Source organism: Bacillus sp. MUM 116, assembly GCF_001866655.1.
In the GTDB taxonomy this organism is placed as follows: Bacteria; Bacillota; Bacilli; order Bacillales; family Cytobacillaceae; genus Neobacillus.
On record NZ_MLYR01000087.1, the window covers coordinates 1 to 57,671 of the forward strand.

Annotated in this window: 62 protein-coding genes and 1 pseudogene (1 of these 63 running past the window's edge); 20 read left to right on the forward strand and 43 right to left on the reverse strand. The window is 40.0% G+C overall.

The annotated features are described in order from the left end of the window. From BIV60_RS20375 to BIV60_RS20415, 9 genes are all read right to left on the reverse strand, one after another. Positions 1 to 473 (reverse strand): glycosyltransferase family protein (locus BIV60_RS20375; protein ID WP_141770507.1); only part of this gene is annotated, 473 nt, incomplete at its 3' end. Positions 474 to 547: 74 nt separating this feature from the next. Then, the gene (locus BIV60_RS20380; protein WP_071357553.1) at positions 548 to 1,582 is read right to left on the reverse strand and encodes a glycosyltransferase; all 1,035 of its coding nucleotides are present in this window, start codon (positions 1,580 to 1,582) and stop codon (positions 548 to 550) included. Positions 1,583 to 1,649: 67 nt separating this feature from the next. Then, on the reverse strand, positions 1,650 to 2,468 hold the full coding sequence (locus BIV60_RS20385) for a DUF4422 domain-containing protein (RefSeq protein ID WP_071357554.1): 819 nt from the start codon (positions 2,466 to 2,468) through the stop codon (positions 1,650 to 1,652). Then, complete coding sequence (gene glf / locus BIV60_RS20390) at positions 2,461 to 3,567, reverse strand: UDP-galactopyranose mutase (protein ID WP_071357555.1); 1,107 nt, start codon at positions 3,565 to 3,567, stop codon at positions 2,461 to 2,463. The genes BIV60_RS20385 and glf overlap by 8 nt, the downstream gene beginning before the upstream one ends. Positions 3,568 to 3,708: 141 nt before the next feature. Beyond that, on the reverse strand, positions 3,709 to 4,395 hold the full coding sequence (locus BIV60_RS20395) for a sugar transferase (RefSeq protein WP_071357556.1): 687 nt from the start codon (positions 4,393 to 4,395) through the stop codon (positions 3,709 to 3,711). Positions 4,396 to 4,406: 11 nt separating this feature from the next. After that, positions 4,407 to 5,300 (reverse strand): UTP--glucose-1-phosphate uridylyltransferase GalU, encoded by an 894-nt coding sequence (galU, locus tag BIV60_RS20400; protein WP_071357557.1) that lies wholly within the window; start codon positions 5,298 to 5,300, stop codon positions 4,407 to 4,409. Between the two features lie 321 nt (positions 5,301 to 5,621). Further along, complete coding sequence (locus BIV60_RS20405; RefSeq protein ID WP_071357558.1) at positions 5,622 to 6,383, reverse strand: tyrosine-protein phosphatase; 762 nt, start codon at positions 6,381 to 6,383, stop codon at positions 5,622 to 5,624. Between the two features lie 27 nt (positions 6,384 to 6,410). Next, complete coding sequence (locus tag BIV60_RS20410; protein ID WP_071357559.1) at positions 6,411 to 7,109, reverse strand: CpsD/CapB family tyrosine-protein kinase; 699 nt, start codon at positions 7,107 to 7,109, stop codon at positions 6,411 to 6,413. Continuing rightward, positions 7,099 to 7,848 (reverse strand): YveK family protein, encoded by a 750-nt coding sequence (locus BIV60_RS20415; RefSeq protein WP_071357560.1) that lies wholly within the window; start codon positions 7,846 to 7,848, stop codon positions 7,099 to 7,101. Before BIV60_RS20415 ends, BIV60_RS20410 begins: the two co-directional genes overlap by 11 nt. Before the next feature lie 212 nt (positions 7,849 to 8,060). On the opposite strand from BIV60_RS20415, the gene BIV60_RS20420 reads away from it, so the two are divergent. From BIV60_RS20420 to BIV60_RS28685, 3 genes are all read left to right on the forward strand, one after another. Next, positions 8,061 to 8,471, forward strand: coding sequence for a hypothetical protein (locus BIV60_RS20420; RefSeq protein WP_071357561.1), 411 nt, complete (start codon positions 8,061 to 8,063; stop codon positions 8,469 to 8,471). Then, complete coding sequence (locus BIV60_RS20425) at positions 8,471 to 8,809, forward strand: SGNH/GDSL hydrolase family protein (RefSeq protein WP_071357562.1); 339 nt, start codon at positions 8,471 to 8,473, stop codon at positions 8,807 to 8,809. Before BIV60_RS20420 ends, BIV60_RS20425 begins: the two co-directional genes overlap by 1 nt. A 466-nt stretch (positions 8,810 to 9,275) precedes the next feature. Then, positions 9,276 to 9,452, forward strand: a complete 177-nt coding sequence (locus BIV60_RS28685; RefSeq protein ID WP_083402363.1) for an aspartyl-phosphate phosphatase Spo0E family protein — start codon at positions 9,276 to 9,278, stop codon at positions 9,450 to 9,452. Positions 9,453 to 9,501: 49 nt separating this feature from the next. Here BIV60_RS28685 and BIV60_RS29820 read toward each other — a convergent pair whose 3' ends face one another. Next, the gene (locus BIV60_RS29820; RefSeq protein ID WP_177177354.1) at positions 9,502 to 9,660 is read right to left on the reverse strand and encodes a YwzD family small protein; all 159 of its coding nucleotides are present in this window, start codon (positions 9,658 to 9,660) and stop codon (positions 9,502 to 9,504) included. Positions 9,661 to 9,961: 301 nt separating this feature from the next. Between BIV60_RS29820 and BIV60_RS20435 the strand changes: the two genes are divergently transcribed. Next, on the forward strand, positions 9,962 to 11,437 hold the full coding sequence (locus BIV60_RS20435; RefSeq protein WP_071357564.1) for a peptidoglycan endopeptidase: 1,476 nt from the start codon (positions 9,962 to 9,964) through the stop codon (positions 11,435 to 11,437). Positions 11,438 to 11,925: 488 nt separating this feature from the next. After that, complete coding sequence (locus BIV60_RS20440; protein ID WP_256218480.1) at positions 11,926 to 12,381, forward strand: DUF2306 domain-containing protein; 456 nt, start codon at positions 11,926 to 11,928, stop codon at positions 12,379 to 12,381. A 699-nt stretch (positions 12,382 to 13,080) separates the two neighbouring features. Here BIV60_RS20440 and BIV60_RS20445 read toward each other — a convergent pair. Beyond that, positions 13,081 to 14,310 carry an ATP-binding protein gene (locus BIV60_RS20445; RefSeq protein ID WP_071357566.1) on the reverse strand — a complete coding sequence of 410 codons (1,230 nt, stop codon included), beginning with the start codon at positions 14,308 to 14,310 and terminating at the stop codon, positions 13,081 to 13,083. Positions 14,311 to 14,478: 168 nt separating this feature from the next. On the opposite strand from BIV60_RS20445, the gene BIV60_RS20450 reads away from it, so the two are divergent. Further along, the gene (locus BIV60_RS20450) at positions 14,479 to 15,027 is read left to right on the forward strand and encodes a flavodoxin family protein (protein ID WP_071357567.1); all 549 of its coding nucleotides are present in this window, start codon (positions 14,479 to 14,481) and stop codon (positions 15,025 to 15,027) included. A 179-nt stretch (positions 15,028 to 15,206) separates the two neighbouring features. On the opposite strand, the gene BIV60_RS20455 is transcribed toward BIV60_RS20450, so the two are convergent. The 9 genes and pseudogenes from BIV60_RS20455 to BIV60_RS20495 all read right to left on the reverse strand — a co-directional run. Beyond that, on the reverse strand, positions 15,207 to 15,695 hold the full coding sequence (locus BIV60_RS20455; protein ID WP_071357568.1) for a DinB family protein: 489 nt from the start codon (positions 15,693 to 15,695) through the stop codon (positions 15,207 to 15,209). A gap of 140 nt (positions 15,696 to 15,835) precedes the next feature. Further along, complete coding sequence (locus tag BIV60_RS20460; RefSeq protein ID WP_071357569.1) at positions 15,836 to 16,642, reverse strand: MerR family transcriptional regulator; 807 nt, start codon at positions 16,640 to 16,642, stop codon at positions 15,836 to 15,838. 163 nt (positions 16,643 to 16,805) lie between these two features. Further along, positions 16,806 to 17,624 carry a sugar nucleotide-binding protein gene (locus BIV60_RS20465; RefSeq protein WP_071357570.1) on the reverse strand — a complete coding sequence of 273 codons (819 nt, stop codon included), beginning with the start codon at positions 17,622 to 17,624 and terminating at the stop codon, positions 16,806 to 16,808. Between the two features lie 183 nt (positions 17,625 to 17,807). Further along, positions 17,808 to 18,356, reverse strand: coding sequence for a DUF3231 family protein (locus BIV60_RS20470; protein WP_071357571.1), 549 nt, complete (start codon positions 18,354 to 18,356; stop codon positions 17,808 to 17,810). Between the two features lie 5 nt (positions 18,357 to 18,361). Continuing rightward, positions 18,362 to 18,919, reverse strand: a complete 558-nt coding sequence (locus BIV60_RS20475; RefSeq protein ID WP_071357572.1) for a DUF3231 family protein — start codon at positions 18,917 to 18,919, stop codon at positions 18,362 to 18,364. 72 nt (positions 18,920 to 18,991) lie between these two features. Beyond that, positions 18,992 to 19,330, reverse strand: coding sequence for a MurR/RpiR family transcriptional regulator (locus BIV60_RS20480; RefSeq protein ID WP_071357573.1), 339 nt, complete (start codon positions 19,328 to 19,330; stop codon positions 18,992 to 18,994). A gap of 186 nt (positions 19,331 to 19,516) precedes the next feature. Then, complete coding sequence (locus tag BIV60_RS20485) at positions 19,517 to 20,047, reverse strand: YceI family protein (RefSeq protein WP_071357574.1); 531 nt, start codon at positions 20,045 to 20,047, stop codon at positions 19,517 to 19,519. Positions 20,048 to 20,428: 381 nt separating this feature from the next. Continuing rightward, on the reverse strand, positions 20,429 to 21,268 hold the full coding sequence (gene dat / locus BIV60_RS20490; RefSeq protein ID WP_071357575.1) for a D-amino-acid transaminase: 840 nt from the start codon (positions 21,266 to 21,268) through the stop codon (positions 20,429 to 20,431). Positions 21,269 to 22,378: 1,110 nt separating this feature from the next. Next, a pseudogene (locus BIV60_RS20495) lies at positions 22,379 to 22,801 on the reverse strand (glycine betaine ABC transporter substrate-binding protein); the annotation flags it as partial. A 263-nt stretch (positions 22,802 to 23,064) separates the two neighbouring features. On the opposite strand from BIV60_RS20495, the gene BIV60_RS20500 reads away from it, so the two are divergent. Beyond that, entirely contained in the window at positions 23,065 to 23,598 is a 534-nt protein-coding gene (locus BIV60_RS20500; RefSeq protein ID WP_071357576.1) for an SH3 domain-containing protein, read from the forward strand. Between the two features lie 122 nt (positions 23,599 to 23,720). On the opposite strand, the gene BIV60_RS20505 is transcribed toward BIV60_RS20500, so the two are convergent. Further along, positions 23,721 to 24,614, reverse strand: coding sequence for an SH3 domain-containing protein (locus BIV60_RS20505; RefSeq protein ID WP_071357577.1), 894 nt, complete (start codon positions 24,612 to 24,614; stop codon positions 23,721 to 23,723). Between the two features lie 123 nt (positions 24,615 to 24,737). On the opposite strand from BIV60_RS20505, the gene BIV60_RS29825 reads away from it, so the two are divergent. From BIV60_RS29825 to BIV60_RS20510, 3 genes are all read left to right on the forward strand, one after another. Then, entirely contained in the window at positions 24,738 to 24,878 is a 141-nt protein-coding gene (locus tag BIV60_RS29825) for a hypothetical protein (protein WP_177177355.1), read from the forward strand. 77 nt (positions 24,879 to 24,955) lie between these two features. After that, complete coding sequence (locus BIV60_RS29830; RefSeq protein ID WP_177177356.1) at positions 24,956 to 25,123, forward strand: hypothetical protein; 168 nt, start codon at positions 24,956 to 24,958, stop codon at positions 25,121 to 25,123. A 41-nt stretch (positions 25,124 to 25,164) separates the two neighbouring features. Further along, positions 25,165 to 26,457: a helix-turn-helix domain-containing protein gene (locus BIV60_RS20510; RefSeq protein ID WP_071357578.1), complete on the forward strand. Its 1,293-nt coding sequence runs from the start codon at positions 25,165 to 25,167 to the stop codon at positions 26,455 to 26,457. A gap of 89 nt (positions 26,458 to 26,546) precedes the next feature. Here BIV60_RS20510 and BIV60_RS20515 read toward each other — a convergent pair whose 3' ends face one another. Then, positions 26,547 to 27,284, reverse strand: a complete 738-nt coding sequence (locus BIV60_RS20515; RefSeq protein ID WP_071357579.1) for an IclR family transcriptional regulator — start codon at positions 27,282 to 27,284, stop codon at positions 26,547 to 26,549. 300 nt (positions 27,285 to 27,584) lie between these two features. Between BIV60_RS20515 and BIV60_RS20520 the strand changes: the two genes are divergently transcribed. The 3 genes from BIV60_RS20520 to BIV60_RS20530 all read left to right on the forward strand — a co-directional run bounded on the left by BIV60_RS20520 (position 27,585) and on the right by BIV60_RS20530 (position 31,604). Next, complete coding sequence (locus BIV60_RS20520; protein ID WP_071357580.1) at positions 27,585 to 28,994, forward strand: amino acid permease; 1,410 nt, start codon at positions 27,585 to 27,587, stop codon at positions 28,992 to 28,994. 23 nt (positions 28,995 to 29,017) lie between these two features. After that, positions 29,018 to 30,691: a M20/M25/M40 family metallo-hydrolase gene (locus BIV60_RS20525; protein ID WP_071357581.1), complete on the forward strand. Its 1,674-nt coding sequence runs from the start codon at positions 29,018 to 29,020 to the stop codon at positions 30,689 to 30,691. Between the two features lie 466 nt (positions 30,692 to 31,157). After that, positions 31,158 to 31,604 (forward strand): hypothetical protein, encoded by a 447-nt coding sequence (locus BIV60_RS20530; RefSeq protein WP_177177357.1) that lies wholly within the window; start codon positions 31,158 to 31,160, stop codon positions 31,602 to 31,604. A 263-nt stretch (positions 31,605 to 31,867) separates the two neighbouring features. On the opposite strand, the gene BIV60_RS20535 is transcribed toward BIV60_RS20530, so the two are convergent. Beyond that, complete coding sequence (locus BIV60_RS20535; RefSeq protein WP_071357583.1) at positions 31,868 to 32,065, reverse strand: hypothetical protein; 198 nt, start codon at positions 32,063 to 32,065, stop codon at positions 31,868 to 31,870. A 421-nt stretch (positions 32,066 to 32,486) separates the two neighbouring features. On the opposite strand from BIV60_RS20535, the gene BIV60_RS29835 reads away from it, so the two are divergent. After that, a complete protein-coding gene (locus BIV60_RS29835) occupies positions 32,487 to 32,645 on the forward strand; it encodes a hypothetical protein (protein ID WP_177177358.1) in 159 nt (52 codons plus the stop codon). 272 nt (positions 32,646 to 32,917) lie between these two features. Here the strand turns inward: BIV60_RS29835 and BIV60_RS28690 are convergent, their stop codons facing one another. The 6 genes from BIV60_RS28690 to BIV60_RS20560 all read right to left on the reverse strand — a co-directional run bounded on the left by BIV60_RS28690 (position 32,918) and on the right by BIV60_RS20560 (position 37,320). Beyond that, positions 32,918 to 33,085 carry a spore germination protein gene (locus tag BIV60_RS28690; RefSeq protein ID WP_177177359.1) on the reverse strand — a complete coding sequence of 56 codons (168 nt, stop codon included), beginning with the start codon at positions 33,083 to 33,085 and terminating at the stop codon, positions 32,918 to 32,920. Between the two features lie 237 nt (positions 33,086 to 33,322). Then, complete coding sequence (locus BIV60_RS20540; RefSeq protein WP_071357584.1) at positions 33,323 to 33,547, reverse strand: spore germination protein; 225 nt, start codon at positions 33,545 to 33,547, stop codon at positions 33,323 to 33,325. Positions 33,548 to 33,634: 87 nt separating this feature from the next. Further along, complete coding sequence (locus tag BIV60_RS20545; RefSeq protein WP_071357585.1) at positions 33,635 to 33,859, reverse strand: spore germination protein; 225 nt, start codon at positions 33,857 to 33,859, stop codon at positions 33,635 to 33,637. A 177-nt stretch (positions 33,860 to 34,036) separates the two neighbouring features. Continuing rightward, complete coding sequence (locus tag BIV60_RS20550; protein WP_071357586.1) at positions 34,037 to 35,443, reverse strand: M20 family metallopeptidase; 1,407 nt, start codon at positions 35,441 to 35,443, stop codon at positions 34,037 to 34,039. A gap of 12 nt (positions 35,444 to 35,455) precedes the next feature. Next, positions 35,456 to 36,670 (reverse strand): MFS transporter, encoded by a 1,215-nt coding sequence (locus BIV60_RS20555; RefSeq protein WP_071357587.1) that lies wholly within the window; start codon positions 36,668 to 36,670, stop codon positions 35,456 to 35,458. Between the two features lie 293 nt (positions 36,671 to 36,963). Next, positions 36,964 to 37,320: a DUF4181 domain-containing protein gene (locus BIV60_RS20560; RefSeq protein WP_177177360.1), complete on the reverse strand. Its 357-nt coding sequence runs from the start codon at positions 37,318 to 37,320 to the stop codon at positions 36,964 to 36,966. A 115-nt stretch (positions 37,321 to 37,435) separates the two neighbouring features. Here BIV60_RS20560 and BIV60_RS20565 point away from each other — a divergent pair, with 115 nt between their 5' ends. After that, complete coding sequence (locus BIV60_RS20565) at positions 37,436 to 39,055, forward strand: SWIM zinc finger family protein (RefSeq protein WP_071357588.1); 1,620 nt, start codon at positions 37,436 to 37,438, stop codon at positions 39,053 to 39,055. A gap of 235 nt (positions 39,056 to 39,290) precedes the next feature. Here the strand turns inward: BIV60_RS20565 and BIV60_RS20570 are convergent, their stop codons facing one another. Both BIV60_RS20570 and BIV60_RS20575 read right to left on the reverse strand, forming a co-directional pair. Continuing rightward, the gene (locus tag BIV60_RS20570) at positions 39,291 to 39,476 is read right to left on the reverse strand and encodes a hypothetical protein (RefSeq protein ID WP_071357589.1); all 186 of its coding nucleotides are present in this window, start codon (positions 39,474 to 39,476) and stop codon (positions 39,291 to 39,293) included. Positions 39,477 to 39,780: 304 nt separating this feature from the next. Then, positions 39,781 to 39,960 (reverse strand): hypothetical protein, encoded by a 180-nt coding sequence (locus BIV60_RS20575; RefSeq protein ID WP_071357590.1) that lies wholly within the window; start codon positions 39,958 to 39,960, stop codon positions 39,781 to 39,783. A 107-nt stretch (positions 39,961 to 40,067) separates the two neighbouring features. Between BIV60_RS20575 and BIV60_RS20580 the strand changes: the two genes are divergently transcribed. After that, positions 40,068 to 41,261: an N-acetylmuramoyl-L-alanine amidase family protein gene (locus BIV60_RS20580; RefSeq protein ID WP_071357591.1), complete on the forward strand. Its 1,194-nt coding sequence runs from the start codon at positions 40,068 to 40,070 to the stop codon at positions 41,259 to 41,261. 36 nt (positions 41,262 to 41,297) lie between these two features. On the opposite strand, the gene BIV60_RS20585 is transcribed toward BIV60_RS20580, so the two are convergent. Continuing rightward, the gene (locus BIV60_RS20585) at positions 41,298 to 41,507 is read right to left on the reverse strand and encodes a glycine zipper domain-containing protein (RefSeq protein WP_071357592.1); all 210 of its coding nucleotides are present in this window, start codon (positions 41,505 to 41,507) and stop codon (positions 41,298 to 41,300) included. A 151-nt stretch (positions 41,508 to 41,658) separates the two neighbouring features. Here BIV60_RS20585 and BIV60_RS20590 point away from each other — a divergent pair, with 151 nt between their 5' ends. Further along, positions 41,659 to 44,640 (forward strand): DEAD/DEAH box helicase, encoded by a 2,982-nt coding sequence (locus tag BIV60_RS20590; RefSeq protein ID WP_071357593.1) that lies wholly within the window; start codon positions 41,659 to 41,661, stop codon positions 44,638 to 44,640. A gap of 243 nt (positions 44,641 to 44,883) precedes the next feature. Here BIV60_RS20590 and yiaA read toward each other — a convergent pair whose 3' ends face one another. Together yiaA and BIV60_RS20600 are read right to left on the reverse strand one after the other, a co-directional pair. Next, entirely contained in the window at positions 44,884 to 45,354 is a 471-nt protein-coding gene (yiaA, locus tag BIV60_RS20595) for an inner membrane protein YiaA (RefSeq protein ID WP_071357594.1), read from the reverse strand. A gap of 160 nt (positions 45,355 to 45,514) precedes the next feature. After that, positions 45,515 to 46,645: an acyltransferase family protein gene (locus BIV60_RS20600; RefSeq protein ID WP_071357595.1), complete on the reverse strand. Its 1,131-nt coding sequence runs from the start codon at positions 46,643 to 46,645 to the stop codon at positions 45,515 to 45,517. Between the two features lie 226 nt (positions 46,646 to 46,871). Here BIV60_RS20600 and BIV60_RS20605 point away from each other — a divergent pair, with 226 nt between their 5' ends. After that, complete coding sequence (locus BIV60_RS20605) at positions 46,872 to 47,075, forward strand: hypothetical protein (protein WP_071357596.1); 204 nt, start codon at positions 46,872 to 46,874, stop codon at positions 47,073 to 47,075. Between the two features lie 116 nt (positions 47,076 to 47,191). Here the strand turns inward: BIV60_RS20605 and BIV60_RS20610 are convergent, their stop codons facing one another. The 4 genes from BIV60_RS20610 to BIV60_RS20625 form a co-directional block, all read right to left on the reverse strand. Continuing rightward, positions 47,192 to 48,289, reverse strand: coding sequence for a 3D domain-containing protein (locus BIV60_RS20610; RefSeq protein ID WP_071357597.1), 1,098 nt, complete (start codon positions 48,287 to 48,289; stop codon positions 47,192 to 47,194). 378 nt (positions 48,290 to 48,667) lie between these two features. Next, the gene (locus BIV60_RS20615) at positions 48,668 to 49,069 is read right to left on the reverse strand and encodes a hypothetical protein (RefSeq protein ID WP_071357598.1); all 402 of its coding nucleotides are present in this window, start codon (positions 49,067 to 49,069) and stop codon (positions 48,668 to 48,670) included. A gap of 359 nt (positions 49,070 to 49,428) precedes the next feature. Further along, positions 49,429 to 49,623 (reverse strand): hypothetical protein, encoded by a 195-nt coding sequence (locus BIV60_RS20620; RefSeq protein ID WP_071357599.1) that lies wholly within the window; start codon positions 49,621 to 49,623, stop codon positions 49,429 to 49,431. After that, positions 49,613 to 50,023, reverse strand: a complete 411-nt coding sequence (locus tag BIV60_RS20625) for a single-stranded DNA-binding protein (RefSeq protein WP_071357600.1) — start codon at positions 50,021 to 50,023, stop codon at positions 49,613 to 49,615. Before BIV60_RS20625 ends, BIV60_RS20620 begins: the two co-directional genes overlap by 11 nt. 295 nt (positions 50,024 to 50,318) lie before the next feature. Between BIV60_RS20625 and BIV60_RS20630 the strand changes: the two genes are divergently transcribed. Then, positions 50,319 to 50,753, forward strand: coding sequence for a YwpF-like family protein (locus BIV60_RS20630; protein WP_071357601.1), 435 nt, complete (start codon positions 50,319 to 50,321; stop codon positions 50,751 to 50,753). Positions 50,754 to 50,836: 83 nt separating this feature from the next. Here BIV60_RS20630 and fabZ read toward each other — a convergent pair whose 3' ends face one another. The 4 genes from fabZ to spoIIID all read right to left on the reverse strand — a co-directional run bounded on the left by fabZ (position 50,837) and on the right by spoIIID (position 53,871). Further along, the gene (gene fabZ, locus BIV60_RS20635) at positions 50,837 to 51,271 is read right to left on the reverse strand and encodes a 3-hydroxyacyl-ACP dehydratase FabZ (protein ID WP_071357602.1); all 435 of its coding nucleotides are present in this window, start codon (positions 51,269 to 51,271) and stop codon (positions 50,837 to 50,839) included. Positions 51,272 to 51,366: 95 nt separating this feature from the next. Then, entirely contained in the window at positions 51,367 to 51,630 is a 264-nt protein-coding gene (locus BIV60_RS20640) for a DNA-directed RNA polymerase subunit beta (protein WP_071357603.1), read from the reverse strand. A 709-nt stretch (positions 51,631 to 52,339) separates the two neighbouring features. Further along, positions 52,340 to 53,341, reverse strand: coding sequence for a rod shape-determining protein (mreB, locus tag BIV60_RS20645; protein WP_071357604.1), 1,002 nt, complete (start codon positions 53,339 to 53,341; stop codon positions 52,340 to 52,342). A 257-nt stretch (positions 53,342 to 53,598) separates the two neighbouring features. After that, on the reverse strand, positions 53,599 to 53,871 hold the full coding sequence (gene spoIIID / locus BIV60_RS20650) for a sporulation transcriptional regulator SpoIIID (protein WP_071357605.1): 273 nt from the start codon (positions 53,869 to 53,871) through the stop codon (positions 53,599 to 53,601). A gap of 552 nt (positions 53,872 to 54,423) precedes the next feature. Here spoIIID and BIV60_RS20655 point away from each other — a divergent pair. Further along, positions 54,424 to 54,732: an MGMT family protein gene (locus BIV60_RS20655; protein WP_071357606.1), complete on the forward strand. Its 309-nt coding sequence runs from the start codon at positions 54,424 to 54,426 to the stop codon at positions 54,730 to 54,732. A 96-nt stretch (positions 54,733 to 54,828) separates the two neighbouring features. Here BIV60_RS20655 and BIV60_RS20660 read toward each other — a convergent pair whose 3' ends face one another. Then, positions 54,829 to 57,671, reverse strand: the 3' portion of a protein-coding gene (locus BIV60_RS20660) for an Ig-like domain-containing protein (RefSeq protein ID WP_071357607.1). The gene runs 1,924 nt beyond the window's last position; the window shows 2,843 of its 4,767 coding nt (coding positions 1,925–4,767); its start codon lies off the right edge, out of view; the stop codon is at positions 54,829 to 54,831.

Genomic DNA, 57,671 nt, shown 5'->3' on the forward strand with positions numbered 1-57,671 from the left:
ACTCCTAACAGATAATCATTAACAAACCTTTTATAATAATTCTTTATATAAACGTCGAATTCATTATGTTGCCATGCAACCATTTTTATATTTGGTAATTCACTTTTTAATATAGGCAATAAAGCTGTAAGAATGCCTTGACATAAAATAACTACTTCGTGATTACTGTTTTTTAAATAATTTATTAATTCTTTCAATTGTTCTTTATATAAATTTATAATATTAAATGGTTTTTTGTTGATTTCGTACTTAATATATTGAATACCTTTTTTTACTTTTCTATTGAAATTTCTACTTTTAATAACATTCGGGGTTTTAATATCTTTCTCAACATTATAATAGAATATATTCTTTCCTGAAAAATCAATTAATGTAACATCTTCGCCATTTTTTTTAAAGGAATTAGCCATCTCAATAACCACTCGTTCTACTCCACCTAAATGAAAACCTTCATTTATAATACAAATATTCAATGATATGCTCCCCTTTTATAACCAAAATAACGAATACCTTTTTGCTAGATCAAATAACCTTTTTTATTTTGCATTTATCCTCTTAAAAGTTTTTTAATTTTCGTTGTAATTGAAAATGGAATCAATTTTTCTGACTTTAGTAAGAAAACAAGAATGTACTTATTTTTCAAAAGCAATTCTAATATTAATTTACTAAAAAAATTTGATCGCTTATAGTATTGATTGTCCCTTATATCAGGAATAACTCTTATAATTTTACTTTTTATTTCATTGATTTTTTTATATTGAGGTTTAGAAAAGTTAATTACACATCTTGGCACCGACACTACACAAATATGCCAAAAATAAATATAATCTATTTCTTCCTTAAATTCTTCATAGAAACCTCTTTTTATAAAATGCTGTATTCTATTATCGCTTACAGTTATTAAATCATATATTTTTTTGTCATTTAGCTTAAATGTTGTAGTTGCAGCATCATGTTTAACATAATAATATAGTGCTTCTCTGACTTTACTGATTTTTTTTGCATACATAAATATTATTGCACCTATTTCTAGATCCGTAACATAAAGATTTTCCGAAAACTCAATTGAATTTTCAACAAATAAATTTCTTTTATATAACTGTTGCCATAATTCCCAGCCATATTTTCTTTGTAATATTAATTTTGTTGATTCTTTATTGAGCTCCCCCTCTGGAATGTCGTTAAATTTGTAACAACTTTCCCCTTTTAAAACTTCATAGTAGTCACAAGTCACTATATCAGAATTATTTTCTTTCGCGGATAAATACATTTTTTCAAACATATCTAAAGATACATAGTCATCAGGGTCAACAAAGCCTATATATTCACCTCTAGCCTTCTTAATTCCTAGATTTCTTGCTCCACCTTGTTTTATATTTTCTTTTGAATCTATTATTTGAAATCGATCACCATAATTCCTTTGATATTCATTTAATATTTCAAGACTTTTATCCGATGAACAATCATTAATTGCAACAATCTCTATCTCTTTTAAGGATTGCCCAACTAGTGTTTCTAAACACTTCCTTAGAAATTTTTCAACATTATATACTGGTAGAATGATAGATACTTTATAATTCATTTAATCAATCCCTAAATTGTATTACAAATCAAATTATTGAGTTTAATTGTTTGTTCTTATTAATTTATTAGAATACCTCTTGTCGTTTTATTGATATTTTCCTTTTTAGAAAATTAATATACTTACTAATTTTATTTTCTTTCTCTATAGTAACTATATCAAGTTCAGTAATATTAAAATTATGTTGAAATATCCATATATTAAATAAACGTTCCGAAATAAACCCATAAACCCTAGCTTGATACGGGGAATAATTTTCTATATTTATACGTGATTCTAACTTTTCCAATATATCAAAAAGCCAATTACAATAATTATCAAATGCCGATTTTTTAATGACAAACATGTTAAATAAATATAATTTTCTTTGAGACATAACTTTATTGAAAGAATCTAAATATTCAGGATAAAATTCACTTATAATTTCTTTTGTATAAATAAGATCTTTTATATTATGTGCATGTTTATAGTGAGACCATACTGTTTCGATATAATAATTTCGCTTTTTGGGCAAAATTATATCATTATCATTTTTTACAAAATCCATTATTTGATTTTCTTCTAATATTAAATTAAACTTTTCAGTGGTCGATAGCATATTTAAATCTTGCTCAATTTTCTTATTGCTTGAAAAATACCTACGATAATGGGAAAGACCTATAATCCCACATTCCAAGTTTTTCCACGCCCAAAACAAAGCGGTTAATTCACAATAATTTTTATTTTTCTTAGAAATATTTTCACCAGTATTATCGCCAATAAACCCTAATTCTTCTTTACCCTCCTTGCCAACATGAATTGGTAAATATATATTATTTTGGGGCATTTCATACTTTTTATGGGTCGCAACTAATACTTTAATATTACTCTGGTTACTCCTAAACATTTGCAAATTCCCTTTCAGCTTCTTTTAGGGCGGAGGCAATAACTTGATGCATATCATAATACTTATATGTCCCTAATCTTCCTCCAAAAATTACATTCTTTTCTTTAACAGCAAGTTCATTATATTTATTATATAACTCATTATTTTCTCTATCATTTATTGGATAATATGGTTCATCTCCAATTTTCCAATCTGAAGGATATTCTTTTGTAATTATCGTGCCTTTTTGAGTACCAAATTCAAAATGCTTGTGTTCAATTATCCTAGTAAAAGGAGTTTCACTATCAGTATAATTAACAACTGCGTTCCCTTGATAATTATCTGAATCCTTAATAATTTCATTCTTGAATTTTAAACTTCGATATTCTAAAACTCCAAATTTGTATTCATAATATTGATCAATCATTCCTGTGAAAACAATCTTTTTTGCCAAACTTTCAAGTTCTTTACGATTTGTAAAAAAGTCTGTATTTAACTTAATGTCAATTCCTTCTAACATCTTTTCGATAATTTGGTTATATCCACCAATAGGAATTCCCTGGTATCTATCATTAAAATAATTATTATCATAAGTAAATCTTACAGGTAATCGTTTAATAATAAATGCAGGCAATTTTGTTGCCAATCTACCCCACTGTTTTTCAGTATAGCCTTTAACTAACTTCTCATATATATCAGTTCCAACTAATGAAATAGCTTGTTCCTCTAGATTTACCGGTTTAATTATCCCAGCAGCCTTTTTTTGTTCCTCTATTTTTGACTTTGCTTCTTCAGGGGTAATTACTCCCCATAACTTATTAAAAGTGTTCATATTAAATGGAAGATTATAAATTTCCCCTTTATAATTTGCCACTGGAGAGTTTGTATATCTATTAAAATCAACAAATTGATTCACGTAATCCCAAATTTCTTTACTATTAGTATGAAAAATATGTGCTCCATACTTATGAACATTAATTCCTTCAATCTGTTCATTATATATGTTCCCACCTATGTGGTCTCTTTTATCAATTACTAAACATTTTTTATTTCTTTTATTAGCTTCATATGCAAATGTTGCTCCAAACAACCCTGCACCAACAATAAGATAGTCATACATGAAGTAAAATCCCTCCATAAAAATTAGTTGTTCAAGTCAATATTCTTCCTCAAATTCAATTACAAACTTTAATTTATACTCACATTAAGTAAATCTCTCAAGTTATTCTTAATCCCTTATTACTGAAAAAGAAATCTTCAACTAATACGCGCCTTTTCGAACAATAACTTGAAAGATAGTTTTAAGGATTATCTTAACATCTAATAGTAGACTTTGATTGTAAACATAATATAACTCGATATTAACTCTTTCAGGGTAACCAACATCACTTCTTCCACATACTTGCCAATAGCCAGTTATTCCAGGTTTAACGGATAAAAACTCAGATTTTTTGTCTTTATATTCGTTTAATTCTTCTAAAACAACCGGTCTTGGACCTACTAGACTCATATCACCCTTAAGAACATTAAAAAATTGAGGAAGTTCATCTAGGCTAGTCTTTCGAATAAAACGACCGAAACTAGTTATTCTAGGATCTTCATTTTGCTCTAACTTAAAGTTACTTTTTATATATTTCTGATATAAATCTTTATTCTCTTTTAACTTATTTTCTGCATCAACAACCATTGATCTAAATTTATAAATATAAAATTTTTCACCATTCTTACCAAGCCTAATTTGCTTAAAAAAGATAGGCCCTTTATTAGGACCCAATAAATAAAAACTAGAAAGGACTATTAAACATGGAAGCGTTAATAAAATACCAACAGCTGCACCAACAATATCTATTAATCTTTTTATAAATAAGTATTTTTTTCGATAGACAACATTTGCAGAAGACACTCTTTTTTCTAAATATGCCACCTTTTGATTTGCAGAATTCGCCATTCTCTTTCTCCTTATATCAATTGTTTTTCTTTCTCAAATGAAGACACTAGATTTTTTAGATACTTTAGCATATCATCGTGGAGTTCTTCATTCTGCAAGGCATATTCAATTGTGGTCTTAACAAATCCAAATTTTTCACCAACGTCATAGCGTTTGCCTTCGAAATCATATGCAAAGACCCTTTGGATTTCATTTAATTTTTGAATTGCATCTGTTAATTGGATTTCTCCCCCAGCTCCTTTTTCTTGGCGATCAAGGAACATGAAAATTTCTGGCGTTAAGACATACCTTCCCATAATAGCTAAGTTTGATGGGGCAGTACCAAATTTCGGCTTTTCCACAAAGTTATTAACCTGATAAAGTCTTCCATCATTCGTTGAAGGGTCAATAATACCATATCGTTGTGTTTCTTCATCCGAAACGGTTTGAACACCGATTATAGAAGAGAAAGTTTCTTCATATTGATTGATTAATTGCCGTAAGCAAGGTGTTTCACTTTGAACGATATCGTCACCTAATAACACAGCAAATGGTTCATTGCCAATAAAGTTCCGTGCACACCAAACAGCATGTCCAAGTCCTTTTGGTTCTTTTTGGCGAATATAATGGATATCTGCTAAATTAGTAGAGTATTGAACCCGGTTTAATAAATCAAATTTCTCTTTCTCTACTAAGTTCTGTTCAAGCTCCGGAGCATAGTCAAAATGATCTTCAATGGCCCGTTTTCCTTTTCCTGTTACAATGATAATATCTTCGATACCGGATGCAACCGCTTCTTCTACTATGTATTGGATGGTTGGCTTATCAACTATTGGTAACATTTCTTTTGGCATTGCTTTTGTTGCTGGTAAAAATCTCGTACCTAATCCAGCTGCTGGAATGATCGCTTTTCTTACTTTTTTCAACTCAATCTCCCCTTTTAATCCTTCTTTTATCTAAAACATCTTTATTAACTAAAGTACTTTTGACATAAAAATAAATACCTAATGGAATTGCAAGTGCTTTCACACTTAATCTTTCATTAGATATTTATTATTTTTACTTTTAAAAAGGCATCTAACCCACCCTCACATCACACTTTTGACGACTCGCGTCTAAGGAGGAATATTATGCTTCCACCCACAGTGTGACCGAGTGCCCCCATCGATAACGGGCAGGAAGCCTCGCCGTTCTGGTTATAAAACCTGAATAGAGTAAAATCCAATCATTCTTATTGCTTTAGTCAGTTAAAAAAATATAAATTTTTTCTTCTTTTTTATTTGTTCAGGAAATTCCTTAAACACGATTTCCCCATTTACCAATAGCTCTGCATTCTCTTTAAACAGGTATACCTGATCCATTCCAAATTTTGATTGGATTAAATCAAAAGCCTCTTCCATTTTAAAGGAACGACTTGTGATGTTATGAGCATCCGATGCAATGAAATGGGTTAAATTTGCTTCGATTAATTGGTTGGAAAATTCCTTTATTTTTTTTCCAAAATAACCTGCAACACTTGAGGCAGTGACCTGTGTGAGCGCCCCTTTCTCAACAAACTGATAGAGTAACTCCGGTCGCTCCATTAGTTCAGAATTCCGTTCAGGGTGAACGATAATCGGTGTTAATCCTTGCATTTGCAGGTCAAATAGAAGTCTCTCTGCGTATCTTGGAACATGATTGGATGGAAACTCAATAAATAAATAGGAGCTGTCATTAAGGGTTTGAATTTGATTTTGTTGAAAATCCTCAAGGATTTCACCGTAAATTCTTGGCTCTTGTCCCGGAAGAATTTTCACATCAATTCCCTTTTCTTGAAGAACGAGGTTCAGCTCTTCAACTTTAGTAAGAATTTGTGGTTTGCGATTATCATATTGGCTATTGAAATGGGGGGTAGCAATAATGGTATGAATCCCTTCCTTGGCTGCTTCCATTGCCATGGCGACACTATCTTCAACACTCTTTGCGCCATCATCGATTCCCGGCAATATGTGACAGTGCAGATCAATCATTTTGACTACCACCCTTTCATCCTTTACTTATTTCGTTCCATAATAATGGTAATAATTCGATTTTGAATCGATCTTTTTGTTGTTCAGGACGACCCCTATAATTTTACTTTGGGCAGCCTCTAAAGACTCTTTCGCCTTTTCTAACTTATCTTTTTCCGTTCTCCCACTTGAAACAACTAAAATTGCCCCATCACATTTATTGGCCAAAATTTGCGCATCTGTCACAGCTAATACAGGTGGTGCATCAAATAAGACCAGGTCATATTCTTCCAATGCGTTTTGGAAGAAAACCTCCATTGCCATCGAACTTAGTAATTCAGCTGGATTAGGCGGAATCGGACCGCTTGATAAAACGTAAAGATTTCTTTCTGCCGACTCTACTACTGCTTCTTCTAGCTTCAATTGTTTTGTCAGTACACTTGTCAATCCGAAGGTATTCGTTTTATTAAACGTGTAGTGTACCGTTGGTTTGCGCAAATCCGCATCCACTAGCAAGACTTTTTTTCCTTGTTGGGCAAAAACAACTGCTAAATTCGCAACCGTTGTCGATTTCCCTTCTCCTGGTCCGGCAGAGGTAACCATTAGCGTTCTCGCTTCCTGGTCCACGGAGGAAAACTGTATATTGGTTCGAATCGTACGGTAATGCTCCGCAATGGTTGATTTCGGATCAAGCATCGAAACCAGATTTCTTTTATTATTCATCTTTTTATCCTTTTTAAGAGCCAAGTGTCTCACCTCTTAATCTAGCATTTTTGTCAGGGCGCATTTGATTCATTGCGTTTATTTTTTTATCATCCATCTCAGCAATGACTCCAAGTACAGGTAAACCGACTAACTTTTCGATTTCTTGTTCATCTTTAACCGTATTATCCAAGTATTCCAATAGGAAGGCTAAACCAGCACCAGCCATTAAACCTACCACTAATGCAATGGCAATATTCAATAATGGCCGCGGCTTAATCGGATCCGGATTTTCAGCAACCGTTGCTTTCGATAATATACTCACGTTATCTACATTCATAACTTTCACAATTTTCTCTTGGAAAATGGCAGCTATTTTATTGGCTATTTTTGCAGCCTTAGCTAGATCTGGATCTTGAACAGATAGATTCACTACCTGTGAGTTTGTTTCATTTTGCACGGTAATTTTTTTATTTAATTCCTTTACCGTCATCTTTAAATTTAAATCCTTAATCACGAGATCCAAAATGGCGGGACTCTTGATGATGACATTGTAGGTATTGATTAATTGAAGGTTGGTTTGAACTTCATTGTAGTTATATAAATTTTCCTTACTTTTCGTTTGATTGACTAGCAATTGAGTGGAAGCTTGATAAATGGGTGTTAAAAAGACATAACTAACCACACCGCTAATTAAAACTGCTAGAAAGGTTATAGAGAGGATTAATCTCAACCGTTTTTTGAGCGTCTGCAATAATTCCTGTAAACTGATTGTTTCTTCCATGAGGTCCTCCTGATTATTTAAGTTAAAAACAACCAATATTATATCATAATTATGGTCTTTATTTCGGCAATTTCTCCTAAACTTCTTCCAAATTCCTCTTTTATCATACTAGTTAAATGTAAATCTTTGTAGGTATTTTTCTAAATTGGAATAAACTTCTTTTCCCATTTGATATAATAGAAGAGCATTTAACTTTAGAGGTTACTAGTTATATGAAAAATTTTTTAACGGTCCTTTTAGGGATTATTTGTGTACTTGTACTGCTTTTTGGCTATACGAACTATCAACAGAAAATTGTAGCGGCTGGAAAAAAGGCCTTGGCTGAAAATAGAATAACTGAGCCTGGTACTCTTCAAGATTTTGATAGGTTAACAAAAAATTGGCCCGATCAAGCTGTTAAGCAATTTAAACAACGCCTTGATAAGAATAAGCCCTTTAAACTATTCTTGATTGGTTCAGAAGCTGATTCAAAAGGTACCTACCAAGAAGTAAAAAAGAAACTTGATAAAGCCTTTGGGGAACAGATCAAAGTGAGTGTTCTACCGACTTTATCAGCAAAGATCATCTCAAGGAACTTACCAATAAAAAGCCCGATTTCATCGTACTCGAGCCATTTTTATTAATGGATAATGGTGTAGTACCGATTGATGAAACGCTAAACAACGTGACGAAATTGATGGAACAGGTTAAAAAGGAGAATCCAGACTCTACCTTTGTTCCCCAACCTTCCTATCCCCTTTATCAAGCCCATTTTTATCCGAATCAGGTGGCTGGATTAAAGAAATATGCGGAAAAGAATGATATTCCCTTCCTTGATCATTGGTCCGCCTGGCCCGATTACCATAAAAAAGATCTTAATAACTACTTGCTTCCCGATGAGAGCGGCCCAAATAAAAAAGGGATTCACGTTTGGAGCGGATATTTATTGCATTACTTGATCAACAGCGAGAGCGAATCGTAAAGATTCGCTTTTTTTTGCATAAAAAAAGTGATAGCAGAAGATATCACTTTGAATCGTCTTCTCTACATCCTCATTAATCGATGGGCTTCGTTGATTTTTAATTTCGAACGATAGGCTGTTTTTTTCCGAGCTTGCAAATTATGTCGAATAATTCTCACCTAAGGCTTTTTTTGATAATTTCCTTCAAATTTACAAGATAGGATTGACCATTATGTTACAAAACTATTACATTATCTATACAACATCTTATTGTATGGTATTTGAAGAAGAAATAGGTATTTGGCAGGATTTCTCAAATCAAATGGGCATTTATTACCATTATTATAGGGGAAACATGATAAATTTACAAGTTAAAAAGCCTTTTATCCACGGAAAAGGACCTGTGATGGCTTTCATAGTCAAAATTGGAAATTTAATGATAATATAGTCTTTGGCTTATTCGGATACTTCACAAGGAGCGATAATCATGAACGATTTGATTTTAGCGATTGAACAATACAAAAAAGAATTGGCTGAATTCGTGGAAACCTATGGGATTCATTCTCCTGAAGCCATTAAATGCAGTCAGGAGCTGGATTCCCTCATCCATTTATTATTAACCACTGCAGAAAAGAAGGAGTTATCTCAGTCCTTTTTAGGTTAACGAAAAAAAAGATAACAGGATGTCGAATGCCTTCGACCCCTTTATCTTTTTAACTTATCTTCATATTTTTCAGTTCGGTTTCTAATTCTTTTAATAACTTATGTACGGTGAGATTGCTATCTGTTAGACCTTTATCATAAGCATTCTTGATGATTTCTGAAAACATCAACTGCTCCTCAGAAAGTTTCCTCTTTTTCTTTCCTTTCACGTCTTACATCCGCCTCCTGCCGTCACTTTAGTTCCCTATTTTAACCTCTGCCATTTGTAATGTAAATAGATTACCAGTCGTATTTTAGGTAAATTTCGGGAAAATTGTAGAATGATTGTTGGTTTGTTTTTGATACTTTAACATATTTACCTCTCTTTCCCTATAAATCTATTGTTGAGTGTCCGATTTTTCACAAAAAGTTGGTTCATTTGTCATCTTTTTCAATTTTCTACACGATTTGCTAGCAAACTATGTTAAAATATTTGCAAGAATGAAAAAATAAAAGAGGTGAAAGAACTCCATGAAGAGGACGATAGTCCGTGCGTTTTCAACAGCGGCGGTTTTGTCGGCGGTTTACGCAGGGACGGCGCATGCCAGTACATATACAGTTAAAAAGGGCGACAATCTATCACATATTGCCTCGAAAAATCACACCAGTGTTAAAACTTTAATGGCATTGAATGGTTTAAAATCGGATTCTCTCCAGATTAATCAAAAACTCAAACTCCCAGAAACAAAGGCAAAAACGACAACCGTTACGAAGACATCCTCCCCAGCTAAGACTTATACGGTCAAAAGCGGTGATGCCTTAATTAAGATTGCTAACAAATATAATGTGAGCATTGGGGATTTAAAGCTGTGGAATGGGCTTGATAGCACCCTCATTTATCCTGGTCAGGTGCTGAAGGTTTCTGGACCATCAGGTTCTACATTTACACCGGAGTCGGTTAATAATAAGCAATCTACCATTTCAAAATTGACAACTACTACATATGTCGTTAAAAATGGCGACAGTTTGAGTAAAATTGCGGTGAAATATAAAACGACCGTTGCAGAATTGAAAAAGCTCAACCAATTGAAGTCCGACCGGATTTATGTTGGTCAAAAGTTGCAGGTTGCTGGTAAGGCAGCTCCAGGGAATTCAGCTTTAGCCGAGACGCCGCCAAAGCAAACGACAACAACTCCGGCTAAAAATGTGTCCTCCTATACCGTGAAATCCGGTGATACACTTGGCAAGATTGTTAAGGAGTTTGGGCTTAGCTTGGCGGATTTGAAAGCATTGAATGGCTTGAAGTCCGATTTAATTTATGTCGGGCAAAATTTGAAAGTAACCGGTAAGCCGGCTGAAGCCGCTAAACCACCGGCTACTCAGCCGCCAAAGAATCCTGTGCAGCCTGCTAAGCCGCAGACACCACAGACTAATGCAACAGATTATATCGTTAAAAGCGGAGACACTTTAGGGGGAATTGCTTCTAAAGCCGGGATGACGGTTGCGGAATTAAAAACATTGAATAACATGACTTCCGACCGGATTTATGTTGGTCAAAAGTTGAAGATCAAGGGTACGTCTGTGTCTGTACCTGAGTCGACTCAGACGCCGACACAAACACAGCCGCAGCCTTCAGGTGGCGATGTTTCCGCACAAATTGTTAGTACAGCGAAAAGCTTAATGGGCATCCCTTATGTCTGGGCCGGAAGCACACCGTCTGGCTTTGATTGCAGTGGCTTTATTTATTATGTTGCCAAACAGGCTGGCATCGAAATCGGCCGCTTAACGGCCGAAGGCTACTACAACCGTTCCTATTATGTGGACAAGCCGAAATCGGGCGATCTTGTATTCTTTGAAAATACCTATAAAAGCGGAATTTCCCATGTCGGAATCTACATTGGCAACAATCAATTCATCCACGCCGATCCGGATCGCGGTGTTGCCATTTCCAGCCTAAGCATCTCTTATTTCAAAGAGCATTTTGCTAGTTTTAAGCGATTCTACTAAGTTACTTGTAATCCCTGGCCAGTCTTTGCGGGCTGGCTTGGGGATTGCAGACTGCTGCTTGAATCCTCATTGAAAATCTTTTTATTCTACCCTCCCTATAACCTGACACCCATGAAAAGGAACAAGCCTTAAGAGAGCTTGTAAAAGAACTTCCAATTGTCGCAATAAAAGATGGAGATTCCTCTAAAACTACTCATTGAAAAGGGCTATTTTAGTTAGGATGAAGCAGATGAGATTTACTGACAAGTTGAGAAACACTAGAACAAATTGGAGACCAGCCTCATTGTGTTCACGGCTGGTCTTTTTTTATTGGTTCGACTTGATATTGATTGAATCTTTGGTCCCCGATTGCTTACTCCCTTCAGGCCGATGCTGGATTTTAAACCGGAAACAGTTGGTGTGAATGAAACGGAGTTCTTTTTCATAAAATGATTTATTCTGAAAAGTAGATTATGATTTTTCTAGTTTGGATTTTGGGGGGATGGTGTTTGTTTTCGGTGTTGTTGGGGATTCATATTGTGACGGGAGCGGTTTGTTTGGTTAGCGGGCTGTTCGCGATGTTTGCAAAGAAGCGGAAGGGCCGGCATACGGTGGCTGGTGAGATTTATCATGGGGCGTATGTGTTGGTGTTTGTGACGGCTTTGGTGATGTCTGTGCTGCATTGGCAGGAGAGTCAGTATTTGTTTTATATTGCATTGTTTTCTTATGGGTTTGCTTTTTATGGTTATGTGGCGGTTAAGAGGAAGTGGAGGAATTGGTTGGGTGCGCATATTGGGGGGATGTTGGGGTCGTATATCGGGATTGTGACGGCGACGTTGGTGGTAAATGTGCCGCGGATTCCTGTGTTGAATGAGTGGCCTGTTTTGGTGTTTTGGCTGTTGCCGACGGTTGTGGGGACACCGTTGATTTTGCGGGTGGGGAGACAGTATCGGCCGCGGAGGTAGTTATTTTGGGGAAAATGACCAAGCCAGGTGACCGCCTGGCTTTTTAGTATTGAATAAAGTTGATTGGAACATAGGGTAGAAAGCCTTTTAAATAAGGGGGAGCCTTGCCTCTTTTTCTACTGAATTTCGTTTACCCACCGGTTTTGGTACTTTACCCACCACTTTAGAAGTTTACATTCCACTTCACCCGTTTTACCGGCTACTTTTCGCAAAATACCGGCCGCTTCTCGCTCACTATTCCGGAAACCAGGTATCCTTCTTGATCAAATACCTTTTTTTAAAGAGAAATTACCTTTTTTAGTAAATTCCGACCTCCAGATTGTTCCCCTGTTTCAACTGAAACTCGTTTACCCACCGGTTTTGGTACTTTACCCACCACTTTAGAAGTTTACCTTCCACTTCACCCGTTTTACCGGCCACTTTTAGCCATTTACCCTCTACTTCTCTTTCAAGCTGCTGAAAACCAAGTATCCTTCTTTGACAATTACCATTTTCAGTAAGATCAACCTCTAAATTGATCCTCTGTTCCTACTGAATTTCATTTACCCACCGGTTTTGGTACTTTACCCACCACTTTAGAAGTTTACATTCCACTTCACCCCTTTTACCGGCCACTTTTAGCCATTTACCCTCCATTTCTCTTTCAGGCTTCTGAAAACCAGGTATCCTTCTTTGAAAATTCTCTATTCGAGCCTCCCCCTATTTAACTACCAACAACGGCTGCGTGATCGTTGGCAGCGTAATTTCAACCGTGGTGCCCTCGTCTACTACACTCGTAATCTTGATTTCGCCGTTATGGCTTTCGATGATTTTGTAACAGGTCATCAGGCCGAGGCCGGTGCCTTTTTCTTTTGTGGTGTAAAACGGCTCGCCGAGCGTTGGAATCCGGTCTTCCGGAATCCCCACGCCTTGGTCGATGATTAGAATTGAAATTTTGCCCTCTTCCTTTTGCTTCATTTTCACGTCAATATTGCCGCCTTTTGGCATTGCCTCAATCGCATTTTTCAGCAGATTGAGAAACACTTGCTTCAGCTGATTTTCCTCGCACATCACCTTTGGCAGCTCACTGTCGAACTCGACGTAGATTTGGACATTGTTCAAAATCGACTGGGTATTGATGAGGGTGACGACGTCTTTGATAAGATTTTTTACATCTTTTTCAATAAAAACCGCGGCAGTTGGCTTGGCGAGAACGAGGAATTCGCCGACGATGCTGTTAATCCGGTCGAGCTCCGATAGTACAATGTCATAGAAATCTGGGTGTGTTTGCCCCGACTTGAAGAGTTGGATAAAGCCGCGGATGGATGTGAGCGGATTGCGGATTTCGTGGGCAATCCCGGCTGCCATCTGCCCGAGCAGCGCGAGTTTTTCCGATTTTTGCAGCAGCTTTTCGGTTTGTTCTTTGCGTTCAGAGATGTCCTTTCCGATTGAAAGTATGGCTTCCTGCCCGCCAAAAGATATGTACATAGATGAAACTTCAAAGAAAAACGTAGAGCCATCTGGACGCTTTGCCTTGTATTCGAAGGTGTTGACAGGGCATTTTTCTTTATTTATCTGTTTGTACCGTTCCAGCGCACGGTCCTGATATTCTGTAACGATAAAATCTAAAAGTGAATTTCCAATGAGTTCATCCTTGCTCTTTACTCTAGCTACCCTGACAGCTGCTTGGTTGGCATAAAGGATTTTATAGTTACTTGAAATGTAAACCGGGTCTGGCAGGGAATCGACGAGTTTTTTGTAGCTCAGTTCATTAGCCCTAATTTTTTTTTCACATTGGCGGGCCTTGTCGTATTGAAAGCCCAAGAACCATGCGATTATGGTAAAAATAAAAAAATCAACTGTAAAAAAATCTTTTTGTTCAGCTATTTTTTGATAGCCGCTAAATAGCAGTGAAATTCCTACTAGCGTAATTTGTCCTGATTTCCTCATGACCTTGACCTCATACGATTCGTCTTTTTCCTAAATTATAACACTGATAGGAAAATTGGCGTTAATAGTATTTTTATGTAGTTTTTTGTCGGCTGAGCATGAATTGGTAGGTTTTAGTGGATTTTTGGTATGATGGATGGGAATCCATTTATAAAGGAGATGGAACAAATGTCGATTGCAGTGATTTACGGGGGAACCCGTCCAGATGGAAATACGGAAATGCTGACCGAGCATGCGATTCGCGGGCTGGATGTTGAAGTTGAGAGAATATATTTAAAGGATTTTTCGATTTTGCCGATTGAGGATGCAAGGCATGATGAGGCCGGGTTTCAGGATCGTGAGGATGACTATAATTCGGTGATGGACCGGGTGCTGGCGTATGACACGCTGATTTTTGCGACACCGGTTTATTGGTATAGCATGTCCGGGACGATGAAGAACTTCATCGATCGCTGGTCGCATTCGATGCGGGATGCGCGGTATCCGGATTTTAAGGCTAGGATGGCTGCGAAGAAGGCTTATGTGGTGGCCGTTGGCGGCGATAATCCATATGTGAAGGCTCTGCCGATGATCCAGCAGTTTAAACATATTTTTGATTTTATGGGGATCGAGTTTGCCGGGTATGTCCTTGGAGAAGGGAATAAGCCTGGGGATATCCAACAGGACAAAAATGCTTTACATGCTGCGGAACAGCTTCAGTTGAAGCTTAAAGACTAACATGAAAAGCTGCGTTTCAAAGAAAAAGGCAAGCACAATAAGTGTGCTTGCCTTGAATGAGGATGGTCCTTATACCGAGCCAAAAAGGTTCCCTAACGTCCACAACCTAAAACTGAAATATTCAAGATTCCACCTTCAGCCTTTTTTAAAATTTATCAATCTTATAGGACCTAAACAAATTAATCTTCTGTCCCTAATACATCCGTGTTCGGGGGTTCATAACCCATCTGGCGTAACATCGCGACAATTTGCCCCTTATGATGGAATTCATGTGTAATGGTATGCATGAGCAATTTTCCGGGTGTGATGGAAAGCGTTTCTGATGCCTCTCTCCAAGGGATCTTTTTTTCCATCACCTTATTGAATTGATTTCCATGTCGTTCAAAAAACTCATTTACAATTGAATCGACCTGTTCAAAGCGTTCGATTATTTTTTCCACATTGAAATGATGCCTTTCATCCTTAGGAGTAATAGGCTTATTTGTCTTTTCTAAAACAAATGAGCCAAGCCATGCAACATAACAATCTGCTATATGTACCAATGTGTCCCGAACATTTTGCAAGGCGAATCCATTGCGGCGAGTAAAATCATTAGGGTCTATTTGCGTGCAAAAGTCTAACAACGTTCTCCGAGTTTGCCGGACCCATTCATATTCGGTTTGATTCATCCATCCACCCACTTTCAAGGAATATTATTACTTATTCGGTAGATGTGAGAAGATTCCTTCTTTTACCAAACTCTCTCAATAAGGTAGTAGATCCCTAAACCATAATGCTCTGGGGTTCTTGTACTGCTGTGACGCTCTTGCTAATTCTGGTAGAAGATCATACACGCCTCTTTAATGAACTCTCTTTCCCGTTCTGGAATCGCATAAGTTTTTGGCCTTTTGCTCTCTGGTAGTGAATTGAACTTCTCCCAAGATTTTTTCATTCCTTCTTTTATCTCAGGGTCATCTTGGCCGCGTCGTTTATTCATCTCCTGTAAAAACTTAGCCAATTCCTGTGCTTCAGGACTATCTGGTGAATACCCTTTGTGGACAAGTTCTGTTAATGTTTTTCTAAAATACTGATACTCTTGTAAATGTTGTTTATGATCTTTTTCTGTCCATCCTCTTTCCGCTAACTTTTGTAATGCTTCTTTAGAATAGGATTCTTTTGCTATTTCTCTCATCGTAATCCGTTCATCTTTCGTTAAATATTGATTTACCCACTCTGGTTTTAAATTCATTTGTGTTACTTGAATCAATTTTGTAACCAATTCATAATTAAATGTTTCGGTTTGAAAGGAATCTTGCACCTGTTCAATTGCTTCAAGTATCTGGTCTATTTGAACTCGTCTTCCCATCATCATTGCTTTTTGTTGTTCAAGTCTTTTCGGTAATTCCTCAGAATGTTCAGTTAGGATATCCTTGATTTCATTTAGCGAAAAACCTAAAAACTTAAAGGAAAGAATCGTTTGAAGATTTGTGAAATCATCGTCGGTATATAATTTGTATCCGGTTTCGTCATAAATAGAAGGAACTAATAAACCAAGTTTGTCATAGTACCTTAGTGTTCGAACGGAAACAGATGATTTTTTCGCAAATTCGGTTATATGATAAACCTTTCTCTCCAAGTATCACACCTCCTTTACAGCAAAAGGATACACAGTGACGTAACGTCATTGTCAATATAGTAAAAAAAAATGATGATTCATTCAAATTTTCATACAATCCTACAGTAAAAAAGATCGCTTCAGCAACCCCAAAGTTTAACTCAAGCTTCCCGCTACCCGCGATTTATCCCAGCAGGTAAGAAATAATATCCTGATTCGTAATTTGAAGCGAGCTTGGGATATCCTCACGATTTGACTTCAATGCAAAATAGAAAGTGTCGGCCTTTTCCTGAAACAAGCGATAGTTTAATAGGCTTTTTTCACTATCTAGTTTGCTTATTATCTGTTCATAAAATTGTCCTTGCTTCATCCGATCCACTGAACCTAAGTGAAAGGTCCCTTCTAGCTTATTTTCAATGATGAATCGGAGTTGCTTGGCTAACTGAATATCTAAAAGATTGTTACAAACTAGATTGCTGTACACATCGATCATGTTTTGATTTTTTATACTTTCTTTGATTTCTTTATATCTGGGAGAATCCTTCCCCCATATCGCTGGGATTCGAATAATGATTGCCCGCTCAGCTAACATTTCCCTCAGCATCTTTTCGCATTCAATTTTGAAATTTCCATAATCGGATTGGGAAAAAGGTAGATCTGTTTCGGTGTAGGGTCTAGAATAGTCACCATCAAATACATTTGTGGTAGACAAGAAATACAAACTACTATCCTTATGGCGTAAATCCTCAACTAATTCTTTATGAAACTTTAGCTGATGATCATAGTCTCCTCTAAGGCAAGATATCACAATGTCGGGTTTCATTACATGGATGACTTCCTTTAGCTTATCGGTTTGCTTAACCTCCAATTGAAACTGCTTGCCATCTGGGATATTGGATACAGAAGAAGAATACGTTCCATAAACATCGAATCCATTTTTCAATTCATCGACCAAAGCTCTCCCGACAAGACCACTCGCACCAAGAATCAGAACCTTTTCCATCGATATTCCCCCATTCATCAACATCTTATTTATTATTAAACGAACAATTCCTTAATAAAGATACGGATAAACTCGATTATTCCTAGCTAAACTGTTCGACAAAAATCGGGCGGTGACAGGCACCACCCGATTTTTGTCGAATCCAGAGAACAAGAAAAAGCCATCCCTTTAGGACAGCTGCTGTCATTGGCTTGGTAATCCGGGCGGACAATAGAGGGGTGGAACTTTCAGCCATCCTCGTTTTTTCAGAAGGACTTTCATGGTTGCTCCAAATGTCATGTATTCCTGTAAAAACCCTACCCATATCAAACTCACATCGTTGCGGACGGCCTCATTGATGGCGTTAGCACAATAGTTGATCCCTAGAAATATTTTAATATTAATGCTGTTTGCCAGTTCATCATCGGTCAACTTGACTCCCGGCGGTATCTTATTCGGGTCTGAGAGTGGTTTCGATTCCGTTAAAGGTGGTAGGGGTACTCCTTCTGATCGCAAAAATACTATCAATCGTTCTTTCTGTGATTTGAGCATTTTTACGATTTCATGAAAGGCATTCCTCAATTCGGGGTCCGTTGTACTGTTAATTCCTGCTTCTGAATGTACTTGTTCATCCCCTATTTCAGAAAGGAAGGACCAGAAAGACATAACCTCACCAACATGTAAAGGTGGTTTGGGTACATCGTCCATCAATGATTGAACGATATTTTTAACCGCTTCTAATAGGTCTGGCACATTTCTCACCTTCCTGTATTCGGTGAACCGGGTGGATAATAAGGCGGTGGAGCTTGCAGCCACCCTCGTTTTCGCATTTGTGATTTCAGTGTTGTTAAAAAGGTTATATGTTCCTGCAAAAATTTAGCCCACATCATCCCAACATCGCTTAGAATGGTTTGAGCGGATCCATTCGCACAGTTTGTAATCGCCATCGATATTTTTTTCCTAAGGCTGTTTGCCAGTTCCTTATCCGTTAATTTGACGCCCAAGGGGACACTATTTGGATCTGAGATGGGTTTCGATTCACTTGTGGGTGGTAAGGGCACTCCTTCTAACCGTAAAAATGATGTGAGCTGCTCTTTCTGCGATTTAAACAGCTCTACTGCTTCATGAAGGCTTTTTCTCAGTTCAGGGTCGGTTGTGCTGTTCATTCCTGCTTCCGTCTGTACTTGTGTCTCCGCACATAGAGTTAAAAATAACCAGCAAGCCATCACTTCACCAACATGTAATGGCGATTTGGGCTCATCGTCAACCAACGATTGCACCACATTCTTAATAGCTTCCAATACATCTGGGCACATATTCCGCACTCCTTTCTTTCTGTTAATTTCTCCTATTGGCATTTTTTTAATACAAAAAAGGTAGCTTCGGTATTATCTGAAATCGACAAAAATCGGGCGGTGACAGGCACCACCCGATTTTTGTCCTTCCACTACCTTTGGAAAAACATTTTTTCGGAGTTTCTCTCTTTTTTGTCCTTCTACCACCTCTGGATGGACACTTTTGTAGTTCAATTCCTGGGCTGCAAGGCCTGAGCTTCCTAGCCCATAAATGAAGATGCGCTTTGCTTCTTTCATATAGGTTAGCACCTGTTCAAACGGTTTTGCATCAATTAGCGACTCGACATCGGACAACATATCTCGGTAGGAAGCGAACAGCTTTTTTTCAATCCCGTCCCTTTCTTTCCGCTCAGAGCCTCCAGCTAGCCGCACTTTCAACTCAACAAAATTGCTGCAGGATAACTTTTTCGCAAACCGGGTAATTGTACTTTTGAATTTTTAGTGATGGAATCTTTTCTCGTTAAGATTTAAGTGGAAGGTATTGCTTGAACTGAAAGGTAAATCTTTAAAACGGTAATAATAAAAGACACACCATTTTGGCATGTCTTTTATTTCCTATTAAGCTTTGGATGCCTGTATATCCAGTGAAATTTGAACTTGATCTGCCACTAAAACTCCGCCAGTTTCTAATGCAGCGTTCCAAGTTAGACCATATTCACTTCTACTAATGGATCCATGAGCTTCAAAACCGACTTTTTCATTTCCCCAAGGATCTTTGCCACTTCCTTCATAACTTACGGTAAATGTTTCCGGTTTGGTAGTTCCGCGAATTGTTAAATCTCCTGTAATTTCATATTCACCCGGACTTTTCTTCGTAATTTGAGTTGACTTAAAGGTCATTTTCGGAAAATGTTCAACATCAAAAAAATCGGCCGAACGCAAATGGTTATCACGTTCTTCGTTACGTGTATCAACACTATTAACATCTACAGTGAATTCGATTGACGCCGTTGTTAGATCATCAAGATCGGCTTCTATTGATGCTTCAAAAGTTTGAAACGCTCCTCTTACTTTCGATACCATCATATGTCTAATTTTAAAATCAATACTGCTATGTGTAGCGTCAACATTCCAATTATTCTTTGCCACAAAATCCCTCCTAGAATATTTGTTAACTCATAGGAAACAGATTAGACAATTTACTTATATTTTATTCAGCCAATCTTCTTTATCAGCTAAATTTCGACAAGTATTCGACAAGTGATAAACATCCTAATGTTTGGGAACTCCCCTTACCCGCTTTTTTAATCCTTCTTTATTTAAGATTTCCACTTAAAAATAAACATGATAATGTAAAAGACCGTGGCGATGGAAGGAGCACAAAACGTAAGCAAATCAAATCTGTTAAGGTGAAAAATGAGAGAGGATAATTGTGAATTGAGGGAATATGGAAGGAGGGGTTGAAACAAATGGATATCATAAAGGAAATTTGGATGGTGACAGCTGCACCACCCTTTATTATTCCAGTTCCTAATCCGCCAGAATTAACCCCTTAAATTTATTATAAATTTTCATCGTCAATTCTCCCGGATTTCCTTCGCCTATACTTTTTCCATCAACATTGATGATTGGCAGTATTTCCGATGTTGTACTCGTGATAAATACTTCATCCGCTTGAAGTAGTTCTTCAGGTGTGAATTTCTTTTCGATGAAAGGGATCCCTAAAGATTCGGTAACTTTTTTTACGGCCATTCGTGTGATCCCGGATAAAATTTGCTTCGATAGCGGTGTCGTATAAACCGCTCCATCCTTCACCATATACACATTCGAACTGGTTCCTTCTGTGATATGCCCATCTCTTACCAGGATCGCTTCATAGCAGCCGGCATCATGCGCGGTTTGTTTTGCTAAAATATTGGGAAGAAGGTTTAAGGATTTAATATAACAATTAGCCCAGCGCTCATCTTCATGAAAGATCGCCTTCATTCCTTTGTCTCTTGCCTCATTTTCAATCGCATGCACCGGTCGAACCGTCATCGTAATTGATACGGGGGCAGCCGGGAATAGATGCTGCCTTACAGCAACCCCTCTTGTAATTTGTAAATAAACAGCACTTTCCAGTTCGTTTGATTTTTGAACCGCTTCTAAAATGAGTGCTTTAAGGTCTTCCACTGATTGTTGAATCGGTAATTTGATCGCCTTTGCACTTTGAATCAGCCGTTGCAAGTGCTCCTCCAGCATAAAAGGTTTTCCATTATATACCCGAATCACTTCATATACACCGTCACCAAATTGATGACCTCGTTCATCAATTGGAATGACAGGTTCGTCCAATTGGACATACTTACCGTTAGCGTAGCCAATGTTCATTATTGTTTTCCTCCCCCTGTTTGCATAACTATCAAAATTTAAACTAGTGACCTATATATTATAGTAAAAGGCAAATGATTAAAATAATCCAATCGAAGTTTGTCATAATAGCTATGAAATATTTTTATAAGGGGTAACTTATTAACGGCCGTATTCACTGGGATGAACTTTATAGTGCAAGCGATTTTTTGGAGTGGGAAGCACTTGAAGATGACCGGAAGGAACTTGAAAATAAGTTAGATATTCGAAAATGACAGATGAATATTAGCGACGGCAAAAAGTGGCTCATATGAAATCACAAGATATAAGAGGTAGGAACTAGCTTATTTTCGACAGATTCCAGCCACCACCCGTTTTTTGTCGAGGCTGTTTTCTAAAAGATTGTTGTTTGTAAGTTTTTTCATTATTAATTCCTCCATTTATTTATTTGTTAAACTGTCTTTTGTTTATAGCCTTTTTAATTATAGGGTTGTTGTAGAAGATATGGATAAAGCTATTTCTTCCTGTAGAAAATCTGGAATTTTATTAGAATCGAGTGAACCCAAACACGGTATCAATGGTCGTAAAACAATTCGTTTTAGAGGGCCGAACAGGGAAATGCTGCAATTTGTAGAGGAAAGAAGGGGATAAACACTAACAATAAAAACAAAAATGCCAATCTTTTTATATTTTTTAAGATTGGCGTTTTCGTCTGATAAAAAGGTGAAAAGGGTTCATTTTTCTTTATACCACCCTTGCTTGGAAGTATTTTCTAAACGGTGAATTTCCTAAATTCGTATTATCTTATATATAATTTATTACGCAAATTTTCGTAGTGTTGCGCCGCTTTTTTATAGTCCTCAATAGTAGTATGAATGTAATTTAACAATTTTTTCATTTGAATAACCCCCTGTTTATTTATGAACTTATTATTAAACAAATACATCTATTTGACAAAGACAATGAAAACGGGAACATTACTCATGAAAGCGGAAACATCAATCCAAAATGTATAGAATGCTCCCGTTTTCTCATTATTTTACGGTGTAAGGCACCTTTAAATATTGATTCTCTCCAACTATTACGAAAAAAGATCACCTTTTGAACGGTGATCTTCGTTTATTTCTTATATTATTTTAAATCTTCGATGGAGTTGATATCCATATACGCTGGAACAACTAGACCAAGTTTCGTGCCGGCTAGGTTTTCGCCGAGGTCTTGGAATTTGCCTTTGTATTTTTTGTAGTAGTCGGCGTGGGTGGATGGGAGCCATGCCGCAACGGAGGCATCGAGGCTGCCGTCGGCAACACCGGTCCACATTGGTCCTGCTTCTACTTGTCTTAATGTCACTTTGTAGCCCATGTCGGTTAAGACGTTGCCGATGACATTGGTGCTGGCAATTTCACTATCCCATGCAACGTAGCCGAGGGTGATTTTATCACCGGACACTTTATTGGCACCTTTGGTCCATTGTGCTACCTTATCCCCATTTTTCTTTACCCATTTAGCAGCAGCATCTTCCGGATTGTCGCCATTCTCAATACTGTTCATCACGACAAAAAGTGATATAAAAGCTACGATTAATATATTATTCCTTTATATTTTCAAATAGCAAATGAGAACGTCACTCTATATGTAAGGTGATAATTTTACGATATTTCTTCGTCAAATGGCAGTGTATGACTAATAAATTTTTTTCTCTTATCATACAAATATCAAAATATATAGTTGAATATATCTACTCATGTTAAAATCAAATGGAATATTTTTCTTAATATGAATGTATTTATAACTATTTTTTATAAGGAGAAATGAAAATGAAAAAAATCTTCTCGCTTTTTGTAAGTATTTGTTTACTGGCGGTATTCTTTACGAGTAATTCGACCGAAGCTCAAGCTGCGTCCTATGACAAAGCCTCTGCAATCAAAACTCTTGCTGTAAAATCTTCTCCAGGCTCATCATATAAAACAATTGGGATAATTAAAAAGGGCGCAACAGTGAAAGTATATGGTGGAGTACCTGTCGGTAAGGACCAGGATGACTGGTATTCTTTTCAGCAATATGGCTTTTCCAAAATCAAATACAAAAACAAATATGCATATGTCAAAACGGATGATCTAAAGTTTGCTAATCCATTTAATTGGGCTCCAGGAGTAAAATCAAGTGTGATTAAAAGCGTTTATAATAATAAATATGTTTCAAAACACGATAAAATAAAAATAGTTAAATATGCTGATTCGGGGAAAAAAGGCTCTCCTGGATTTTATGTAATGTATGTACAGCAAAATGGAAAAGGCGAATGGTTTGAGCTTATTAATATTAACTGTAAAACAGGTTGGTATCACGGTTAATTTTTTGAACAAGTCTCGTCTAAAAAAATTTCTTTTAATAATAGAAAAACAACAAACTTTGCGAAAACAGCCTTTGTCGAATATGAAAAGCTGACAATAAAAATTGCCAGCTTTTCTGGAGATTACTTATAAACCGAACTCGGTATTTTCACGGTTGGGAAACCCGCCGCATATGGGCCTACTTCGTATTCTTGGAAGACTAATTTAATCCCGCCATCCACATAATAAAATTGGGTATCTTTGTTAATGTGCACATCACTTAGTTTGGAAATGTAGAAAATCTCGGGATGTTTCATCATGTAGTTGTAGGCGTATTTTTGCACTTTGCTGATTTTGGTCTTTGAAGTAAGGATGTTCATCAGCTTTATTTGATTTCCATTGCTGATTGTAAAGTTATAGGAAGTTGCCGTTTCGATTCCATGTGCACCGCCTTGATACAAAGAATCATAGATTAGGATACTCAATTGCTTTCCATCATTGTAATTAACATCATAAGTAGTATAGTAACCGTAATCACATGCATATGGACTTTCCTTGCACAATTGCGGCTCGTCATGTTTGATTTGCTTTTCATCAGCTAACATCTTGAGGTAATTCTTATAAGCACCCTTGGCATAGTTTAATAATGCCTGGTTTATTTTCTTTTCGGCTGTTTTGCTTTGTAGCCCTGTCACCTGCGGATACTTGAGGTCACTGATATTTTTATATTTATATGTCTTTACCGTAACTCCGAATTTTAGATATTTGGTTGTGACATATGCTTTTTTGCCTTTATAACGTATTTCAGACCAACTTGATTTTTGGGCGTAGACGGTTACTTTTGTGCCTTTTTTCAGGGATCCCACCGTTTTGTAATTGGTGCCTGCCCCGCTTCTCACATTTAATTTGTCCACCGCTACAGTGGCCGTTTTGGTGGTGGCTGCTTTGACTGGTTCGTTGCTCATTACAAATGTAGAAAACATCGCCAAAATGACTGCGAAAACTAGTGATAACTTCATCGTTTTTAATCCCTTCACACAAACTCCTCCTTTGCATTTTTCAATAACAATCCAAATTTTAACAGATTATTAGGCGAAATTAAATCAAAAAGTATTCGACATTTTCCGCCTGATCCATGAATTTTGTCGGTGTCAATTTAAGTGGCTGGTAAAACGGGAGAACTGGAGGGTAAATTGATCAAAGTGGTGGGTAAATTAGTCAAACCGGAAGGTATAACTTCAAAAGTGGAAGGTAAAGGGATTTGGGGAAGTTGGCTGGTTGTTTTTTTAGTAGTTTTATAGCATAAATCTTTTTTTCCTTCTGTTATCCGGAAGTAAATTTCCTTTTTTCAGGTGTTTGGATTGGGTGGATGGTCAAAGTGGAGAGTAAAATTGCAAAAGTGGAAGGGAAAACTACAAAACCGGTGGATAAACTAGTCAAACTGGAAGGTAAATCTTCAAAAGTGGAAGGTATTCCAAATTCGGGCTCTAAAAGGCACCACCCTAATTTTGTCGAATCTTATCCCCTCCCAATACTTCTGCTATAATGAGATTAAAAAGTGGATGAGCGTGAAAGAGGTGAAGCATCTTGAAGATTCGTCTGGGTCTGTTAGGGGTAGCGGATTCGTTGGAGATTATCCAGTCTGTGACCCGTGATTATTCTGAGTTTATTTGTACGCCGATTGAGGTTCTGACGGAGGAGGATTTGGAGGAGAAGGTGTCCCCTCTTATTGATGAGATGGATATGTGGCTTTGTACGGGACCCATTACCTATCAGATTGTTCAGGAATGGAACAAGATTGATGCCCCTGTTTTTCACGTGGGCTACAATGGATCAACTCTATACAAAACCGTCCTGCGGGTATTATATGAACAAAAAAATTCGGTGGATGAAATCAGTTTTGACTCGTGCGATGCTCCGACCTGGGAGAATGCCCTCGAGGAGGCCGGGATTACCACCAAGCTAAAATATGTAGAATCCGAAATGATTTCGCTCGAAGGATTAATTCGCTATCATTATGATCTTTGGAAAAGCGGCAAAACGAAAGCAGCCATCACCGGACACCCGATTCATCATGAACTGCAGCATCTTGGCGTTCCGGCGTATCGAAGCCTTCCGTCTACCATGGCGGCTGAGGCGGCGCTGACCCAAATCCTCCGCACCTATGAAATGCTGCATTATAAGTCAACACAGATTGCTGTCCAGATCATTGAGATTGATTCCTTTTTAGACTTGAAAAAGGATACTTTTTCAACCGATGAACTTTTTCACAAAGAGCTCAAATACATGGAAACCCTGCTTGCCTATACCAAAAAGGTACATGGTTCGATCAAGCCTTCGGGATTTGGCCGCTATGTGATTTTTACCACGAGGGGCTTGCTACAGGATATCACCTGCAACTTTAGCCAGCTTCCGGATATGGAGGATTTCGACCAACTGAATAGAGAGGCAGTTACTTGCGGTATCGGAATCGGACAAACGGTCTATGATGCGGAAATTAATGCCGGTAACGCCCTTTTGCATGCAAAGGAAGCGGGTAAAGGCACCTGGATGGTTTGTTTTGATGACAAAAAAATCGCCGGTCCATTGGGAAAACCGGAGCAGCTGACCTATTCCTATACATCCGAACAACTGGAATCGATTAGCCAGGAAACCTCGCTCAGTGTCATGACCTTAAATAAACTGAAATCTTCTTTGAAAAAATTAGCAAGTGACGAGCTGAACGCAAATGAACTTGCGAAATACATGCAAATCCCGGCAAGAAGCGCCCGCCGGATTTTAACGACACTTGAGGAAAAAGGATTTGCTGAAGTGGTTGCTGAGGAAAAACCGCATACACGCGGGAGGCCAAGGAAAATCTATAAGATTGCATCGTTTTAATATCCTTAAAATGAAAAAGCGCCCGTTACATATAGTCGCTTTTTCAATCAAAACCTTCGTTTACTCGAGTACGAGTTATCGGGGGTTTTTTATATTTTACCAATTTTCATTGATGCCGCATTGGCAGCATTTGTTACCCTCTCAATTAAAAAAGATAACCGGTCATCCGGAATCTGGCTGCCAAGTAAATTTATATACAATGAACCCATCACTTTATGGTCAAAACCGATGACAGGGGCGGCAATTGATGCCGTGCCTTCCGTCTTTTCACTGTAACTTACAGCATATCCATTTGTTTTAATTTCACGCAGCTGCGTTAACAGTTTTCCACGATCCTGCTCAGATGGTATTAATTGACGCGTAATCTGCTCGACTTTTTCATGCTCCATAAAGGCGAGCATAGATTTATTGGCGGCACCAATATGTAAAGGAATACGTTCGCCAAGGTTATCAATAATCCTTACATTAGAAGGGCTGTCGACTCTTTCTATGATAATCGCAAAGTTTCCGTTAGGAATACTGAAATAAACGCTCTCCTTAACCTCTTGTGCCAATTGTTCCATGATTGGGCGTGTCGCCTCTCTGAAATCAATATTTTCAAGGGAACGAAGGCCAATTTCCATCCAAGTATATCCTACCTTATATCGCTTAGTTTCGGGAATTTGGGATACCAGGCCATGCCTCATTAAGGTGCTGATAATCCTATGTACAGAACCTACAGGGAGATTGAGTTCTTTTGCAATTTCGGAAATCGCCCACGAATGTTTACTGTCATCCGAGATAAGGACATTTATAACGTGCATTGCCCGATCAATTGATTGAACCATCGTCCTCCCCATCTCCCTTACTAAATCCTTCAATACTGTCCATTCTACAGGACTAGAGAAATGGTGTAAACCTCGATATAACTGAAATTTTTAAATAGTACCTATTGACAGGAAAATAGAAATAATTTTAAATATAAATATATTTTATCGCATTACGAAAACGTTTTTCGTAATGCGAAAAACTAAAACCGAAGAAAGGATTATTTTTTTGATGACCATTGAAAGCGTTTCCCCCTTGGAATGACCTGCTATGGGGTTTCGCTGCTAGTTTAGAAGAATGGAAAGTGAGGTTAAGTTGTTATGCAAACAAACGACTCGAACACGGAGTTACAGCGGACCATGAAGGGCAGACATCTTTTCATGATTGCGCTCGGTGGTGTAATTGGTACCGGATTATTTAACGGTTCAGGCTTGATTATAAGCAAAGCCGGACCAGGTGGATCCATTCTTGCCTTTTTGGCTGGTGGATTTCTCATGTATCTCGTCATGCTTTGTCTTGGAGAATTAGCAGTAGCCATGCCGGTTTCAGGATCATTCCAAGTTTATGCGGCAAAATTTATTGGACCATCTACTGGATTTACGATTGGCTGGCTTTATTGGCTAAGCTGGGCAAATACAGCTGGCTTGGAATTTACAACAGCAGGAATCACGATGCAGCGGTGGTTTCCCGATATCCCTGTTTGGGTGTGGTGTATCGTCTTTGGAGCTGTGATCTTTATGCTTAATGCAATCTCGGCACGAAGTTATGCGGAAACAGAGTTTTGGTTTTCGAGTATTAAAGTAACAGCTATTCTTGCCTTTATTATTCTCGGAGGTGCCGCAGTATTTGGCATCATTCCATTAAAAGCACATGAGGCAGCACCTTTTCTCACTAATTTCACTAGTCATGGTGGTCTTTTCCCTAATGGTATCGCTGCCATTCTATTAACAATGGTGACCGTAAACTACTCCTTCCAAGGGACAGAACTTGTCGGCATTGCTGCAGGAGAAAGTGAAGACCCAGGGAAAACTTTACCCAAATCGATTCGTAATATTATCTGGCGAACAATTATTTTCTTCGTTTTAGCGATTACGATTATTAATGCCTTTATTCCATGGAATAAAGCAGGATTATCGGAAAGCCCATTTGTTTCTGTATTTGATAAAATCGGGATCCCCTATGCAGCAGATATTATGAACTTCGTTATTCTTACTGCAGTTCTATCCGTTGCAAATTCAGGTACCTACGCTGCTTCGAGGGTTGCTTGGTCTTTATCGACAGAAGGCATGGCACCTGCCTTTTTGAAAAAATTATCCAAACGCGGGATTCCGCTTCGAGCTTTAATGATGACCATCAGCGTCTCAGCCCTATCCCTTTTAACAAGTGTTTTCGCAGCTGAAACAGTGTATATATGGTTAATTTCCATTTCTGGCGTTATTACGATTTTTGTATGGATGTCGATTTGTTTATCCCAACTTCTCTTCCGCAAAAAGTACATAAAAGAAGGCGGGAAGTTGGAAGACTTGAAGTTTAGAACACCACTTTATCCAATTGTTCCGATTCTCGGATTTGGATTATACGGATTGATCCTCGTATCCTTACTCTTTATTCCCGATCAACGGTTGGGAATTTACTGCAGTATACCATTTATTATTTTTTGTTATGTGTATTTCCATTTTGTGATTAAAAAGAAAGCAAAAACAGATACAAGTGTGGAGAAAGTTTCCTAAAACATCAAGAGGGGTTGAAAAACATGTATAGCGAACTAAAAGAACGAACATTGGCTGAACAAGTAGAAACGATGACAAGAAAACTTGTTAGTATCCCTAGCGTTAATGGCACTGAAGGTGAAGCGAATGTGGCTGATTTTATTAAACAAACCCTTCAATCCTTCCCTTACTTTACACAACACCCATTGAACGTATGGGAACAGCCAATACCAGGCGATCCGTTCGGCCGAAAAAATATTTTCGCCTTGATTCACGGAAAATCCACATCCCGAAAAACAATTATTTTCCATTCTCATATGGATACCGTCGGGATTGAAGATTTTGGTTCTTTAAAAAAAGATGCGTTAAATCCCGATGCCTTGCAAGCATTTTTCGAAAACTATACATTCGACCAAGAGGTGCAGCAAGATGCCCGTTCAGGTGATTGGTTATTTGGGAGAGGCGCTGTCGACATGCAAAGCGGGATTGCTGTTCATCTCGCAAATGTTCTCTATTTCAGTGAACATTTAGACGAACTGCCTGGCAACATTCTACTGATGTTCAATCCAGATGAAGAAAGCCAGCATGTTGGGGTTCAATCAGCGATTTCTGAATTAAAACGTTTGAGTCAACAAGAGAACTTGGAGTTTGTGGCAGCGATTAACGATGATTTTATTACTCCCTTATATGACGGAGATACCACTCGTTACATTTATACAGGAGCAGCAGGAAAATTACTTCCATGTTTTTATATTTTCGGCCGGGAAGTTCATGTTGGGGACACTTTAACAGGGATTGACCCAAATGTCATTGCTTCCGAATTTACCAGAAGGATTCATAATAATCTCGATTTAGCCGAAACGATCGAGGGGGAATTATGCCTGCCGCCGACTTGTTTATACCAAAGGGACACGAAGGAAATTTACAATGTACAGACGGCCAAAAGCAGCTATTTGTATTTCAACTATTTTATCTATGAACGAACCGCAAAAGAAGTTATGGATCAATTAAAGGAAATAACCATTGATGCCTGTTCTGATGTTGAGCATACCTCCTATACCCGGTACCAAACATTTTTAAAACAAACCGGATTGCCGCCAAAGCCACTTTTTTGGAATATTGAAGTGACAACCTTAGCGGATTATATTGATGAGCTTGAGCGAAAAGGGATTGAAACAACCTCACACACGCAAAGGGTGATTGAGGAAAATAAGGGATTAGAATTGCGGATGCTTTGCTTTAAAGTAGTCGAAGCCTTACAACAACTGGACCCAGATAAGAAACCAAGAGTCATCCTGTTCTTTGCACCGCCTTACTTACCGCATAATTATTTGAAGGATGATCAGGCTCGTGATCGAACATTGCTTCAGGTGATTGAAAAGGTTGTCGCAGAAATGGAAACAGAATCAGAAGAAATCTTTGCTGTTAAAAAATTCTTTCCTTATTTAGCGGATGGAAGCTTTCTTTCCTTACATGAAACCGATGAAGAAATTCTTTCATTGATTCGAAATATCCCTGAATGGGATTCAATCGGAATAACACCCTTTAAAGACATTCGCGAATTAAACATTGCTTCTATTAATATGGGTGTCTATGGCAAAGATGGCCACCAATGGACCGAACGTGTCTTTAAACCGTATACGTTTCACGTTCTTCCAAAGCTAATCCGTAAAACAACAATTCAGTTATTAACCAATCAAGTTGTAACCTTTATATAAGGAAAGGGCTTTGCTGAGGAAAAGCCGCATACACGCGGCAGGCCGCGGAAAATCTATAAGATTTCCCATTTTTAAAAGAAATATCGTCCTCTCTGAGCTGTTTGTGAATTGGTTTAAAAAGGAACTAGCATAATTAGCGGATTAAGAGTTTCAGAATGGGGTTATAGAAGGCTTTTCCTTTGAGTTGCAGCAGCAACTCTTTTTTTCATTACGGCAATGGTCAGGGCTGTTAAATTGAGTGATGTAAAAATCATCTTTTGTTAAGCAAATTTTTATTCACAATATGGACACCAACATCACCACCGCCAACTTTTGTTCCTCCTCAACAATTAGAAGCCTATGCAGTCGATTCAGGTGGTATCAATCCGCGTATGTCATATAAAAATTGATCATTCAGGACAAATGCCCAGGAATTTATCTCAAAAATGCATATGCTCTAAAGATAAATTAAAGGAGGAGGATGAAAGTGATTATTAATTATGCTTATTATCCAACATATGAAAGAATTGGTTTAGGAGGACCTGGCTCAGGAGTTGGGTTTTCTCCCGGTCTTGGTTTAGGAGGTCCAGGTTCAGGACTTGGCTTTGGTCCAGGTCTTGGTTTTGGTGCTCCAGGTTTTGGTGCTCCAGGTATTGGTGCTCCTGGCTCAGGAGTTGGGTTTTCTCCGGGCCTTGGTTTAGGAGGTCCAGGTTCAGGAGTTGGCTTCGGTCCAGGTCTTGGTGTTGGTGGACCAGGTTTTGGTGCTCCAGGTATTGGTGCTCCTGGCTCGGGATTTGGTTTTGCTCCGGGTCTTGGTTTAGGAGGACCTGGCTCAGGATTTGGTTTTGCTCCAGGTCTTGGTTTTGGTGCTCCAGGTTATGGTTATGGCTATCCACATCCGTACCCATTTCCATACCCTTATCCATACCACTAAATTACAATTTAAACATTTTTTAAAATTAAAATCGCTGATGTTAAAGAGTACGAGTAAGAATGGATTTTATTTAAAAAGGAGCGCCTCTATAATACGTGGAGACGCTTTTTCTTGTTCGAGAGATGGTTTGGTTTAATAGGGATGTTGCCGCGGGGGTGTTGGCTAATAAAAATGAAGAAATCACCAACTAATAAATAAAAGAGAAGAGGTGTAGATTGAACTTTCTATTACAAAGGACGGTAAGCCTCATTTAGAGCTTTTAATTAAAAATAAGAAGGGATAACGTAGGGATAAGGAAGATGAGGATTGGGAATTACCGGAAAATGATGGCCTCCAACTACAATATAGTATTCTTGACCATTTTGTTGAACAATATTTCCCCACGGTCCATAGAACATTGGTATGCCTGTGGTTCCAGAATATTGAGCAGGATGACCTCCATACGTATTCACACTAAGCATTTTCACACCTCCTAACTATGTTATGCAAGGCTGATTTTTCCTGTGCTTTGCTTCTGTGCGATTTTAGAAACCAAAGGATAAAGCTTAATGCAGAAATACATATAGGCATGAATAAAAAAACCTCTCAAACTACTTGTTACATCTCTACTTTGTGAAGGGCAACTATTGGGTGCTTTTCCAGAAAAAATCTGGCTGCTTATACAGCAGCCAACTCAATAAGGGTATTTTAGACCATAATCGTTCAACGAATTTCGATAGGTAAGAGTAGCTGGTGATATCGGTGATGGAGGTATAAATGGAAAGACCATTGGTTTATACCACGGATTGTAGTGATGCAAAATTATGTAGTAAACCATTCATATCATCCTTTCATTCAAAGTTACAGTAGATTATGAGTGTTCACCTAAATATGATTGGATGGATGCCTAGTTTATTAAATGACCATTTATTTAAAACGAGATATACAACGATGCCACAGGGGGCTTTGCTTCAAGTTGGCAGTTTTGCTGATGAAGACCAGGCTTTTTATTTTTCGATTGCGAATACTGATTTATCTGTGGAAAATATGTTGCTTATATAGGCACCCTACCTAGGAACAAGAACAATATAAATCAAACATCCTAAAAACTAGTATTACTAAAAGGGCAAGCAAAGCTTGTCCTTTTTGTTTTTTAAGGCTCTTTTCGTAATCTTTGTTGCTGATCGAACAAAATAATGTTTCGTACATTAAAACTTACAAAAAACGACGAAAAGATGCCATGATACCTTAAATAGTTCGGTTTTAGACATTGGTTCGAAAAACCACAATCTTTGCGAAAACAGTGTGTTTAAAAATTAACCTGCACTCTGAATTCATGTTTTGCATCCTATGTTCGTTATAACTATTGTCCCCACGTTGTCGCCTCCAGCCCCACGAATTGATTTTGCTACAGTTATTGGTGAATTAAAAACTGACCCACCGAAGTTGACAACCCCGCCTGAAATGATACCAATATGGATACCGTCTTTTTTAACAACCAAGTGTATTCCCCCTAAAGTGCTCTTACATCATTATATGTGCAAGCTGGTATACTTGTTTGTACATATATGATATGATCATTCGCGTCCTGGTAGGGCTTGACTACCCACATATGAAAAAATACCAAGGAATGTTGTGCCGGCTTCCGCCAATTTATGCACTTTCATTCCCTGGTATTTTTTATATTCCCGGAATTTAAGAAATTCCAAATCACGAAGGGGAAAACGGTTGTTATCAATTTAGTTATTACCATAAATTGGCTGGTCTACTACATCAGGGTCAACATAATTTGTAGCACTTACACCGGTATTTGATATCACTGTCCCCCCTATGTTAAATCCTCCAGAACCAGCATAGTCTTTGGATTCAGTCTTTGGTGTCATAAAAATGGCGTCACCAAATTTGACATTACCATTTGTGGTGATATTATCGATTGTTATAGGTCCATTAATAATTGCAGGCATTTAGGCAGCCATCCTTTTCATTATTTTTTATTTTCTTGGAATTTTAAGAGATTCCAAATCACGAAGGGGAAAACGGGTTTTATTACTTTAGTTATTACCAGTAATTGGCTGGTCAATTACGTTAGGGTCAATAAAATTCGTAGAGCTTACACCGGTATTTGTTATTATGAACACTCCTGTGTTAAATCCACCGGCACCAGCAGGAGTCTTAGATGCAACCTTTGGTGAGTTGAACAAGCTATCACCAAATTGGACATCACCATTTCCAGTGATATTATTTATTATTACTGGTCCACCAATAATCGCAGGCATTTTGACAGCCATCCTTTTTATTTAAGTAAACTCGTTTTAATAGGCTATGCACTCATTCCTGTTCTTGTGCTTTTTTATTTTAGGCGTTTTTTCTATTGGGTATATAATAACCTCTTAAAACTGCATTTCCTCATATAAAAAGGGCGTGCTAAAACGGTGCACGCCTTTTCCTTGTCATCAGATCCGAACCTTATATTCCTTTACCTCCGGCGGTAATGGGCAAACATACTCTTCCCCATCCCGGCGTTCCAGCAGCTCCGCCTTCGCCTTTTCAATAAGCTCCGGCTGCTGCAGAACATCGATCGCGGTTGCGGCCATAATTTTTCCAGCATGAAGCATCCCCTTATGCGCAAGCGAAGTCGTTCCCGTAGCAACGATTTGCCATGTATGGAGCGGGGTTCCGAGCGGTTCACATGCCGTCATACATTGTGCGGTTGGCACAATCCAGCTCACATCCCCCACATCGGTTGAACCCGCCATAAATTCATCAGGTGAGAACGGATTAAGGATATCCGCCATCTCTTTACCCGCCAAAGCCCGATTCTTCTGCACCTCAAACTTTTTGTCCGCCTCTGCCAGGGTTGCGCGGATTTTTTGCGCGAATTGAAGTTCTTCTTCATTATGTTCAGGCACACCCAATTCCACGAAGTTCTCATACATCACCTTTTCCAACGTTGTATTCGGAATCACATTCGAGAGCGCTGAAGCGAGGTCGATCTCTACCTCGGTGCCTGTCATCAGCGCCGCCCCCCGCGCGATATCGCAAACCCGCTGGTAAACCTCCTCGGTCTGCGAAACCCTTGGGGCCCTCACAAAATACAAAACTTCCGCCTCCGCCTGGACAACATTTGGAGAAAGCCCGCCCGTATTTGTGATCGCATAATGTACTCTTGCTTCAGGAATGATATGCTCACGTAAATAGTTCACACCGATATTCATAAGTTCAACCGCGTCAAGGGCGCTTCTGCCTAAATGAGGGGTTGCTGCTGCGTGCGAACTTTTTCCTTTAAATTTGAAATATACCTCATAACAAGCAAGAGTTCTCGCCGACCAGATATTATTGGTCGTTCCCGGGTGCCATGTTAAGGCAATGTCGACATCATCAAACACTCCGGCTCTCGCCATAAATGTCTTGCCGCCGCCAATTTCCTCGCCCGGGCAGCCGTAATAACGGACGGTCGCTTCGATGTTGTTTTCTTTCATGTAGGTTCTTAGTGCAATCGCGGCAGCGAGGGAGCCTGTCCCGAGGAGGTTATGTCCGCAGCCATGGCCGTTGCCCCCGGCTTTCACGGGATCCGGTTGTGTGGTGCCGCCATTTTGGCTTAGCCCTGTCAGCGCGTCAAATTCTCCTAAAAACGCGATAACCGGTTTGCCGCTGCCATAACTGCCGATGAAAGCGGTTTTAATTTCGGCTACGCCTTTTTCTACCGAAAATCCCTCTTCTTCTAATGTTTTGCATAATAACTCCGCTGATTGAAATTCTTCAAAGCCAGTTTCAGCAAAACCCCAAATCCGATTGCTTACTTGAATTAGTTTTTCCCGTTTTTCTTCGATAATTTGTGATAATCTTGTACGAAAATCCATTGTGATCACCTCTTATGCTAATTGGTTATTTTCTATGAAACTAGGATTATTTTTTGGAATTTTGTAGAGTAAACCGCAAATTAACACGATTACCAGTGCGCCAATTAGGAAAATGAACGCCGCCTGGAATGATCCTCCAAAGCCGTCGATTAGCGCGCCCATTGTTGTCGGCGCTATGAACCCGGCCATTCCTCCGGCAAAATACATCATTCCCATGAACGAGCCAATGATATTTTGTGAAACATATTTAAGTGGAATTGTAATAACCGCCATCGCAATGGCTGAATCACCTAAGGAGAATATACTTTGATAGGTAATCGCCAGTTGAATATTTGGTGCCTTGAACATTAAATACAAGCAAATACCGGAAACGATAGCGCCGATTAACACGATTATTTTTTCTTTGCCTGCCAATGCTTTGTCAATTAAATAGCCCGTAAGAACAGCAGCGAACAGGCCGCATCCCTGTGGAATCATGGATAGTGAGCCAACTGCTCGTAAATTTAGGTGGCGTGATTGCTCCAAATACGTCGGCAGCCATGAAGAGAATCCCCAATGGACAACACTTGAACAAAAATACATAACGACGATCGTCCAAAGAAGCTTGCTTTTGTATAAGTCTTTCATTGGTAGGGCAGTAGAATGCTTGTTGGTTGATTTTTCAACCTTTGGTGGATTGTAAAATTTAAGAAGTAATAGGGTTACAACGAGACCGAGACCGCCAACGATGTAAAACATGACCCGCCAGCCCCATGTGTCTGCGATTAGTCCGGCTAGGTATAATGCGAGGACCCCGCCGATTAGCTGTGCAGCAAGGAGCATTGATTTGGCTCTTGCGCGTACTTCTCTTTTGTAAATTTCGGTGATGGCAACTCCTGACCCAGTCGGAAGACCCCCGTCCCCTAATCCAAGTACAAAACGAATCGCTAGGATTGATATGAATGACCCTGTCATCCCGGTTAGCAATGAAAATAGTGAAATGATAAATACGGCAATTACAATGACTTTTCTTGAGCCAAACTTGTCGGATATCCAGCCGGCAATCAGGGTCATTAACGCACTGCTCAACCAGAAGCTGCTGATCACCATACCGCTCTGGGTTTGCGATAAATGCAATTCTTTACTAATCGGAATAATCGCCACATTCATCCCAAACAACGTCAACGAATCCACCAGCCATCCTAAAAACAACAACGAGAAAATAAAATTACGCCTGCCATTGTTCATTCAAATACCCTCCATTTTTAAAATTATTATTTTCGGTCAATAACGGCCTTGACCATAATTATATAACCGGTCCTCGATTTTGCGCAATAGATTTCTAAATATTTCAAAAAAGTGGAATCGACAAAATTCAGGTGATGACAGGCACCACCTGAATTTTGTAGAAATGAAATAAGCCCCTGATCGTAACACCGTAGATTAACTTGGCTAGAAGGTAACCAAATCAGAGCTACATTACGATAGGGGCTTTATTAACAGAATATCCGATAATAAGGTAATTTAAACCTTCAGTTGTCTTAAAAAAGAATAATCAAGGATACAGTAAAGACGAGAAACCATGAAAATCCCCATAAGGAGATGAAATACTCTCTTCCCTCACGCTCGAATTTCCATTCCATGAACACCCTTACGCCTTGCGAAATGGTGATAAAGATGAAAATAAGATATTTTGTGGAGGCAAAGTCTAATGTGATAGAAGCGGCAATATATAGGACGATCAAAATGACGAGAGTCCAGTTGTGAAAAGTGTTCACAGGCCGATCAATCCATCCGGGTTTCTTTTTAATCTTTAATTTTTTTCGAAGCAGAACCTCAACAAGGTACCCAAAAAATAGCATGGGAATCACAAATAGAATGAATTCTTTTATCTCCAAGACGCCACCTCCCGAGATTATATTATTCGCGATGGACATCCAAACCTCCTCTAATAACAGATTTTTGGGTATAATAATGGAATATGGATTTTTTCGGGTAAAGGGGGTTTGGATTATGGATTCGGAATTGTTGCAACGGTTTGCGAGCGAGATTGCGGATTTTATGGGGCCCAATTCCAGTGAGGATGCTCGAACGGTCCAAAAGGGATTGATGCTGTACCGGCAAGGGTTGGTGACGCAGCTTGCATTTAATCAGGATATGGTCACGGCGACCGTTCAGGATGTAACGCCGGTAAAAGTCAGCCTTGACCTCAGCTTTTTTTCGATGAGTAAATGCTCGTGCCCTTCGGATGAGTGGTGCCGTCATAAAATGGCTGTCTTTTTTGCGGCTTATTCACGGATCGGCAGTGTTGCTGATTGGGTGGAGGCGTGGCGTGAGCCGATGAAGGAAAAACAGGCTGCTGCCAGCTGGGGGGTCCAGGCGGCGAAGGATTTAATTAAAGCGAACGGAGTGTTGAAGCCGGATTACGGCCGCTGGGTTCATTCGTTTGAGGTAAGCTTTGATACGCTGCTGCATTCGAAGAAATCGACGACCCCTTATGTCGTGGAGGAATTGTTCAAGATTTATGAGCGGCAGATTCGCGCGGCTGCCCCTCTTGAAAAAGAATGGCGTTTGCTCTATGAAATGGTCGGAAACGTTATTTCGTTTAAAAAGCTGGCGATGCTGAGCGAGCAGTCCGGGCATTCGGAGGAATTGACGAAACGTACCTATGGCCAAGTGTTTGACCAGTTACTAGATGACGCGGACGAACTGGTCGAGAAAATCGGCATGCAGTCGATGCCATTTGATTTTGATGAGTTCATTTTAAAATTAAAGGACGATACATTTGGGTTATTGACCTGTGTACAGGGGCTGGAATTTGAACGGATTTATCTGTACCGCCTGCTATGGACCGGTTTGTTTAAAAAGAAGGAATGGCGGGAAGAGGAAATTCTCAAGATAAAAGAACGGATGAAGGAGCTCCAGGACTGGGAGAATCCCGGGCCGCTGATGATTGCCGGGATACACTTGCATTTTCTGCTGCAGAAGGATGATTCGGCACTTCGCTCGATTCATAGTTGCGGGGATGAGTTTGTTACGCCATATATGATACATTGGATTGATTTTTTAAGCGGTCAAAAGGCTTGGAAGCGTGTCGGACCGGTGATTGAGCTGTTTTTAGGAAAAATTAAAAGTTATTTGGATCAGTTGGATGGTTATCGAAGTTGCGCAAGTTTCACCAGGACGGCGATTCGCGCGATTGCGCCTTTTTGCGGGGAAAATGACCGTTTTGATTTGTTTGAGAAGGCGTTGGCGCAGACGCTACCTTATAGTTTTTCGGATTATGAGTATGTGCTGTTTGAGCGCGGGATGTATGATAAATGGGGTGAGCTTCAGGCGTTTATCGGGTTGAATTTTTACGATATCCCGAAGGAACGGGTGAAAGTGATTGAAAAGGAAAAGCCAGAGCTGCTATTGGCGCTCCTCCACCAATCGGCCCAGAGGGAAATCGACGCCAAAAACCGCTCCAGCTACAAAATGGCCGTCCGCCATCTAAAAAAATTGCGGACGATCTACAAGAAGGTTAAACGTGTCGACGATTGGGAGTACTTTTTCGAAACACTGATAGAACGAACCAAACGACTGCGGGCGTTCCATGAAGAGTGCAAGCGAAGTAAATTGATAGAGAGTTAACGCGGTGATACGGCGGCATCATACGGTTACATCATACGGTGACATCACACGGTGACAGGCACCGCCCGTGGACATTTTGCCCCCTTGTCCATGCCACGCGGACAAGGGGGAGAAGATGGTGATTTTGCGCTGTCTCCCTTTTTGTTTACTGGCCAGTTATCTTTTTTATAACAGCTTAAGAGCCAGGCATCCCTGCACCTGGCTCTAAAAACTTTTCTAAATCTAAAAATATAGGTCATATCTGATTGTTTTTTACAAGGTCATGGTTATACTTTTCTAATTGACCCTGTAAGACTGATATGTAATTCATCATCGCCATTCTTACAATCGAAGGATAGTAGCGATTATAAAGTTCGAATTCACATTCCTCTAAATCCATCTTTTTTAATGCAATCATTTTATTTAATTCCTCTGTAAACATCGATCATTCCCCCTCCATAATGAACAATTCCTTACCTTTTCACTAGCATTCTCCCAATTAATCTTGTATAGGATAAGGATAGACAAAAGTTTCAGAGTTTATACTAGAGTTTCGACTCTATTCTATTCTTAAACTTGTATAAAAAGAACGCTCCCATCAACGCGAAGCATTTGAGTAAAAATAGACTATTTTTCATTTTTTTGGTATTTTTTTGTGACTAGGTTACCTTTGCAGATTTTATTTTCCACCTTCCACGTTTATTGGTCACTTTCAGGATTTTATTTGCCACTTCGCACAATACAGCTTAAAAACCCAGGCATTCGCCTTTCTGAATTAATTTTCTCCCCTGCCTAGGTCCATTTTTTGCAGGAATTCCTAAGATTGAAGTTAGTTTTTTTATTTTATTTTCCACCTTGTACAATATATCCCTCACCTTCCAAGTTTTATCGCACACTTTCATCATTATATTTGCCGCTTCTACCATTTTATTTCCCGCCAACTTGTAACCTACAAATAAAAATTCCAGATTATATTTTGCTAGCAACCTGTCCATACTAGTTTTAGAGTTTAAAAAACAAGGAGGTTACTACAATGCTAACTGCCAAAATGAAGAAATTACTGACCGTCCTTAGTATTACGGCAATCCCGTTGGTCGGAATCAATCAAACTGCGCTTGCAAAAACGACTACTGAAAAAGTCACCGTTACTGCATCCCATCTCAATGTTCGGGAATCTCCAGACATTTCGGGCAAAGTTAAGGGAATCATTCACAAAGGAGAATCGTATAAGGTCATTCAAAAAAAGAATAACTGGGATCAGATCAAACTAAAAAACAACCAAATTGGCTGGGCCAGTCACGCATACCTTGCTCCCACTAATCATATCGGAGCAACCGTAAAAGTTGATTTTTTAAATATCAGGCAGGGTCCAAACATCTCAAGCCCGGTTATCGGTAAATTATATTGGGGTGCAAAAATAAAGATCCAAGCAGAACAGGCCGGCTGGGCAAAAATGGTCTCTTCCACCGGTGTTACAGGATGGGTATCCGAAATTTACATCACAAAAGACGCGCAGGAAAAGGACAAGCACCAAACCCAACCAGCTACATCAAAGACTACTACTGAAAAAAAATCAGCTCCGACCCAGGACAAAAAGAATTCGTCACCTTCAACCAAACCATCTCAGACTTCAACTGTACAAATGAAGACCGAATCCATCAAAACAGCAACGAATCAGGGACCCCTTGGCGGAAAAACCATCGTACTTGATCCAGGTCATGGCGGTGTCGATGTTGGGACCACGAGCATTACCGGTACCCATGAAAAAACACTAACCTTAGAAACTGCCAAAGCCGTAGAAAAAAAGCTTAAAAATGCTGGCGCCAATGTCATCATGACGCGGACGAATGATACTTACATCTCCTTGGAAGATCGCGCCCGGCTCTCAAACCGAAACGATGCGGATGCTTTTATCAGTTTTCATTACAATTGGATCCAAGACTCTGCCGTCAGTGGTTTGACTGATTTCTACTTTCAAAAATCAAGGGATAACGAATTAGCCTCTAAGATATTAAATGAAGTCGTGAAAACAACAAAATTAAATAACGTCGGTACACGGTACAATAACTTAAGTGTACTCAGAAATAACTCGCAACCGAGTACGCTCATTGAGCTTGGTTTTCTTTCCAATAAAAAAGAAGATGCGATTGTTGAAAGTGACAACTTCCGGGAAAATGTTGCGGAAGGAGTTTACTCAGGGCTGCTTGATTATTTCTCCAACAAATAAAATGGGACCTCATTATGAAGTCCCATTTTATTTATGCTAATCTTCTCTGCCAGCAGCCTCATCGACGGCGTTATCGGCAGCATCGCCCGCTTTGTTACCCATTGCTCCGCCAACAACTGCCCCCGCAACGGTACCAATTGGACCAAGAACGGAGCCTACTGCAGCACCTGCAACAGCACCGGCGCCAGTTCCAACCGCTTCACCAGCGTCAACATCAGCACGATTGCGTTCATTGTTTTCAGCCATTCTACTCACTCCCATGTTTTATTTTCGGGAAGCACCTTCCCGGACCTATTTTTCCCTATTGGGACATATTTACTCATCAAAGCAAAACTCCAACTTTTGGGTTATAATAAAGGAATATGGATTTTTGCACGGTAAAGGAGCATGGGGATCGATGCTTAAAACAAGGTTTATTAAATTGCTGACAATGAAATTAGAGGATGGGCGCTATTTTTTGACGGCGCAAGAGGAGCGCGGTTACTTTTTACATCCGGATGACTGGAAAAATCTTGTGTTCAGCCGCCATGAAGAGAGCTTTTTTGGCACGCTGCTGGAAACGGAGAACATAAGTGGTATTGAGGGTGTAATACTGAGCGGCTGGCAGCTAGTCTCGCTTTTTGCAAAAGAATCGTTCAATCGCTTTATTGAGTGGGACTGGAGTGAAGAGTCAGAGATTTGTCTCGCTGCTGCTTTTGCACTTCACGAAGGGATTATCGAAAAAGATTGGCTTCCGGATTTTTCGGTATGGGAGAATGGCGAGTTCCGCTGGCAGCTGCCGGAACGGGTGAAAGATGAGTTTGACCCCTCCTTTTGGGAGCAAGAGGTGGAGGTTGGATCAAGGGCTTTCGATAAGAACGTAAGCCGCTTACTTCCCGTCGACTCGACGCCAGAAATTCAGTCCACTGAAACGGCACTCCAATTTATCAGCGACCTTTACAACAGCGCGCTTGACGCTTATTTGACGCGGAATTCGGCAATGAAGGAATTGTTCGGGCCAAAGCTCGACCTTTTGAAAAAACAAAATATTTCCGGCAGCGAACTTGCCCGTTATTTTGATGAAGAAAGCTGGCTGGAGTGGGTCGGAATCAAGGAAAGCGATACACCGTTTACGATTGGCTTAAGACTCGAGGAACCGCTGGATGGTGAAGGCGCCTGGAACTTGGATGTTTTTTTACGCGGAAAGAAAAATGTCGATGAGATGGTGGGCCTTGAGTCGAAAATTCCCGGGAAATGGCAGCCATATCTCGACAAAGTCAACAAGCAGATTGCACGCTGGGTGCGCTTAATTCCATGGCTTGCAGATGAGGAGGAAGCTCGTCTGAAAACTCACCTCACCGAGGAAGAAGCGTGGATGTTTTTAACGGAAGCGAGTGAAACTTTGGTGGCGCTGGATGTGGAGATCCTCCTCCCTTCCTGGTGGCAGGCGATGAAAAATGCCAACCTAAAGGTGAAGGCTTCACTAAAAGGAACTTCAAGCCACCGGCCATCGTTTGTCGGCTTGCAGGATGTGCTCGATTTCAACTGGCGTTTTTCGATGAACGGTGTCGACCTGTCCGAGGACGAATTCAGCCAGCTTGTCGAAGAAAAGCGCCGGCTTGTTTATATTCGCGGCCGTTGGGTGAAGCTCGATCCGCAGTTTATCCGGCAAATCCAGGATTTGATGAAACGTGCGGAAAAAGAAGGACTCCATGTCCGCGATTTGCTTGAGCAGGAGCTTGTGGATTCGGAGGCAAGCGACGATGATCTGGAAAACCCGAAGGCATTTGCGAAAATTCAAATCGAGTTGAACCGACAGTGGAAGCAGATGATCAAACAGCTTTCGGAAGTGAAGGAAATCCCGATGGAACCGGTGCCGGAGAGCTTGAACGGCGAGCTCCGCCCCTACCAGCAGCTGGGGATGAGCTGGCTGTGGTTTTTGCGGCAGTACGGGTTTGGTGCGGTTTTGGCCGATGATATGGGCCTTGGAAAAACGGTTCAGTTGATTTCTTATATGTTGAAGGTGAAAGAGCTGGTTGGTGATGAAGCTTTAGCACCGGTTGATGCGGAATCTCGGGGCCGGCGGCGGAAAAAGGATGTTTCGGAGGATGCCGCTCCAGCCGTCAAGATTCCGACAAAGGCTTCGCTTATTATTTGCCCTACCTCCGTTCTGGGTAACTGGCAAAAGGAACTCGAGCGTTTTGCACCGGAAATGGAGATTTATTTGCATTACGGATCGAACCGCTTGAAGGAAGAAGCTTTTTTGGAGCGGGTTCGCGGAGTTGATGTCGTGTTAACTTCTTATGGCTTGAGCCATCTCGATTCCGATGAGTTCGAATCTGTGATTTGGAGCACGATTGCGATTGACGAGGCGCAGAATATTAAGAACGCACAGACGAAACAATCGAAGGCGGTCCGCAGGCTGCGAGGCCGGCACCATGTTGCTTTAACCGGAACGCCAATGGAAAATCGCTTGTCGGAGCTATGGTCGATTTTTGATTTTACCAATCATGGTTATTTGGGCAGCTTGGGGCAATTTCAGAAGAAGTTTGTGATTCCGATTGAGAAGGATGAAAAGAAGGAAAAAGTGCAAAAGTTGCAAGGATTGATTCGGCCGTTCTTGCTGCGGCGGACGAAGAAGGACGAAGAGGTTGCGCTCAATTTGCCGGAAAAGCAGGAGCAGAAGGAATACTGTCCGCTGACGTCCGAGCAGGCATCGCTGTATGAACAGCTGGTCCGTGATACGTTTGAGCAGATTGAAAAATTGTCCGGTTTTGAGCGTAAAGGGTTGATTTTGCAAATGCTAAGCCGTTTGAAACAGCTGTGTAACCACCCGGCGCTGTATTTGAAAGAGGCAGCGGCAGGACGGCAGCTATTGGAGCGGTCGAATAAATTGGAGAAGCTGGTTGATCTGGTGGATGCCGTTCTGGATTCTGGCGAGAGCTGTTTGATTTTCACTCAGTATATTGAAATGGGCGAAATGATTCGTACTGCGTTGAAGAAGCGGTTTGAGATTGAGGTACCGTTTTTGAACGGAAGTGTGGCGAAGACGCAGCGGGATGCGATGATTGAGCGGTTCCAAAATGGTGAGTTCCCGGTATTCCTGCTTTCATTGAAGGCTGGCGGAACGGGATTGAACTTGACGGCGGCCAATCACGTGATTCACTATGACCGATGGTGGAATCCGGCCGTTGAAAACCAGGCCACGGACCGCGCCTATCGGATTGGACAGTCGCGGTTTGTCCATGTGCATAAACTGATTTGTACAGGAACGCTTGAAGAAAAAATAGATGCCATGCTCGAGAAAAAACAATTCCTAAACGACCAAATCATCCAAAGCGAAAACTGGATCACCGAACTCTCCACCGATGAGCTAAAGGATCTGGTGTATTTGGGATAACAATGTGAAAAGTCCACTTCATACGGTGACACACTAAAGTGACAGGCACCGTTCGTGGACTTTTTGCTATTTTGTCCGCTCGGGGTGAACATTTTTAACTGAAATTCAACATAAAAATTTTTATCGACACATTTTGACCAGATATCAACATATTTTAAGAGGATATCGACAATTTCCTTTTCCAAGAGTATCCTGAGCAATAAAAAAAACGACAGCTACACTGTCGTCCAACGGGAAAATACCTCAATCTCTTTCTCTTGCCCTCTGTGTATCTCTAATATTCTTTTGAACCGTTATGGCTGCAAATAAACTTAGAACAAAGGACATCCCATAAAATCCCTTTTCGCTTAAAACAATACTTCCTGCATTGTATAAACCGATGACCATTAACGAAATCGAAACAATCATGGCAAACCAACTAATACCATAATAAATATTCGTAACTGGTATTCCCTCTTCTTTATCCCTTACTGCCTTTTGTAAAGATACCGCTGAATAGAGTCCGAACACTAAAACGGCAAAGTAATATCCTTTTTCGTTTAATTGCATCGTGGCGTTAAACAAGCCTATGAGATAAGCCGCAACACCTACTAATAGCGCTGCCCATGAAGCCCCTTTGAAAGCTGAAGTCGGTTCCCCCTCTTTCCTTTCCACTTTTATTTTTGGATCATTTTGTTTTCCTTTATCGAACAAAACCTCATGATCATTAGACATTGAATGTTTCCCCCTCCATCTTTTTATCTAATAAACACGGGGCACCCCAGATACGCTGTAGTGCTCCTACTTAAATCTATTATATAGAAAATTTTTACAAAAAATAGATCATTTTATTCTTAATTTCCAATTACGCCTAACGAATAATTGGAAATTGCATCTATTTATCTAGAGAGTAGGTCGCTTGGGCCTTGTTTTTCCCCCTTATCCCCTTCATCCCAAATAAAAACCTCAGTACTCTCAAGCGCCGAACCACAAAATGATAGGAGCTCATAATCAAAATAAAGGAAATGGAAATAAGAAAAATCAACTTAACTGGTAGTGGCCATGATAGGTCGCGGATGAAAAAGCCAAGCAGGACAATGACAGGTTGATGCAAAACATAAAATGGCATTGATGCTTCACTCGCGTACTTTAGAAAGCGATTGGAAAAGGATAAATATTTGTCCCCCAAAAAGAAAATACATAATAACAAGCTCCAGCAATTGACCGTCCGTACGCCAAAAAAGAGTATCTCCTTTATAGACCCCGGTTGGGGATAGGCCATCGTAAACCAGACGATGTAAATCACCGTAGTAATCAAGGCAAGAATTCCGTGAACCTTTATCGTCGATTTAAGTTTCGTTTTAAACTCACCACTTGAAAAAAAATAATAACCATAAATGAACACGATTAGATAAAAGATAAGATCCCAGCCGCCTAATCCTTGAGTCTTGATTAATCCAGATGCAAACAAGATTAGTGGCAGCAACCACAGATGCACCAAGCCAAATCTCCCACCACTTGGGGCTTTTTTAAAAAATGGAATAGTAAGTAGGGAAAATACAAGCAGCACCAGTAAGTACCATAAATGTAATCCAAAGAAAGCGAAATTCCCTGTTCCGCCAAAACCCAAATAAACCCCTTCAAAATAGTGAGGAATAAATTCGAAGAAGGAGCCATGAAACTGTTGGTTGGCGGTTCGTTCGATAAAAATTTGATGAGGAGTCAAGATGAATACTCCAAACACAAGCGGTACCCCAAGCCGCATCAACCGTTCTTTGAAAAAAGCAATGACTGACCGATTTTTCAAGGCATATCTCACACTTATTCCTGAAACGGCAAAAAAGATCGGCATCATCCAAGCCCCGACAAAGAGGGAAAATACTAAAATACCACCAGAATCCAATTCATTATTTTTAACATGCCAAGGAAATGGATTAAAAAACATTGAACAGTGGTAAAGGAAAACCCCGAATGTCGCGATTACACGAATCCAATCCAAATTATATTGTCTGTTTTGATGCCCCATATTTCACCTCAAAATATCCGCTATTATACCCATACCAATTTTACCATTTTAATACAGTTATAGATAATGAAATTAATGCTTATAAAATTTCAAGCATTTTCTTTTACTACCTATAATGTTCCAATTATAACTCTTACTTTTATAACATGCTGGTGATCATCGATGAACTGGCAGACTATCCTCATCATAGCTTGAATTATATTTTTTCTATTAGGATGGTTTTTTTTTGTTTATGGAAGGGTCTTTTGAATCGTTTTGGGAGGCATTCTTGGAGGCGCTGGCAGATATCTTCCTGGATTTTACTCCAAGTTTTCAAACTGTTGCCATCCTTTTTTTGTTTATTGGCCTTTTAATGTTGGTAATCGGTGGTTTCGCCTTTTATACTCATACTAATGTGGATCTTTTGAAACTGGTGCCCAGCAGCTGGTAATGTTTCCATTTTCCTGCTCTTATAAAGAATAACACTTTAGATGGATATGAACATTAGTCAATAAAAATCCACAAAAAAGAGACCTAACACTTCCATGTTAGGCCTCTTTAAATTTATTACTTTAAAATAATTACTTTTACTGTTTTTCTTCCGAAGTCCCGAGCCTGTGCCATATTCGGCTTTAATATATCAATTCGGTGTCCATGAATGGCACCGCCTGTATCGCCGGCGATGGCCACACCGTAGCCTTCTACCCAAACTTTGCTTCCTAATGGAATCACCGATGGATCAACGGCAATTAATTTCATATTTGGGTTGTTTTTAATATTGTAGCCTAATCTCGTAACGGGACCAGAGCTTTCGTAACAGTAAGCTGTTGCTGTAACATATAATGTTTCGCCATTGCCTGCGGGTTGTGAATCATTTTGCTGGCTGCTGGCGGATGCCGATGCAGCTACCGCGCGAGATTTTGCCGCTGCCTGTTCCTTTTGAACGCTCTCTTCAGCGGCTTTAATCTCCACTTGAATGCTTGCCTTTTCTTTTTGGGCAAGGGCCATTTCTTTATCAATTTTGTTGTATTTATCTTGCATTCCTTTTAAAGTATCTTGTCGTTTTTGCAGATTCAAACTAAGCTGCTCCTGCTGAGCGGCTTGATTCTTTTGTTCATCTTTTAAAACTTGCTCTTGTTTATCAATCTCTTTTTTATCTTCTTCAATCTGTTTAAGGTCCTGTTTCTGATCTTCTAAAATGTTTTGATCGGCGTTGAAAAGTGCTGTGACGGCACTTGCTCGCTGTATGAAGTCATCAAAATTCTTTGCGTCTAAAAAGACTTTGATCACTAATCCTACGTTATTGTCATGCTGAAGAGCCACAAGCCGCTTTTTCATGACGTCTTTGCGGGCCATCATTTTGTCCTCAGTCGTGACAATCTCTTCTTTCTTTTGCTCAATGAGTTGATTGGTCTCATTAATTCTCTTTTGGGTTTTGGCCAGCGCTTCTTTGTTTGCTGAAATATATTTATAGATTGAGTCCATTTCTTGCTTAATGTTCGTCATCTCGTTTGATACAGATTGTTTTTCTTGTGCTTTCTGTTGAAGGTTCTGCTCGACATTATGTAATGCTTCTTTGTTGCTTTGCGCATATGTCATTAATGAACCAGTGCCACACAATATTAATGTAAAGATTACGAAAATCATACGCTTTAAAACTTGCATACTCTTTCCCCCTTTCCCTATTTATATCAAATCAATATGCCAACAATGTTACAAAAACATTAAAATTACCCCCCATTTTGTCATATAAAGAGAAAATTTGACATTTGCCACTACAGTGACAACTACGGTGACAGGCACCACTCGTGGACTTTTGGGCGTTTTTGTGCGTGTGGGGAGGACAGTTGGAACTTCCTGGCGCTGGGACTTTAGATTACAAAACAATAAGCTGAGCAGCTTTCTGCCCAGCTTATTGTTCTTGTAAACCTATATATGCGGCCGATCATTTTGCTCAGGATACATTGTAAATATCTTATAAACAATTAAAAATCCCCCTAAATGGGGGACAGAATTTATTGACCATGTTTTCTCAATTGTATTCTACTCATCCACCCGCTTACTCACCGCCAGCACTCGGCCTTTCTTCCTTTTCGCTGGCCTGATTTTGTCTTCGGGAAAGTTTGTTAAATAAGAGACCTTATTTCCTTCTTTTACGATAAAATTATTTACAATATTGTAAACCGCATCTTCACTGAGCTGTTGGTTGCCTTCGAAGAGAAGAAATGACTGGTTTTGATAGGTAAATTGAAATCGTCTGTTTTGGTAATAGATAGCAACAAATTGTGTTTCACTAAGAGGAATGGTTTGATAGAAGTTGTTCTTAGATGGGTGTTTCAAAATTCTTAATGCATCGGAAAAGCGTGGTTTGCTTTTGACGATAATTTCGTGATGGTTTAGCAGGACGCCTTTAAAATTCAACGAACTTTTCGCATTCTTATCCATTCAATCACTCCAAATTTTACAATTATCTACATTATATGACATAAATTTCTTTCCTATCAATTACCCTTGAGATTTGTGCGTTTTTCGTCACAATTTTTCCTACTTTCGATACTTTCTAATTTGGTAAAACATGATTTTGGACAAATACAAAGAAAAGAAGCGACGCTAAGTTCCTTTTCTCCAAAAAAAGAAGAAGCCGCTGGGTCAGCGGCTTCTATAAAAAAAACAGGGGGTTTTGCTTACATTGTTTCCCATTGGCATTTTTTTATACGATGAAAAATAAAAAGCCGGCGAATTCGCCGGAAATTTGGGGTACATAGGAGAGACCATTGATTTTTTCTATTGAGGAATGATGGTAATCAACTGATGTGGGGGGTGGATGAGGCCGGTTCTTGGGGGTAGATCGGGATGGCGCCTCGCTCTTTTTCCTCCTTAATATAGGTTTCTAGCTGGATGACTCGCCGCTCTAGGCCGTCGACTTTATGATTTGTTTTCCCAACCATTTTGATTAAGGCTTCCATGAGGAGTTCTAAACTGTCACTTTTAGGTTCCAACTGGTATTTCCTCCTTTTTTTCACTTGGCTCAGGGCTAGGGGTAGAACGAGAACTTGGGCTTGAGCTCGGATTCTCTACATGCGGTTTGGTACTTAAAAAGCGAATTTGTTCTGCGATAACTTCGGTCACATACACCCTTTTTCCCTCTTTCTCGTAATGCCGGGTCTGCAGCCGGCCCGTAACCCCGACCACGGAACCTTTCCGGCAGTACTGCGCGGTATTTTCCGCTGCCTTTCGCCAAATCGTACACGAAACAAAGTCTGTTTCAATTTCGCCGTTATGGTTTCGGAAATTGCGGCTGACGGCAAGCGAAATCTGAACAACAGGCGTTCCTTCAGCCGTTGTCTTCAGCTCCGGATCCTTCGTCAGTCTGCCGACAAGTGTGACTTGATTGATCATTCATTCATCTCCTCTCTGTTTCATGGTTTTATCATAGACCGCCCAGCCGCCCCCTGTAAAATCACGAAAAAAGCATTTTCAAGGGTGGTTGGCATTGAAAAAATGGGTTTTCTTAGGGGGAAATCGTATTTTTCGACATGAATAGCAATTCAAAGATAATTTTTGCAATCTTCGATATAAATTTTTCGACATTCGCTTTCTTCCTGCATATGTTATAATTTAGGAAAAGTGTTTCGTCACGTTGACTTAGGGGAATTTGTCCGCAGCAAAAAATGCTAGAAGGAGGTTTTACCTAATGAAATCTTTTAAGTTGGTGTCGTTGGAAGTTGTTGAGAATGACAATTCGGTGGAAGTTCCATTACATGATGGTTTGATTATTAATAAAGAAGATGAGCAGTTGACTTGGCTGCTTGAAGCTTATACGAGCCTGTCTCTTTATGATTATTTTAAAAAAATTCAAGATGAAGGCCGCGATATTATTGTTGAAGCGGTGATTACGAAGCCTGATAATGATCCGGCGTTTTTTCAAACGAAAATTAGTACGTTGAATAAGTTTGAAAATCATATTAGTGTATTGCTCGAAGGCAATCTGCGCCGTCTTCGCCGCGATTATTCTGAGGTCCTGCTCGATAACTTGATTCAAAAAGGTTTGAGTGGCCAAGCCCTCCTCACCGAGTTTAAGGAAAAGATGAAGAGTAAACCGAAGATTAAGATGAAAACTCCACAGTGAGAGTAGGCCAGGCGTGGTGCCTGGCTTTTGTTTTAGAATAGACCTAAAAAAAATGACCAGTTCCCCGGCCATTTCCCATCAAACTATTCTTTTTTCTCACCCAAAGCAAATGTAATCTCAGCTTCACAAGCAATCTCGCCATCCACCGTTGCTACGGCTTTTCCTTTCCCAACCGGCCCGCGCAATCGAATGATTTCGACCTCAAGTCGAAGCTGGTCCCCAGGCTTGACCTGTCTTTTGAAACGGCAGCCGTCAATCCCGGCAAAAAATGCTAATCGACCGCGGTTTTCCTCTTTTTTCAACATCGCAACCGCACCCACCTGTGCCAATGCCTCTACAATTAAAACACCCGGCATGACTGGATAGTCAGGAAAATGCCCGTTGAAAAACTCTTCGTTTGCGGAAACATTTTTAATTCCGATTGCTCTTTTTCCTTCCTCAACCTCCAAAACGCGGTCTACTAGCAAAAATGGATAACGATGAGGGATAATTTCTTTAATTTGTTCGATATCAAGCATTATTTAGTACCTCCTACTAATATTAGCTACTTAAATTCCATTTTACTATTAAACACAAACAAAGGGAAGAGATTGCTCCCTTCCCTCTCACCGATTTATTTTTTATCAACGAGGTCGATGATATGCGTCCAAGTTGACTCCTTAAAAATGTCTGTTACATTACCGCCGCCAAGCATACCGTAGCCAACTGCAGCCCCCGCCATGACGCAAGTCAAAATACTGATCACCATAAGGATAAGTCGCAACCAAATCGGAATCAGGCGCACTCTGACGCGTTTTGCCCCCGGGCGTGCTTCTTCTCCCTTTTTTTGCGATTCTTCTTTTTTTATTTCTTCCCTCGTTTTCACTTGTTCGGACATCGGAATTCTCCTTTGTGTTTCTCCCAAAACTAGCGAGTTCAAACATATTATTACCAAAATAAATTGTTTTTTATAAAAATTATTCGCCCAGTCTTACCTTTATTATAAAAAATAATTAAAAGAAGCACATTAATTTTTTGTAGAAAGATCCAGCTTTTGGGGAAAACCGTGAATCCATCATGTATGGGTTTATCCTCCGGCTTTTGCATTTTACCTTCCACTTTTGCCTATTTACCCACCACTTTTACCGACATACCCTCCGCCTCCGTTCGTGGCGAGCTAAATCCTCAAGCTTTCTCCTGAATTTAGGTCTCTTTTTTATGAAAATTACCATTTTCAGTAAAACTAAACACTCCACTAAACCACCTATCTACCCAAAATCCACTTTACCCACCGGTTTTGCCTCTTTACCCTCCGCTTTTGGAACTTTACATTCCACTTTCGCCAAAATACCCACTACTTTCACCGAAATACCCTCCGCCTCCCATTCGTGCGAGCTAAATCCTCAAGCTTTCTCTTGAATTTAGGTCTCTTTTTTATGAAAATTACCATTTTCAGTAAAACCAAACACTCCACTAAACCACCTATCTACCCAAATTCCACTTTACCCACCACTTTCACCCAAACACCCACAACATCATCTCTATTCTCGAACAACAAAAAAGCCCAACAACGCACACCCACGTGCATCATCAGGCTAAACCCAAACCTATCCCAGCTTCCTGCCAGGGATCCGATCAATATTATCCAACATAATTCCCGTACCAATCGCCACACAGTCCATCGGATTCTCCGCAACAAGCACAGGAACCTTCAACTCTTCGGCAAGCAGCATATCAATACCGTGCAGCAACGCGCCGCCGCCCGTCAAAATCACGCCGCGGTCGATAATATCCGCAGACAACTCTGGCGGAGTACGCTCAAGCACACTTTTCGCCGCCTGTACGATCACCGCAACAGACTCGCGCAATGACTGCTCAATCTCTTCTGAATGAACCGTAATCGTACGTGGCAGACCGCTAACCATATCACGGCCGCGAATCTCCATATCCTCCGAACGAGAACCAGGGAACACGGTCCCAATATTAATTTTAATATTCTCAGCTGTGCGCTCCCCAATCAACAGCTTGTACTCACGCTTAATATGGTTTAAAATCTCCATATCAAACTTATCGCCCGCCATCTTAATCGAAGAAGACGTCACGATATCACCCATCGAAAGTACTGCTACATCTGTCGTACCTCCGCCGATATCCACGACCATATTTCCACTAGGTTGGAAAATATCCATACCCGCGCCAATCGCCGCCACCTTTGGCTCTTCTTCAAGATAAATTTTCTTACCGCCGCTCTTCTCAGCCGCCTCCTTGATCGCCTTCTGCTCTACGCTCGTAATATTCGTCGGGCAGCAAATCAAAATACGCGGCTTCGAAAGGAAGCCCTTCACATTTAACTTATTAATAAAATGTTTTAACATTGCTTCAGTTACATCAAAGTCAGCGATTACGCCATCCTTAAGCGGACGAATCGCGACAATGTTCCCAGGTGTACGTCCCACCATGCGGCGCGCCTCTTCACCAACCGCCAAAACGCGATTCGTATTTCGGTCAATCGCCACCACAGAAGGCTCATTCAACACAATCCCACGGCCCTTCACGTGAATCAACACGTTCGCAGTACCCAAATCAATACCAATATCCCTAGCAAACATTCTCTTGCTTTCCTCCTTAACGGATCCTACTACTCTAATTGTTTATTTTATCACACTCCTCAAAAAATCCATACTTTTAACTCAAAAAAATGTAGGAATTTGTCAAAAATCAAAAAAATCCGAAAACAAAATTTGTCCTCGAATTTTTTGAAAAAGGAACCCGTGAAGCTCCCTTGCAAGTATAGCGCTTACATGTGGTCTCACCTCTATAAACACCATTCCCCCTTCCGCTTAAAAACATTGCATGTCTCACAAAATTATTTCACCGTCTCGCCTTCTCTTTCTTCTTTCTGGTACTTCATCTTCGTTGCTTCCCCACCCCTTAGGTGCCGGATCGATTTATGATAATCTAAAATTTCTTTTACTTCATTCGCCAGTTCTGGATTAATTTCAGGAAGCCTCTCTGTCAAATCTTTATGGACTGTACTTTTGGACACGCCAAACTCCTTCGCAATCACGCGAACTGTTTTCCTCGTCTCCACGATATACTTTCCAATCTTGATAGTTCTCTCTTTGATGTAATCGTGCACACTCTCGCCCTCCCTAAATTGGATGTGAGAAGTGTGAAATGAGACTCGCTTATCACTATGACGAATTCTACTATCCGCATGTTTTTAGCATTTTATGGTGACAGGCACCACAAAAAGATATTTCCACCATTTTGTCCATTTGAGATGGACATTTGTTATGGTGAGTCACCATGCGACAGAAAGTAATGTACCTTCTGATCATACTAGGAATAATCATGTCCCCGACTAAATCCCCGCTCTCCACAAACGATTCCTCACCTCAAACACTCTCTTTATAAAGGTTTATAACAGTTTATTAGCTTGGATACGGGTTTATGCACAAAAAACACAAACAGGACAAGGATTCTCGGAAATTTTTTGAAAAATCGGACACAATAGAATTCAGTATTTCCAGGGATTCCGCGATTCGACACCAGCGCGAAAAAGCTGGAGTCCGCAATATACCTCTTATTTTCCAGGAAATCCCCTTTCTGAAGCGATATTTCCCGAGAAATTTGTCGACTTTCCCGATTTCAAATAAAATGAAAATAATTAATAAGAAAGGACGCCGACATGACGCCATTTACCGAAAACGTTATTCGTATCATTAAAAACATTCCTGCAGGAAAAGTGATGACTTACGGACAAATTGCGGGGCTCGCCGGCAGTCCGCGTGCTGCCCGGCAAGTTGTGCGCATCCTCCACTCGATGAGCCGGAAACACCGACTTCCCTGGCATCGTGTCATCAACGCTCAAGGGCGTATCGCCCTGCGATACGATGAATCTTATCACGAGCAGCTGTTTGCACTTGAGGGTGAGGGAGTTGAGGTTGGCCTGAACGGCAGCATTGATTTGGAAAAATATCAATACCGACCACAATAAAATTATATATTCCAATTCACCTATTTTATGTGCAACCCCATAAACCAAGCTCAACACACAACAAGAGCCAGGCATCTCGCCTGGCTCTTCTCAAACTTATTCACTTACATCTTCTTTTCTACTTCTCACCGCAACCGTAACTCCTAAGCCAAGCAATGCCAGCATGCCGACAATACTTCCGGCAAACAATCGTTTATTCTCATAAAACTTCATCATTGCCCCTTTTTGAGCGATCTCAAATGGGATGTTCTCGGTCTTTTTGTTTCCGGCATTATCGTACGCAACGACCTTGACATTGTACTTCTCAATCTTCGAAAAACTTGTCGTTAATACCGTGTTCCCGTTATCATCCTTTGTCTTAACTAAGTCCTCAGCGGGCTTGCCGTTTACCAAAAAATTTGTAATTGTATCATTCGGATTATCAAGATGAACTGATAACCTAACCGGATCATAATATTTCGCACCCTTCTTAACCCCTTCAAACACAACCGTAGGCTTCGTTTTATCGAGGATAAACTCGACACTTAACTGCTTGATGTTTCCGGCCTTATCCTTCACCTCGAAGAAAAGAACATGCTTTCCTTCCCTCGTAATCGGTTGGCCCAGCTCATAATCCTCGCCATCCAAGGTTTGCGCAATGATATCATAGGAGCTCATATCCTGAATCCGTAATTTCGGAATTAAATCTTCCTTAAAATACTGCTGTGAAATCGGCTCATTGAACTTGATGGCCGGAGCCGTCTTGTCGATAGTGAAAACGATCGTTCGCGAGCTGACGTTTTTCGCTAAATCGGTCACCTTCGCCTTTAGCACATAAACTCCCTCGGCGTTAAGCATCACGCCGCTCACAAATGGCTTACCGTTTAGTGTCACCGATGTATTGCTCTTATCCAAATGCACATCCGAATAAGTAACAGCCGGCGAAAGATTCTTTTTAAAGAATCCGTCCAAAACGCCGGAAATGGTCAGCTTCGGCTTCGTTGTGTCCAAGGTAAAATGAATCGTCAAGGTTGTTTCATTTCCTGCTTTATCCCGCGCCAAAACTGTGTACTTATACTCCATTTCCTTTGAAGCAGTTGGAGCACTTTTGCCAACATTTTTACCGTTCAAAACAACCGAAACAATCGAATCCTCTTTCGGGTGGTCTAAAGCAAATTCAGGTGTAAAAATTTCATTAATAAACGAGCCGTTCTTAATTACCCGGTCCTGCCCTCTAAATTTTGGAGTAATAACCGGCTTCGTTTTATCAATCGTAAACTTCATTTGCTTGCTAAAATGGTTACCGGCTTTATCCGTCGCATCGACAACGATTTGATACTCGCCTTCTTTGCTAAAATTATGGCTAAACGACGCCACATCCCCATTCACCGTGAAGCCGTCGACCGGGTAGCTGCGGCCATCCTTGGTTACCGTAATTTTATTAATATCAAAATTCCGGTCCTGAATCGTTGCCTTTACAAGTTTATCCTTGTTGTAATAGGCCCCCTGCTCCACACCGGTAATTTCAATCGCCGGCTTCGTTTTATCAATCGTAAACGTCCGTTTCACGGATACCGGGCCATTTCCTGCTTTATCCTCTGCTTGGATAAAAATCGAATACAACCCGTCTTTTGAAAAATTATAGCTTAGATTCGAGTGCTGTTTTACAGGCATCATTCCAATCGTAAATGGCTGGCCATCCTTTGTTACAGCTAATTCCACCTGATTGGTCGAATAGTTCAGTTCATCCACTGAAATCGTCACGTTCCGGCTCTCCGGATTAAACGACTGTTCGTCCACGCCTTCTACTTTTACAACAGGCTTCGTGTGGTCAATAATGAACGAAACCGGCGCCAGGCTGGACTCGCGGCCTGCTTTGTCCGTTGCCGATAGCCTTACTACATAATTTCCTTCATCCTTAAAATTGTAACTTAACTCGCCTTTTGTCTTCGAAGTTAACACCAGCCAGCCAATCGAATAAGGCTTACCGTTCCGCGTAACGTTTAACGAAGATTGGCTTAAATCGATATTGGTATCCTTGACCGTAAAGGTCTCGGTCTTGCTTTTATAATTCTGCTGGTCCTCCACTCCGCTAATCGTAAGCTCAGGATTGATATGGTCAATCGTGAAGGTAACCGATTTTTCAGCCGCTTTATTCCCGGCTGCATCGGTCGCTGTGACCTTGATCGTATATTCACGGTCCTCTTTAAATTCGTAATCGAGTGTCGAGGTCTCGCCGCTATTTTCCCAATCGCCGATAGAAATGTTTTTTCCATCTTCCGTCACATTCACATCAACATGATTGTTTTTAAAATTATGCTCTTCGACATCGATGGAAACATCGACATTCTCCCTATTGTACGGCTTTACTGCTGTGTCCGTATTCTTATTCACGATACTGATTTGGGGGGCAATCGTATCAACGGTAAACGATAAGGTTTTTGTCTCCGCGACGTTTCCCGCTTTATCCACCGCTTCGACCGTGATGGCATACTCCCCATCATCTGTAAAGGGAAGCTTTAGCTCGGAGTGTGTACCCGTGCTGGTGAAATTCTCCTTTTTATCCGTACCATTTTTTTGAACCGTAACCTTTACTTGATCCGTCTGGTAGTGAGTTTCGTCCACCGCGATGGTCACTTCACCTTTTTTCACAAACGCACCCTCATCAATTCCAGTCATCGCAATCTTAGGAGCGGTTTTATCGATGACAAAAGAAAGCTGTTTCGTACTAAGTTTTCCAAAAAAATCCTCCGAGGTCACGCTGATTTGATAATCTCCTTCCTCTTTAAAAGGAAGCCTCATTTCACCGCCTCGAATCCATGAATAGGGGTCCGAGATTTTCCAATCCTCAAGAATTTTCTCCGTGATATCCATACCATCTTTCAAGACTTTCACCGTGGTTTTTTGTGGATCAAACGTATAATCATAAACTGAAATGACGACTGTTCGATTCGTGTTGT

Bases quoted from the DNA above. Each gene is read 5' to 3' on its own strand.
- BIV60_RS20380 (WP_071357553.1), bottom strand. From the start codon at position 1,582: ATGAATTATAAAGTATCTATCATTCTACCAGTATATAATGTTGAAAAA.
- BIV60_RS20385 (WP_071357554.1), bottom strand. From the start codon at position 2,468: ATGTTTAGGAGTAACCAGAGTAATATTAAAGTATTAGTTGCGACCCAT.
- glf (WP_071357555.1), bottom strand. From the start codon at position 3,567: ATGTATGACTATCTTATTGTTGGTGCAGGGTTGTTTGGAGCAACATTT.
- BIV60_RS20395 (WP_071357556.1), bottom strand. From the start codon at position 4,395: ATGGCGAATTCTGCAAATCAAAAGGTGGCATATTTAGAAAAAAGAGTG.
- BIV60_RS20405 (WP_071357558.1), bottom strand. From the start codon at position 6,383: ATGATTGATCTGCACTGTCACATATTGCCGGGAATCGATGATGGCGCA.
- BIV60_RS20415 (WP_071357560.1), bottom strand. From the start codon at position 7,848: ATGGAAGAAACAATCAGTTTACAGGAATTATTGCAGACGCTCAAAAAA.
- BIV60_RS20420 (WP_071357561.1), top strand. From the start codon at position 8,061: ATGAAAAATTTTTTAACGGTCCTTTTAGGGATTATTTGTGTACTTGTA.
- BIV60_RS20425 (WP_071357562.1), top strand. From the start codon at position 8,471: ATGGATAATGGTGTAGTACCGATTGATGAAACGCTAAACAACGTGACG.
- BIV60_RS28685 (WP_083402363.1), top strand. From the start codon at position 9,276: ATGAACGATTTGATTTTAGCGATTGAACAATACAAAAAAGAATTGGCT.
- BIV60_RS20435 (WP_071357564.1), top strand. From the start codon at position 9,962: ATGAAGAGGACGATAGTCCGTGCGTTTTCAACAGCGGCGGTTTTGTCG.
- BIV60_RS20445 (WP_071357566.1), bottom strand. From the start codon at position 14,310: ATGAGGAAATCAGGACAAATTACGCTAGTAGGAATTTCACTGCTATTT.
- BIV60_RS20450 (WP_071357567.1), top strand. From the start codon at position 14,479: ATGTCGATTGCAGTGATTTACGGGGGAACCCGTCCAGATGGAAATACG.
- BIV60_RS20455 (WP_071357568.1), bottom strand. From the start codon at position 15,695: ATGAATCAAACCGAATATGAATGGGTCCGGCAAACTCGGAGAACGTTG.
- BIV60_RS20465 (WP_071357570.1), bottom strand. From the start codon at position 17,624: ATGGAAAAGGTTCTGATTCTTGGTGCGAGTGGTCTTGTCGGGAGAGCT.
- BIV60_RS20475 (WP_071357572.1), bottom strand. From the start codon at position 18,919: ATGTGCCCAGATGTATTGGAAGCTATTAAGAATGTGGTGCAATCGTTG.
- dat (WP_071357575.1), bottom strand. From the start codon at position 21,268: ATGAACATTGGCTACGCTAACGGTAAGTATGTCCAATTGGACGAACCT.
- BIV60_RS20500 (WP_071357576.1), top strand. From the start codon at position 23,065: ATGAAAAAAATCTTCTCGCTTTTTGTAAGTATTTGTTTACTGGCGGTA.
- BIV60_RS20515 (WP_071357579.1), bottom strand. From the start codon at position 27,284: ATGGTTCAATCAATTGATCGGGCAATGCACGTTATAAATGTCCTTATC.
- BIV60_RS20520 (WP_071357580.1), top strand. From the start codon at position 27,585: ATGCAAACAAACGACTCGAACACGGAGTTACAGCGGACCATGAAGGGC.
- BIV60_RS20525 (WP_071357581.1), top strand. From the start codon at position 29,018: ATGTATAGCGAACTAAAAGAACGAACATTGGCTGAACAAGTAGAAACG.
- BIV60_RS20535 (WP_071357583.1), bottom strand. From the start codon at position 32,065: ATGCTTAGTGTGAATACGTATGGAGGTCATCCTGCTCAATATTCTGGA.
- BIV60_RS29835 (WP_177177358.1), top strand. From the start codon at position 32,487: ATGCCTAGTTTATTAAATGACCATTTATTTAAAACGAGATATACAACG.
- BIV60_RS20540 (WP_071357584.1), bottom strand. From the start codon at position 33,547: ATGCCTGCAATTATTAATGGACCTATAACAATCGATAATATCACCACA.
- BIV60_RS20545 (WP_071357585.1), bottom strand. From the start codon at position 33,859: ATGCCTGCGATTATTGGTGGACCAGTAATAATAAATAATATCACTGGA.
- BIV60_RS20550 (WP_071357586.1), bottom strand. From the start codon at position 35,443: ATGGATTTTCGTACAAGATTATCACAAATTATCGAAGAAAAACGGGAA.
- BIV60_RS20555 (WP_071357587.1), bottom strand. From the start codon at position 36,670: ATGAACAATGGCAGGCGTAATTTTATTTTCTCGTTGTTGTTTTTAGGA.
- BIV60_RS20565 (WP_071357588.1), top strand. From the start codon at position 37,436: ATGGATTCGGAATTGTTGCAACGGTTTGCGAGCGAGATTGCGGATTTT.
- BIV60_RS20570 (WP_071357589.1), bottom strand. From the start codon at position 39,476: ATGTTTACAGAGGAATTAAATAAAATGATTGCATTAAAAAAGATGGAT.
- BIV60_RS20575 (WP_071357590.1), bottom strand. From the start codon at position 39,960: ATGGTAGAAGCGGCAAATATAATGATGAAAGTGTGCGATAAAACTTGG.
- BIV60_RS20580 (WP_071357591.1), top strand. From the start codon at position 40,068: ATGCTAACTGCCAAAATGAAGAAATTACTGACCGTCCTTAGTATTACG.
- BIV60_RS20585 (WP_071357592.1), bottom strand. From the start codon at position 41,507: ATGGCTGAAAACAATGAACGCAATCGTGCTGATGTTGACGCTGGTGAA.
- BIV60_RS20590 (WP_071357593.1), top strand. From the start codon at position 41,659: ATGCTTAAAACAAGGTTTATTAAATTGCTGACAATGAAATTAGAGGAT.
- yiaA (WP_071357594.1), bottom strand. From the start codon at position 45,354: ATGTCTAATGATCATGAGGTTTTGTTCGATAAAGGAAAACAAAATGAT.
- BIV60_RS20600 (WP_071357595.1), bottom strand. From the start codon at position 46,645: ATGGGGCATCAAAACAGACAATATAATTTGGATTGGATTCGTGTAATC.
- BIV60_RS20610 (WP_071357597.1), bottom strand. From the start codon at position 48,289: ATGCAAGTTTTAAAGCGTATGATTTTCGTAATCTTTACATTAATATTG.
- BIV60_RS20615 (WP_071357598.1), bottom strand. From the start codon at position 49,069: ATGGATAAGAATGCGAAAAGTTCGTTGAATTTTAAAGGCGTCCTGCTA.
- BIV60_RS20625 (WP_071357600.1), bottom strand. From the start codon at position 50,023: ATGATCAATCAAGTCACACTTGTCGGCAGACTGACGAAGGATCCGGAG.
- BIV60_RS20630 (WP_071357601.1), top strand. From the start codon at position 50,319: ATGAAATCTTTTAAGTTGGTGTCGTTGGAAGTTGTTGAGAATGACAAT.
- fabZ (WP_071357602.1), bottom strand. From the start codon at position 51,271: ATGCTTGATATCGAACAAATTAAAGAAATTATCCCTCATCGTTATCCA.
- BIV60_RS20640 (WP_071357603.1), bottom strand. From the start codon at position 51,630: ATGTCCGAACAAGTGAAAACGAGGGAAGAAATAAAAAAAGAAGAATCG.
- mreB (WP_071357604.1), bottom strand. From the start codon at position 53,341: ATGTTTGCTAGGGATATTGGTATTGATTTGGGTACTGCGAACGTGTTG.
- BIV60_RS20655 (WP_071357606.1), top strand. From the start codon at position 54,424: ATGACGCCATTTACCGAAAACGTTATTCGTATCATTAAAAACATTCCT.